General features: G+C 61.9%; 45 protein-coding genes and 5 pseudogenes. 30 read left to right on the top strand and 20 right to left on the bottom strand.

Going from position 1 to position 50,491, the window contains the following annotated elements:
- The 3 genes and pseudogenes from N554_RS42255 to N554_RS0125105 all read right to left on the bottom strand — a co-directional run.
- Window positions 1–265, bottom strand: a pseudogene (locus N554_RS42255) (PQQ-dependent dehydrogenase, methanol/ethanol family); the annotation flags it as partial.
- Between the two features lie 93 nt (window positions 266–358).
- On the bottom strand, window positions 359–946 hold the full coding sequence (locus N554_RS0125110; RefSeq protein ID WP_029586014.1) for a QcrA and Rieske domain-containing protein: 588 nt from the start codon (window positions 944–946) through the stop codon (window positions 359–361).
- A gap of 125 nt (window positions 947–1,071) precedes the next feature.
- A complete protein-coding gene (locus tag N554_RS0125105) occupies window positions 1,072–1,374 on the bottom strand; it encodes a hypothetical protein (RefSeq protein ID WP_051677692.1) in 303 nt (100 codons plus the stop codon).
- 203 nt (window positions 1,375–1,577) lie between these two features.
- On the opposite strand from N554_RS0125105, the pseudogene N554_RS43145 reads away from it, so the two are divergent.
- From N554_RS43145 to N554_RS42745, 3 genes and pseudogenes are all read left to right on the top strand, one after another.
- Window positions 1,578–1,806: pseudogene (locus tag N554_RS43145) on the top strand (IS110 family transposase); the annotation flags it as partial.
- 269 nt (window positions 1,807–2,075) lie between these two features.
- Window positions 2,076–2,321 carry a hypothetical protein gene (locus tag N554_RS40285; protein ID WP_156042091.1) on the top strand — a complete coding sequence of 82 codons (246 nt, stop codon included), beginning with the start codon at window positions 2,076–2,078 and terminating at the stop codon, window positions 2,319–2,321.
- Window positions 2,322–2,561: 240 nt separating this feature from the next.
- Window positions 2,562–2,690 (top strand): hypothetical protein, encoded by a 129-nt coding sequence (locus N554_RS42745; protein ID WP_256378755.1) that lies wholly within the window; start codon window positions 2,562–2,564, stop codon window positions 2,688–2,690.
- 1,210 nt (window positions 2,691–3,900) lie between these two features.
- On the opposite strand, the gene N554_RS0125075 is transcribed toward N554_RS42745, so the two are convergent.
- Both N554_RS0125075 and N554_RS40280 read right to left on the bottom strand, forming a co-directional pair.
- Entirely contained in the window at window positions 3,901–4,101 is a 201-nt protein-coding gene (locus tag N554_RS0125075) for a hypothetical protein (protein WP_029586010.1), read from the bottom strand.
- A gap of 70 nt (window positions 4,102–4,171) precedes the next feature.
- Window positions 4,172–4,345 (bottom strand): hypothetical protein, encoded by a 174-nt coding sequence (locus N554_RS40280; RefSeq protein WP_156042090.1) that lies wholly within the window; start codon window positions 4,343–4,345, stop codon window positions 4,172–4,174.
- Window positions 4,346–4,695: 350 nt separating this feature from the next.
- Between N554_RS40280 and N554_RS0125065 the strand changes: the two genes are divergently transcribed.
- The 3 genes from N554_RS0125065 to N554_RS0125055 all read left to right on the top strand — a co-directional run bounded on the left by N554_RS0125065 (window position 4,696) and on the right by N554_RS0125055 (window position 6,355).
- Complete coding sequence (locus N554_RS0125065; protein WP_029586009.1) at window positions 4,696–5,136, top strand: hypothetical protein; 441 nt, start codon at window positions 4,696–4,698, stop codon at window positions 5,134–5,136.
- Window positions 5,137–5,440: 304 nt separating this feature from the next.
- On the top strand, window positions 5,441–5,905 hold the full coding sequence (locus N554_RS0125060) for a nuclear transport factor 2 family protein (RefSeq protein WP_029586008.1): 465 nt from the start codon (window positions 5,441–5,443) through the stop codon (window positions 5,903–5,905).
- Between the two features lie 231 nt (window positions 5,906–6,136).
- A complete protein-coding gene (locus N554_RS0125055) occupies window positions 6,137–6,355 on the top strand; it encodes a hypothetical protein (RefSeq protein WP_029586007.1) in 219 nt (72 codons plus the stop codon).
- A 228-nt stretch (window positions 6,356–6,583) separates the two neighbouring features.
- Here the strand turns inward: N554_RS0125055 and N554_RS0125050 are convergent, their stop codons facing one another.
- Window positions 6,584–6,799: a hypothetical protein gene (locus tag N554_RS0125050; protein WP_029586006.1), complete on the bottom strand. Its 216-nt coding sequence runs from the start codon at window positions 6,797–6,799 to the stop codon at window positions 6,584–6,586.
- Window positions 6,800–7,271: 472 nt separating this feature from the next.
- Between N554_RS0125050 and N554_RS0125040 the strand changes: the two are divergent.
- Window positions 7,272–8,960, top strand: a pseudogene (locus N554_RS0125040) (ComEC/Rec2 family competence protein); the annotation flags it as partial.
- 15 nt (window positions 8,961–8,975) lie between these two features.
- Here N554_RS0125040 and N554_RS0125035 read toward each other — a convergent pair.
- The 6 genes from N554_RS0125035 to N554_RS0125005 form a co-directional block, all read right to left on the bottom strand.
- A complete protein-coding gene (locus N554_RS0125035; protein ID WP_029586004.1) occupies window positions 8,976–9,221 on the bottom strand; it encodes a hypothetical protein in 246 nt (81 codons plus the stop codon).
- A 286-nt stretch (window positions 9,222–9,507) separates the two neighbouring features.
- Window positions 9,508–9,927, bottom strand: coding sequence for a hypothetical protein (locus tag N554_RS0125025; protein WP_029586002.1), 420 nt, complete (start codon window positions 9,925–9,927; stop codon window positions 9,508–9,510).
- Window positions 9,928–10,233: 306 nt separating this feature from the next.
- The gene (gene lexA, locus N554_RS0125020) at window positions 10,234–10,935 is read right to left on the bottom strand and encodes a transcriptional repressor LexA (RefSeq protein WP_029586001.1); all 702 of its coding nucleotides are present in this window, start codon (window positions 10,933–10,935) and stop codon (window positions 10,234–10,236) included.
- 240 nt (window positions 10,936–11,175) lie between these two features.
- Window positions 11,176–12,384 (bottom strand): molybdopterin molybdotransferase MoeA, encoded by a 1,209-nt coding sequence (gene glp, locus N554_RS0125015; protein ID WP_029586000.1) that lies wholly within the window; start codon window positions 12,382–12,384, stop codon window positions 11,176–11,178.
- Window positions 12,385–12,396: 12 nt separating this feature from the next.
- Window positions 12,397–13,026 (bottom strand): HAD-IA family hydrolase, encoded by a 630-nt coding sequence (locus tag N554_RS0125010; protein ID WP_029585999.1) that lies wholly within the window; start codon window positions 13,024–13,026, stop codon window positions 12,397–12,399.
- A gap of 68 nt (window positions 13,027–13,094) precedes the next feature.
- On the bottom strand, window positions 13,095–14,225 hold the full coding sequence (locus N554_RS0125005; RefSeq protein ID WP_029585998.1) for an alpha-hydroxy acid oxidase: 1,131 nt from the start codon (window positions 14,223–14,225) through the stop codon (window positions 13,095–13,097).
- 339 nt (window positions 14,226–14,564) lie between these two features.
- Here N554_RS0125005 and N554_RS0124995 point away from each other — a divergent pair, with 339 nt between their 5' ends.
- Together N554_RS0124995 and N554_RS43140 are read left to right on the top strand one after the other, a co-directional pair.
- Entirely contained in the window at window positions 14,565–15,899 is a 1,335-nt protein-coding gene (locus tag N554_RS0124995; protein WP_029585996.1) for a S41 family peptidase, read from the top strand.
- A 111-nt stretch (window positions 15,900–16,010) separates the two neighbouring features.
- A pseudogene (locus N554_RS43140) lies at window positions 16,011–16,088 on the top strand (CGNR zinc finger domain-containing protein); the annotation flags it as partial.
- 15 nt (window positions 16,089–16,103) lie between these two features.
- Here N554_RS43140 and N554_RS0124990 read toward each other — a convergent pair.
- The 5 genes from N554_RS0124990 to N554_RS0124970 form a co-directional block, all read right to left on the bottom strand.
- Complete coding sequence (locus N554_RS0124990; RefSeq protein ID WP_156042088.1) at window positions 16,104–16,385, bottom strand: hypothetical protein; 282 nt, start codon at window positions 16,383–16,385, stop codon at window positions 16,104–16,106.
- A 121-nt stretch (window positions 16,386–16,506) separates the two neighbouring features.
- Window positions 16,507–17,004: a cyclic pyranopterin monophosphate synthase MoaC gene (gene moaC, locus N554_RS0124985; protein ID WP_029585994.1), complete on the bottom strand. Its 498-nt coding sequence runs from the start codon at window positions 17,002–17,004 to the stop codon at window positions 16,507–16,509.
- A gap of 3 nt (window positions 17,005–17,007) precedes the next feature.
- On the bottom strand, window positions 17,008–17,829 hold the full coding sequence (trpC, locus tag N554_RS0124980) for an indole-3-glycerol phosphate synthase TrpC (RefSeq protein ID WP_029585993.1): 822 nt from the start codon (window positions 17,827–17,829) through the stop codon (window positions 17,008–17,010).
- 15 nt (window positions 17,830–17,844) lie between these two features.
- A complete protein-coding gene (trpD, locus tag N554_RS0124975; protein WP_029585992.1) occupies window positions 17,845–18,858 on the bottom strand; it encodes an anthranilate phosphoribosyltransferase in 1,014 nt (337 codons plus the stop codon).
- A gap of 199 nt (window positions 18,859–19,057) precedes the next feature.
- Window positions 19,058–20,956 carry a peptidylprolyl isomerase gene (locus N554_RS0124970; protein ID WP_029585991.1) on the bottom strand — a complete coding sequence of 633 codons (1,899 nt, stop codon included), beginning with the start codon at window positions 20,954–20,956 and terminating at the stop codon, window positions 19,058–19,060.
- 232 nt (window positions 20,957–21,188) lie between these two features.
- On the opposite strand from N554_RS0124970, the gene tpiA reads away from it, so the two are divergent.
- The 9 genes from tpiA (at window position 21,189) to N554_RS0124925 (ending at window position 35,736) form a co-directional block, all read left to right on the top strand.
- Entirely contained in the window at window positions 21,189–21,947 is a 759-nt protein-coding gene (gene tpiA / locus N554_RS0124965; protein WP_029585990.1) for a triose-phosphate isomerase, read from the top strand.
- Window positions 21,948–22,081: 134 nt separating this feature from the next.
- Window positions 22,082–22,477: a preprotein translocase subunit SecG gene (secG, locus tag N554_RS0124960; RefSeq protein ID WP_029585989.1), complete on the top strand. Its 396-nt coding sequence runs from the start codon at window positions 22,082–22,084 to the stop codon at window positions 22,475–22,477.
- 167 nt (window positions 22,478–22,644) lie between these two features.
- Window positions 22,645–24,276, top strand: a complete 1,632-nt coding sequence (locus N554_RS0124955; protein WP_029585988.1) for a CTP synthase — start codon at window positions 22,645–22,647, stop codon at window positions 24,274–24,276.
- A gap of 267 nt (window positions 24,277–24,543) precedes the next feature.
- A complete protein-coding gene (locus tag N554_RS0124950) occupies window positions 24,544–24,870 on the top strand; it encodes an NIPSNAP family protein (RefSeq protein WP_029585987.1) in 327 nt (108 codons plus the stop codon).
- A 28-nt stretch (window positions 24,871–24,898) separates the two neighbouring features.
- A complete protein-coding gene (locus tag N554_RS0124945; protein ID WP_029585986.1) occupies window positions 24,899–25,774 on the top strand; it encodes a VOC family protein in 876 nt (291 codons plus the stop codon).
- A gap of 54 nt (window positions 25,775–25,828) precedes the next feature.
- Entirely contained in the window at window positions 25,829–26,686 is an 858-nt protein-coding gene (gene kdsA / locus N554_RS0124940; RefSeq protein ID WP_029585985.1) for a 3-deoxy-8-phosphooctulonate synthase, read from the top strand.
- Window positions 26,686–27,897, top strand: coding sequence for an MFS transporter (locus tag N554_RS0124935; protein WP_029585984.1), 1,212 nt, complete (start codon window positions 26,686–26,688; stop codon window positions 27,895–27,897). Before kdsA ends, N554_RS0124935 begins: the two co-directional genes overlap by 1 nt.
- A 339-nt stretch (window positions 27,898–28,236) precedes the next feature.
- A complete protein-coding gene (locus tag N554_RS0124930; RefSeq protein ID WP_156042087.1) occupies window positions 28,237–33,729 on the top strand; it encodes a trifunctional serine/threonine-protein kinase/ATP-binding protein/sensor histidine kinase in 5,493 nt (1,830 codons plus the stop codon).
- A gap of 264 nt (window positions 33,730–33,993) precedes the next feature.
- Window positions 33,994–35,736: an adenylate/guanylate cyclase domain-containing protein gene (locus N554_RS0124925; protein WP_051677691.1), complete on the top strand. Its 1,743-nt coding sequence runs from the start codon at window positions 33,994–33,996 to the stop codon at window positions 35,734–35,736.
- A gap of 430 nt (window positions 35,737–36,166) precedes the next feature.
- Here the strand turns inward: N554_RS0124925 and queF are convergent, their stop codons facing one another.
- A complete protein-coding gene (gene queF, locus N554_RS0124915; RefSeq protein WP_029585981.1) occupies window positions 36,167–36,619 on the bottom strand; it encodes a preQ(1) synthase in 453 nt (150 codons plus the stop codon).
- A 236-nt stretch (window positions 36,620–36,855) separates the two neighbouring features.
- Entirely contained in the window at window positions 36,856–37,848 is a 993-nt protein-coding gene (locus N554_RS0124910) for a Vgb family protein (RefSeq protein WP_029585980.1), read from the bottom strand.
- Window positions 37,849–38,024: 176 nt separating this feature from the next.
- On the opposite strand from N554_RS0124910, the gene eno reads away from it, so the two are divergent.
- The 12 genes and pseudogenes from eno (at window position 38,025) to N554_RS36380 (ending at window position 50,145) form a co-directional block, all read left to right on the top strand.
- On the top strand, window positions 38,025–39,308 hold the full coding sequence (gene eno / locus N554_RS0124905) for a phosphopyruvate hydratase (protein WP_029585979.1): 1,284 nt from the start codon (window positions 38,025–38,027) through the stop codon (window positions 39,306–39,308).
- 46 nt (window positions 39,309–39,354) lie between these two features.
- Complete coding sequence (locus N554_RS0124900; RefSeq protein WP_029585978.1) at window positions 39,355–40,497, top strand: zinc-binding dehydrogenase; 1,143 nt, start codon at window positions 39,355–39,357, stop codon at window positions 40,495–40,497.
- A 130-nt stretch (window positions 40,498–40,627) separates the two neighbouring features.
- Window positions 40,628–41,185: an NADPH-dependent FMN reductase gene (locus N554_RS0124895; protein WP_029585977.1), complete on the top strand. Its 558-nt coding sequence runs from the start codon at window positions 40,628–40,630 to the stop codon at window positions 41,183–41,185.
- A 63-nt stretch (window positions 41,186–41,248) separates the two neighbouring features.
- On the top strand, window positions 41,249–41,566 hold the full coding sequence (locus N554_RS0124890) for an FtsB family cell division protein (RefSeq protein WP_029585976.1): 318 nt from the start codon (window positions 41,249–41,251) through the stop codon (window positions 41,564–41,566).
- 226 nt (window positions 41,567–41,792) lie between these two features.
- A complete protein-coding gene (pdhA, locus tag N554_RS0124885; RefSeq protein WP_029585975.1) occupies window positions 41,793–42,809 on the top strand; it encodes a pyruvate dehydrogenase (acetyl-transferring) E1 component subunit alpha in 1,017 nt (338 codons plus the stop codon).
- Window positions 42,810–42,859: 50 nt separating this feature from the next.
- Window positions 42,860–44,263, top strand: coding sequence for a pyruvate dehydrogenase complex E1 component subunit beta (locus tag N554_RS0124880; RefSeq protein WP_029585974.1), 1,404 nt, complete (start codon window positions 42,860–42,862; stop codon window positions 44,261–44,263).
- Between the two features lie 37 nt (window positions 44,264–44,300).
- Complete coding sequence (locus N554_RS0124875; protein WP_197033732.1) at window positions 44,301–44,708, top strand: VOC family protein; 408 nt, start codon at window positions 44,301–44,303, stop codon at window positions 44,706–44,708.
- Between the two features lie 12 nt (window positions 44,709–44,720).
- Window positions 44,721–46,073, top strand: coding sequence for a pyruvate dehydrogenase complex dihydrolipoamide acetyltransferase (locus N554_RS0124870; protein WP_029585972.1), 1,353 nt, complete (start codon window positions 44,721–44,723; stop codon window positions 46,071–46,073).
- A gap of 27 nt (window positions 46,074–46,100) precedes the next feature.
- Window positions 46,101–46,340 (top strand): hypothetical protein, encoded by a 240-nt coding sequence (locus tag N554_RS0124865; RefSeq protein WP_371259519.1) that lies wholly within the window; start codon window positions 46,101–46,103, stop codon window positions 46,338–46,340.
- A 17-nt stretch (window positions 46,341–46,357) separates the two neighbouring features.
- Window positions 46,358–47,776: a dihydrolipoyl dehydrogenase gene (lpdA, locus tag N554_RS0124860; protein ID WP_029585970.1), complete on the top strand. Its 1,419-nt coding sequence runs from the start codon at window positions 46,358–46,360 to the stop codon at window positions 47,774–47,776.
- A gap of 119 nt (window positions 47,777–47,895) precedes the next feature.
- The gene (locus tag N554_RS0124855; RefSeq protein ID WP_029585969.1) at window positions 47,896–49,137 is read left to right on the top strand and encodes a threonine synthase; all 1,242 of its coding nucleotides are present in this window, start codon (window positions 47,896–47,898) and stop codon (window positions 49,135–49,137) included.
- Between the two features lie 37 nt (window positions 49,138–49,174).
- Window positions 49,175–50,145, top strand: a pseudogene (locus N554_RS36380) (tripartite tricarboxylate transporter substrate binding protein BugD).
- Between the two features lie 74 nt (window positions 50,146–50,219).
- On the opposite strand, the gene N554_RS0124845 reads toward N554_RS36380, so the two are convergent.
- The coding region (locus tag N554_RS0124845) for an IS5/IS1182 family transposase (protein WP_029585968.1) at window positions 50,220–50,491 on the bottom strand (272 nt) is incomplete at its 5' end.

The following is a 50,491-nucleotide window of genomic DNA, read 5'->3' as shown; positions in this document are numbered from 1 at the left end:
GGAGCTTCGTGGCCTTCGATGACGCCGGTGGAGAAGGTCCATACCGGCGTCAGGTCCTTGACATTCGAGGTGTTGATCTGGTCGAGGGGGCTGTAGCCTGGCCGTCATAGCTCCGCCGGTACAGCATCCAATTGCCGGGTTCGGGATTTTCGAGGCGGGCTTGCGTCACCGGGCTGTAGTTTTCGATCGGACCGGCGACAGCAGCGGTCGAGATAAGGGTTGTGAACACAACACAACCCGATAATAGCCATTGCTTTCTGGTCATGGACGCCATCTCCCTGTGCTTTTTCTCTTCGCCCGCCCCTTGGTGGGTGGTGCGATCGTCTGGGGCACGGGAATCCGATGCGACCGCGCCCCATTACCCTGGTTGTTGAGCACCTACCTTTCCAACGAATCTTGCGGCTATGGTGAGCGAGCCGTCGGCTAGCGCCAGCGGCAGTGCCGCCAGACGCCGGGGCGCGGGCCCGAACACGACTTGCGCGCCTTCCCGGGGATTGAATTCGGAGTTGTGACAAAAGCATTTAAGAACGTCTTTGTCGCCTGTCTCGGACTTTAGCCAGCCGGTGACAGAACATCCGGTGTGAGTACAGATCGCCGAATAGGCTACGATGCCGTCAGCAGAGCGTGATCGGGTCTCCTCATCCATTTCGCCGGGATCAAGCCTTAGAACCAGAATCTCGTTTAGCCGCGAGCCCTTGCGGATTACCGAGGTCTTCGAGTCCTTTGGCCAAGCGTGCAGCGGCGGTTCGCCGAGCTTCAGGTCACCAGCCTTGATGATTTTACCCTCATGCTCCGCCTCGGAGAGAACGAGCAAGTCACCTTTTTGCGGTCGCTCATCACTGCCGGGCTGATCTTCCTGCGCCGCAGCGAACCTACCCGCCAGGAACGCTCCGGTGGCGAGCGTCGTCAAAAGAAGCGAGCGTCGCGTTTGCCTCGGACACTTCATTTGTCTTCTCCAGCTTCGCCACGAACCTAGATTTCAGCCGCGTGTAGCTTCAGCGCAGCGGCAAAAGTATGGACCCCGTCCGGGGGGCGCGATCATGCGCAGCTGTGCTACCACCTCTAGAAGGCTCAGCGCGGCCTGTCACCGCTGCCTGCCGCCCCGGTTGAGGTCCCGGTGGCTGTGCCCGTTGTCGGCGGAGCAGTGTCGGGCCGCCCAGGAGCATGGGCAGACGAGCCGGGCTTTTCCTGCTCGCCGACATAGCCTGACTCACCGGACTGGCGTGTCTTGGCGCCCTTGTCCGCCTCCTCCTGCATCTGCGGGTTCGGTGCCGTCTGCTGCTGCTGGTTCGGTGCCGTCTGCTGCTGCGCCAGCGCCGGCAGGGCGATCACGGCTCCGCTCGCGACAAGCATCGCAACGATTGTGGTTCGCATGGTAAGTCCTCCCCTCGTAACCTCCCTTACGAACGCGCCGGGTCGCGAATGTTTCCTAACTCATGATCGATATTTTCCAGGCGTAAGGGGATGCCGCAAGGCGCGCAGCCGCGCAGCTAGTGAGAGACAGGCGACATAGAAGGCATAACTCGCCGATTCGTTTTTAGCATGATCCCAGCGCCCCCGGGATCTTAAGCTATCTGGACCGCTGCCTGTCGGTTCTGTTCGTGCAAGCGGCGTAGGTGGTGCTGATCAAGCCGAAGAGCTGGAGCGCCACCGGCTCAAGTCCTGGATTGAAGCTGCCAAAAAGCGACTGCACTACAATGTGCTCGCGATTGCGCTGGCCAACAAACTGGCCGGATCGCCTGAAGCGTTCTTGCGCACGGGCGAAACTTCGAGGCGACCAAATTTGCCGGCGCAATCGCGCAATGATGTAACCCCACACCCTTCCACCCGCCGAGGTCTGCGAGAGGATGAGAAGAGATGGAGGATCGGCCTTCCCGGCGCATGCGAACACTAGTGGCCGCCCTTGATTGGATGACAGCTCGATCGGGCCGCCGAGAGCATCCGGTGTTGCGGCGGGCATTGCGGACGCTGTTTCTGCCGCAGCAAGGTTTCCGAGTGCAGCAAGTCCAACAAGTGCTTTAGGCTCGGTGGAACCTGCGGCGAGCGAACAGATTGACTCGACATGGAGTCATCCAATGACACAGAAAAATCGAAGGCCACGGCGTTCGAGCGTGATGGATGCTGATACTAGTTCCGGTACCGGACAGGTTTCAGCACGACCGCACGATTCGGGCAGTGCGGCAAACGAGACAGTCGACGGCTTAGACGCCACCACAGAGGCGATACGGCACGCCACAGAGGACACACCGACGGGCACCGGCCCCGACGATATCGAGAAAACGCCGGTGTTTGATCGGGCCGGTGCTGCACCGAAAATCTGAGCGAGGCGACTGCCATGCACTGGCGCAAAGTGCCGAGCAGATCGAACGGCAAGGTATTCTATCTCGCGGTCTTGGCGCTTACCGCCTTAGTCGCCGTTTCCACTCTCCTGCTGGTTTTGCATTTTCGCGCCTGAACTGGCGGGATGCGCCCGCCAGCTACCGCTGCGGTTACTTGAGAGTATTTGAACCTTGGGGCGTTGGCGGAGACCTACTTTCGAGCGGCACCGCTAGGAGGCTGTTATGACCCACTGGCACGATTCCATGGTGGACAGGCCGGAAACGGATGGCGCGGTTTACATCAAAGGCTGGACGATTTCTGGCCTAGCCGTGCTCGGGACCATTGTTGCGGTTTGGGTGCTTGGGATCTAGCCCAGGAAGAAATCCCCGCGGTATATTTACTGAACAGTGCCATCCCCGCTGGTGCTGTTCTCTAACGGCGTCAGTCCGCCGCCTGGGGCCGTTTCTTCAGGCAAAAGTCGTCATGAAACCGCCAGCCGCTGCCCCCATCTGCGCACGTCGTATTCTGTCGACGGACCCATTGAGTGTTTCGGACGGCTCGGTTAGTTCCGCGTCTGGTGCGGGGACCATTCAAAATAACCGTTGAGCTTCAAAGCGTATCTTTCCCCGCACCTTTGGTGTAACACCCTGGATTGTATGGGTTGTCCGACATCCTCCGAGCGCACGAATTCTGTAAAGCCGAATCAGCCTCAGAGCACAGCCGAAGCCGGTGAGGGCTTCGCATCGTCTCGTCCGGACGATGAGAGGTGAGGGCGCCGGTTCACGCCGGCGCGCGCCTTACTTCGGTGGGTGCAAATCGCCTTGAAGCCAGCGTCCAAGACCCTTGGACTTCATGGGGTCTTCATACGCGGCAAGGGTCTTTAGTACCTGATTGCAGATAGCGCACTCAAACGTATGCAAGTCGACGCCCGCGCGTGCTGGCTCGATACTGGCGAGCATCATCTGGGCATTGCACCTCGGACAGGCAGGGCGCTCAATTGCAGCGAATGGAATGACGGACGACAGGCGTTGAGATTGGGGCATGATGCTTCCCTAGAACAGGCGGGAGCGCAACACTCTCTGTCACCGATAATGCCTAGGAGGCGGAGCGGTGATCGTGTGATTATGCGCCGCCAGGGTCTCAAACGCGAGTTAATTCGCGGATATGTGGATGGAAAGGCCGGCACCCGCGCGCCGGTTCGCGCCCGAAGATTTCTTAGTTAGTCGCGCGGCCGGGCCGCACCCCCGGCATCATTCGGACGATGAGAGGTGAGAGCTATTTAGCCTGCTCGGTCTTTGGCCTCGCTGCTTCTTGCGCGCGCTTCGCCATCATCTCTTCGTATTCTGGCGTACCACGACGGGGCGGCGCATCGGCAGGCAGGCCTCCCATCCAGTGCGGCATGTCCGCGATGTGTTCGCCCGCGGTTCGACCGCCCGCGCAGCCCGGCAGCGACAGACATGCAAGGCAGAGGAGAGTCGATTTGATGGTCGCGGCGCGATCCATCCTGGATGTATACCACGGATTGTGGCGTCTCCGTTGAGGGCGCGCGCCGGTGGTGGCGATGCCCGCATAATTCGCGTGTCATGCTCTTGCCGGCCAGGACAGGAGGGTAACCGCCGCGCCGTATTCCTCGTAACTGCCACCGCCATTCCGAAACTGCGTGTTGACGACGGCAACCGACAGGCGACCGGCGTGATCGGCTTCGACCGCGTTCGCCAGCTCAAGCAGTTTGCGCTCGGCGGCCTCGGGCGTAGGGAAGGGGCGATCCTCCTTGGATCTCATCTTGGCTGCATGATTGTCATGCCGATGGCGTCGGCGGGGCGCTTCTCGCCTTTAGGGCCCTCGGGGCATGTCATTCCCCCCTGATGATGACTTCGGGTGGTTCGATGACCTTTATGCTGTCCGCTCCACTGGGGAATCCGATGATGGATGCCTTCTCTTCTTCGATCCAAGAAATGCTCACCGCATTTTCTATGTTCACATAAATGGGCTGCTTGTTCATATCGGTGCATTTGATCCAGTTCATATTGGCCTCCTGCTTTCCGCTAGGCTTACCACAGCTTGGACCCGGTCCATCATAACGGAAGTGATGGTTGTGACTCGGGAGGAGGGACCTCACGCTCCCCGCTCGCGACGATCCTGAGCATGGTGTTGGGCAGGGGCCGTTGTAGGTGACCCGCTTCATCCCAAGGCGGGCGGGCAAATCGTCCAAGGTTGGGTTTCGAAGGTCGCCTCAGTTGGCGGCCAAGCGAGCGGGACCTCGCGATTTGAGAAAGCAATGGCTGTTGCCGCCCTGGTATAGCGGGCACATAAATATGCTCATTCGCGTTTTCGGGGCGGGAAGCGGACTAGCCAATTAGGAAGGAGTTGCAGACGATGCCTGCGCCGAGGGTTGAAGATTATTCTGTTGTTCCGGGCTCGTTAGGTCCTCGCCGTGATTTTCGCATTAGCGTGGGCTTGCGCGAGGGCTGGGACGCCGATGGCCGTGTCTTCGACGTTTCGGAGGCCGTCCGCACCGCCCGCGCTTGGATGAAACGCCGCGTGGAAACGGGCCAGCCCGCCCTGTCCGGCATGTTCACCCGTGCGGAAGTCACCTACGCATGGCCCCGCCCAGATGGCACGGTCGGCTCGGACCGCGAACCGGTGGCGCTGTTCACTGGCGAAGCTGTCCACGCCTATCTGGGTCACCTGCCCGACGAGACAATCGAGGCGATGTTGAACGAGCTGTCGATCGAACTTGGCGCTGCGCTTGGGCAGGAGCGAATTTATGTAGCATTCGCTGACCGGACGTGGATTTTGGATGCTGGAGAACGTTAGATCGAAGATGGCTCCAGCAACCCTACGCGCTGGATCGTATCGGTCGTGCTAAGCAGCGCCTAGCAGCCTAGCCCTTACCGAGACGCGCGAGGCTGCCCCTCGACGCTATCCGCCGACCGCGCAATACCGCCGATCTGGAAACTAGAGGCGGCGCTGAAATGCCGCTCATGACCACAACCAGCGGCAGGAAAACCACTTCGCAGACGCAGCGTCACGCGCGGTCTTCCACGGGCTGAAGCGGGTACTCGACAAAAAAGAGTGTGACTGCAAGACTACCTTCATAACTAGAACAATGGAGGAAACCATGGATATCGATCGTCGTAAGCTGGCCTTGCCAACGCTTGCGCTTGCACTCCTGAGCGTGGTCCCAATGAGCGTGATCCCGGGCTTCGGGGCTTCGGCGGATGAAGATGCCGTCGCGAAGAATGTAGAGGCATTCCGTGCGGCTCAATTCGCCGCCGACGCCAAAGCACTCGACGCGCTCTGCGCGGCGGAATTGAGCTACAGCCACTCCGATGGCAAGCTCGAGGACAAGGCGACGTTTATCGCCAATGCCACCAGCGGAAAATCGAAGTTTTTGTCGTTAGAGTACAAAGACACCAATGTTCGAGTCGTCGGCCCGGCAGCGGTCGTGCGTTTCCACTGGGTAGGCGAAAGTGAGGCCGTCGCCGATCGCAAGAAAAGCGCCACCAATCTCCACATCCTGATGAACTGGCAAAAACAGGGCGCGGACTGGAAACTTCTGTCCCGAGCGGCAACCAAGCTCTGATCGCGTCATCGCTTCCGTCGTCGCAATGACGGGAGGGGTAACTTACGCCTGGAGTTTTTTCTGAGAGGCCGTCACCGCACGATGGCGGCTTTCTGCTGGCCTTGTCGTCGCGCCTTACGTGGGTGCATCCGGACGAGGAACGGTAAGCTCAGGGCTTTCTTTTTGGGAGCGCCATGGAACGAACTCAACTCGGGACCCGTTGGCTTCTATCAAGGAAAGGGGAGGGTAAGCATGGCTCAGAAAGCCAATCTCACTCCGCTCGACAAGTATGAGCCGGATCGCCGGCAAGCCGAGAGGCTCGACCCGGACAAGCATGCGCGATTGGAAGCAGGTTTGATCGATACGTTACCCGCTTCCGAGCCGTGCGCCGTTCAGCCGGCGCCAACCGTTGAGCATCCACACCGGGAAGGCCCATCGTTCTGGCAGGCGATCAAGACGATGTTCAAGTAGACGTCGTGATGCCGCAGGGGTCATAGCCTACGGGCGTGCCGGCTTCTCTCGATCCCGTTCTTGATTTCCTCAATGCAGGCGGCAACGGCGGCCTCCCGTGACCGGAACTTCGTTTCACGGATGACATCAGGACTGGCCCCCGGATAGATTATCGTCTCAAGGCTCGGTACTCTTTACAGGTCAATCACCAGCACCACTGGGCCCGGTGCACGTCACCAACAACCGGGCTTAGTCGACGAGACTACCGATCAGGCGGGAAAGGGCTTGATGCTCGGGGCTGGCTTTGCCTCTTCCGAGAAAGTCTTCGAGCTCGATTTTGGTCGCCGTTCCGCCGGAAGACACGTTGGCTTTGTGCAACACGAAAACACGTCCATTGTCGTCGCGACAGAGGAACCACCTGTCGCCGTTCTCGCTGTGGTAAATCTCGCGCTGTCGGTCGGACATCTCCGCCTCCGCGGAAACAATGAAGCGCGAGCGGCATTCGTTCCCGAACTCCAATCCTTTCAGCCCCCGCTCGCGGCGGCATCATCCGGACGATGAGAGGTGAGGGCGCCAGAAGGCGAGTCAGCCGGCCGTTGCGATATTCCATCGGTGCTTTCGCATGTCGGTCAAAGATTTCTTGCAGAACTCGCGGTAAATTAAGCTGATGATGACGTCCCACATGATCGATCCCCGTTGTTTGATCGAGGATGGTGATACCAGGCATCGGTTTCGGGATGCCTTCGCGGGGCCCTAAAACCGGCTTTGTCGATGAGGCCAAATCGTTTCGTGGCTGCTTGGCCGACGAAACCTCTTCCCGGGATTGCAATCGGCGGAATCGGACAAGGCAGCCCGGCAATTTGTGGGTTGGTTTGTGGGGTGGCCATGGTATTCAAAAAATTATATAACAAATTCCATTGGTTAGTTGATATATCAGCGGCTGCAGCCGCCGCTCGCGCCAATGCGGCCCGGCAGCTACGATTTCGGCCGCGACATGTATTTTGCTGGCATCGGCGCGTCCGGTTTCGTGATGGGCGCGATCAAGACCGTGGAGGCTCCTGGCAGCGGCGGGTTGTCGCTGCGCTATGCGGCATTCATGCAAGGCTTGCGCGATGCGATCGATGCGCGAATACGAACGGCGCTCGATGGCGATCAGCGCGCGATCGCGACCGCCTTGCTGACGGGCCGCCGTGACGCGATCTCTCCGCCGGTCAACGATGCGATGTTCATCTCCGGGCTCGGACACGTGCTCTCGATCTCCGGATATCACATGGCCGTGGTCGCCGGCGTCGTGTTCTTTGCGGTGCGCGCGCTGCTGGCGCTGATCCCGGGGCTGACCGTCAGCTTTCCGATCAAGAAATGGTCGGCCGCCGCTGCGCTTGCCGCCGCCGCCTTCTATCTCCTGCTCTCCGGCGCCGAGGTCGCGACCCAGCGCTCGTTCTTCATGACGGCGGTGGTGTTGATCGCCGTCATGGTCGATCGCCGCGCCGTGACATTTCGCACCCTCGCGGTGGCGGCAATGATCGTACTCACGATCGCGCCTGAAGCCCTGGTGCATCCGAGCTTCCAGATGTCGTTCGCCGCAACGCTGGGTCTGGTGGCCCTGGTGCAGATCGGTATGCCCCGTCTGTTTGCCGCGCCGGATGACTCGGCGACCGCCCGCGTCGCGCTATGGGGCGGACGGGAGATCGCGATGCTGGCGCTGGCGTCGCTGGTGGCGGGGCTGGCGACGACACCCTATGCCGCCTTCCATTTCCATCGCGTGACGCCCTATGGCCTGCTCGCCAACCTGGCGGCGATGCCTGTGGTGTCGGCAGTGGTCATGCCGGCGGGCCTGCTCGGGCTGGTCGCGATGCCCTTTGGCCTGGACGGCGTGTTCTGGCGCCTCATGGGGGTCGGCATCGACTGGATGATCGTGGTGACGCAATGGGTCGCCGCATTACCGGGCGCGATCGGCCGCATGGCGGCCTTCGGGATCGGCCCGCTGATCGCGGCGAGCGTAGGCATCATCCTGCTCGGGCTATTGCGCACGCCGCTGCGCTGGTCCGGCGCGGCCGTGCTGATGCTTGCGGCGGTCTGGGCGCTGGCGGTGCCGCAGCCGGATGTCCTGATTTCCGCCGACGGCCACAATGTCGGGGTCCGCGGCAAGGACCGGCGCCTGCACCTCATGCGCACCGCCAAGGACGCATTCCTGCTGAAGGAATGGCTGGCCGCTGATGCCGATGGGCGGCAGCCCGCGGATCCCGCGCTTGCAGAGGGCGTCTCGTGCGACGAGGCGGGATGCGTGACGCAGCTGGCGGATGGCGCCCTTGTCGCCCTGGCGCTGCGGCCTGACGCGCTTGCTGAGGATTGCGAGCGGGCCGCGCTGGTGGTGACCGCGAGGCAGGCACCGCCGGCATGTCCGGTGATCGATCAGGACCGTTTGCGAAGGCAGGGCGCGTTGGCGCTGCGGCGAACCCGTGACGGATTTGCGGTGGTGGCTGTCAGGCCAAAAGGCGTCGATCGGCCGTGGTCGCCGGCGGTCGCAGGCGCCGCGGAGGACGAAACAGCCCTCGTGTCGCGCCCGGCGGTCGGGCGACCCATGGATGCGACGCCTTCCGAAGCCGATCTGCAGGCGGAGGAGTGATTCAAAAAAGCTGCTTCAATGATCGCTGAGATCACTGAGATCACTGAGCGAGCGACTTTCGCCCAAGTCGAAGGCGCCCAGCCGAAATTCCTCCCCGGCGTCCGTTGCCGCCGCCGTTTGGACGAGCGTAAACGTCGCATTCGGGAACTGCTGCCAGACGGCGAGATCTTCTGCCGTCACGGTGAGCCACCCGAACGTGAACATGTAGCGGCCCGGCTCGGTCACGCGTCCGGCTTTTTGCCACGTGATCTTATTGACCACCGATCATTTTTCCTTTTGGACGCTGCGACCGGCATCCGGCGCCCCGGCGGAAATTTGGGGCTTTACGCCGGCCCTGAACGATTCATTTGTTCGCATTTCGAAGACGTCAAGCTGTAAAGCAAACGTCGCCAGCGCCAGCTTCAAATTGTCAAGTTCTTCCGCCCGCGCATCGTGTCGGTGACCCATGGTGCGCGCCGCCGACGGCTCGGGGCGGGCAAAATCGATTGCTGCCGCGCGACAGTGCCCCGCCGGCGCGGAACCGGCGGGGGATGTCTGCGCGACCATCTCAATCAACGGAGACCGAAGTCGGCGCGGGCGTGTGAGCGGCCGGATGCGCGTGCTCCGCAGCCTGCTGAACCGGCAATTGCAGTACGGTCACGCGCTGGCCCTCGCAGAGCTGCGTCACCAGCACATTGCTTCCATCCGGAAATTCGATCGCATCATGGTGACGGTGCGGAACGTCCGGATCGATCTGGCCGAATTTTCCTACCCGGAAATTGATGGCTTTGGTCCAGATCCACCGATTGTCGTATTTGACGTTTTCGGCGAACGCCAGTTCGGTCCCGGGAAGCATGCAGACCGCTACCTCGGGCTCTCTTTCTGACGCGAAGCCGCGAGTCGAAGTCCCGCGGAATGTTGTGGTGATCAGCGTTTCCCCAACCTGGGCAGGGCGCGTTGCTACTGCGTGCAGACTATAGTCACACATCGGATTGCTCCTCGTTCGAGATAGCCAACCCACGCCGCTTTACTTAGAGGCGCAGGCCCCTATCAGAGTGACAATAACACGCAAGCCTATGCTTGGTTGTTGGCAAATGTGCGGCTCCGGCCGGTAACCCGATCACAAATGCGTTTTAATGTTTGACCGATTTCGCGTCAGCCGTGTGCGCGTCGAACCAGTCGGGGAGCCGACCTGCCGGCTGAGGAAAACCGACACGATGATTTCTATGGTACGACGACCCGGTTTTCGGCCCTCGGGACGGCGCGAAAGGGCTGCCTGCCTGGATCGCGTCGCTCAGTATTTCCGATAAAGCCCGATCAGCTTGCCCTGAATCTTTACCCGGTTCGGCGGCAGGATGCGGACTTCATAGGATGTGTTGGCCGGCTCCAGGGCAATCGAGGCGCCGCGGCGCCGGAAGCGCTTCAAGGTTGCTTCCTCCTCATCGATCAGCGCCACCACGATATCGCCGGTCTCGGCGGTCTCGTTGCGCTGGATCAGCGCCATGTCGCCATCGAGGATCCCGGCGTCCACCATGGAATCGCCGCGCACCTCGAGGGCGTAGTGCTCGCCGGAACCGAGCATGTCCGGCGGCACGCTGATGTTGTGACTGCGGGTCTGCAGCGCCTCGATCGGTGTGCCGGCGGCGATGCGGCCCATTACCGGCACGGCAACCGAACGGCTGCCGTCGTCCTCGTAACCGACGCTGGAGCTGCGAACCTTGCCAAGCGTGCCTTCGATGACGCTGGGGGTGAAGCCCCGCCGGCCGTTGCCGCCGGTCGAAAGCTCCGGAAGCTTGATCACCTCGATGGCGCGGGCGCGGTTGGGCAGGCGGCGAATGAAGCCACGCTCTTCCAGCGCGGTGATGAGGCGGTGAATACCGGACTTCGAGCGCAGATCCAGCGCGTCCTTCATCTCATCGAAGGAGGGCGGAACGCCGGATTCCTTCAGCCGCTCGCTGATGAATCGCAGGAGTTCATATTGTTTGCGCGTAAGCATCTCGACCAATCCCCAGTTTGACAGTGCCGTTCGATTCCGAGACTCGCCATCCGAAAAGGAAATTCGAGACTCCAAATCGAACGCTTCGAGCGATAGGATTTGGAAATCGGGAGACTCCCATTCATAGACACCAGTACTCGAAACAAATCATGAACATACACTATATGTTCCATATGTGTTCCGCAACCACTTAATTTCTCGTCAACGAAGACAGATTTAGTCAGAACCTGCCGCGAGAGCTCAGACCGGAAGCCGCAGGATATCGCAAGCCGATCCGGCGATGGCCGCAGGCGCGAGCGGTGGGCGGATCACAAGTGCCTGCGCCGCAGCGAGATTTCCAAGCAGCGAACTGTCCTGATGGTTGACGGGCGTGGCGGTCAGGACGCCTTCGCGCGCCTCGATGCGTGCGCGCAAGTAGTCCTCGCGCACATCATTGGCGACGACATCGCGTCCCAATAACGCCGTCTCTCTGATGTGATGGACGTCCGTTCGCCCCGACAAAGCACGAATCAGCGGCACCAGAAACAGGAAGGCGCAGACATAAGACGACACGGGATTGCCGGGCAGGCCGATCACCCGCATCGCGCCGAGCCGTCCGTGCATCATCGGCTTGCCCGGCCGCATCGCGATCCGCCAGAACGTTATGGTGACGCCTTCGCCCTCCAGCGACCGCTTGACCAGATCGTGGTCGCCGACCGAGGCGCCGCCGGTTGTAACGAGGACATCGGCGCCGCTGTCGCGAGCGCGGCGGATGCCTTCGGTAGTCGCCTCGACGCTGTCGGGAGCGATGCCGAGATCGATGGTCTCGGCGCCTTCGGAGCTAGCCAGCGCCCGCAGCGCATAGCCGTTGGAGTAGACGATCTGCCCAGGGCCCGGGATAGCGCCCGGCATCACCAGCTCGTCGCCGGTAGCGAGGATCGCGACCTTCGGTCGCCGGCGGACGGGAAGCCTGGGATAATTCATGCCCGCGACCAGCGAGAGATCGCGGTCGGTGAGGCGGGTTCCGCGGGCCAACAGGACATCGCCTTCGCGAAAATCGATGCCGGCGGGGCGGATGTGCCGTCCGGCAATCGCAGCCTCCGTGATCGTGATACCGCCAGCTTCAACCACGGTATCTTCCTGGATGATGACGGCGTCGGCGCCCGCCGGGATCACGCCGCCGGTGAAAATCCGCACCGCTTCGCCGGCGGCAACCGTGGTTTCGAACGGCCGGCCGGCCGCTACCTCGCCGATCACCTTGAGCCGGGCCGCGACGTGGGATGCGTCGGCTGCTCGCACCGCATAGCCGTCCATCGCCGACATCGCCTGCGGCGGCTGGGTGCGCAATGCCGCGACGTCGCGCGCCAGTACGCGGTGGTGGGCGGCATCGAGTGCGACCATTTCCTCGGGCAACGGTTCGACGCCGTCGAGAACCGCGGATAGCGCGTCGGCAACCGGCATCAGTGCCACGGCGACAAACTCCTAAATCCCGAGCGCGGCCAGCGCCTCAGCCACAACATGAGGCGAGGTCACGTGAACGGCGGTCAATCCGCGGGCGCGGGCGCCTTCGATGTTCTCGGCGAGATCGTCGAAGAACACGATACGCTTAGCCGGCACGCCGATCGCTTTCACCACATGATCATAGGCTGCCGCGTCCGGTTTTCGAAGCCCCATGGTGGACGACAGAAAGAGTTCGCGGAAATGGCCGAGCACGCCGGCATAGGCACGCGAGAAATGTTCGACGTGGGCGCCGTTGGTGTTGGAAAAGGCGTAAAGCGGCAGGTGCTGCGCGGCGCGCGCCAGCAGCTTGGCCATGCCAGGCACCTCGCCGGCGAAAATCGCGTTCCACCCTTCAAGAAATTGGCCGTCGGACAGGTTGACGCCGAGCGCCGCGCGGAGGCTGGCGAAGAATGCGGCGTCATCGATTTCTCCTTTTTCGTGACGCTGATAGATTTCGTCGTGCGTAAACCGACCGACGAGATTTGCCGGCTCGCAACCGGCGTAACCGGCCCAGCACGCCAGCGCCTTGTTGATGTCGATATCGAGCACCACGCGGCCGAGATCGAACAACAGCGCGTCGGCGGCGTCGGGAAAGAGCAGGGGGCGGGTCATCGCGGCGGTGTACGAAAAACGAGCGAGAGGAGCAACCGAGGGATATCGCCTGGTGCGGCCGCGAACCCTCAATAGCGATACGGCTCGATGTCAAGCAGCGGGAAAGCACTGAAGACACCGGGCAGGTTGGTTGGGGCAGCCGCGTGCAGATAGGATTTGTCGAGCTCGCCGAAAGATGTGACGCCGAGCAGTCCCAGGCAGCGGATCACTTCATCCTCCAGCAGCTCCAGCATCCGGACGATCCCGGCTTCACCTGCAGCCGCAAGCGCCCAGCATTGCAGGCGGCCGATGCCGACGAGATCGGCGCCGGAGGCGATTGCCTTGACGATATCGGTGCCGCGGCAGAACGAGCCGTCGACTATGATTTTGGCGCGGCCTGCGACGGCAGCCGTTATCTCCGGCAGTACATGCATGGCGCCGCGGCCATGATCGAGCTGGCGTCCGCCATGATTTGACACATAGATCCAATCGACTCCGTGATCGAGCGCGATGGCAGCATCCTCCGCGGTGGCGATGCCTTTGATGATCAGCGGGATTTTATACTTATCCTTGATCAGCTTCACGGTGCGCCATTCCAGCCCTTTCTGGAAATCGCCACCGGTGGCGCGGATACGGCTGGCGCGGACATAGCGCTTGGCGATGTCGCGTTCGCGCCGGCTGTAATGTGCGGTGTCGACCGTCAGGCAGAACGCGGAATATCCGCATGCGATGGCGCGGCTGACACAATCTTCGACGAAGGCGTCGCCGCCGCGGACATAGAGCTGAAAGATGCGCAGCGCGCTGGGCGCGGCCTCGGCGACGTTCTCAAGGCCAGGCTCGGACACCGAACTCAGCATATGGGCCGCGCCGAAGGTCCCGGCGCCGCGCGCCACGCTGGCGCCGGCGCCGGGATCGAAGATCTCGAGCGCGCCGACCGGGCCGAGCATCACCGGCAAGCGCAATTTGCGGCCGAACAATTCGACGGATGGATCGACCTTGGCGACGTTGCGCAGCACGCGCGGCCGGAATGCGATTTCGTCGAGCGCCAGGCGGTTGCGGCGCAGGGTGGTCTCGGTCTCGGCGGCGCCGACGATATAATCCCACGCATTCTGGTTGAGGTTGGCCCGCGCCTTCCGGACGAACTCGTGAAGGTTCTGGAACTCTTCGCCATCAGCGCCGAGCTCAGCGGTCAGCGGCGGGATGCGGGTCGCTTCGTTCATCATATCCTCCCCGGGAATGCGCGGCTGTTTCGACTTGACCTTCCGGGTATCGTGTCCTGCGCTTCTCGACAAGCTGCCGTATGCGCAGAGCGATGCAGCGTCAGGAGCGCTGGTCGGCTTCGAGGGGCCCTTTCGTAACGCGTCGCCGCAGTTCGGCTATTGGCTCGGCACCTGCGCCAGACGCGTTTTCCTGCACGCAGCCGTCGACGTGGCAGAACGGCCTTGGTGATACCGGAAAGGTGAAGGGTGCGTGAACCTGCTGCCTCAATTAAGACAACGACGGCCTCAATCACGGGGCCGTGGCCGGGAAGGTTTGACTGCGAAAAGGGTTCGTCAGTGATGCGTAAAAGTTTCCTGTTTTTCCTCGGCGCGGCGGCAGGTACCTGCCTCGCTCTTCTCATCACGGGTTCGCAGGGCGGCCAAGGGATCGCGGTAGCCAACGCTGCGGTCGGTACCGATACCTATTCGCAGCTGAATTTGTTTGGCGAGGTGTTCGAGCGGATAAGGACGGACTACGTCGAAAAACCTGACGACACCAAGCTGGTCGAAGGTGCGATCGAAGGGATGGTCACCGCGCTTGACCCTCATTCGCGGTACATGAATGCCAAAGCCTGGCGCGAGATGCAGGAAACGACCCATGGTGAGTTCGGTGGCCTCGGTATCGAGGTGATGATGGAGAACGGTCTGATCAAGGTCGTCGCGCCGATCGATGACACGCCCGCTGCGAAGGCCGGCATCATGTCAGGCGACCTGATCACTCAAATCGACGACGACGCGGTTCAGGGACTTACCCTTGAGCAGGCCGTGGACAAGATGAAGGGAGCGGTCAACAGCAAAGCCCGCCTCAAGATCACGCGTAAGGGCGTCGAACAACCGATCGATGTTGCGATCGTGCGCGAAATCATTCGCGTGCGCCCGGTCACCTACCGTACTGACGGCGGCGACATCGGCTACATCCGGATTACCTCGTTCAGCGAGCAGACCACCGCCGCCTTGAGAAAAGCGATCGGCGACATATCGAAACAGATACCGCCGGAGAAGCTGGCTGGTTACGTGGTCGATCTGCGCAACAATCCGGGTGGATTGCTCGACCAGGCGGTGTCGGTGTCGGGTACCTTCATGACGCGCGGCGAGGTGGTCTCGACGCGAGGCCGCACGCCTGAAGAAACTCGTCGCTATACCGCGCGGGGCGGGGATCTCACCAACGGCAAGCCGATTGTCGTCTTGATCAACGGCGGATCAGCATCCGCTTCGGAAATCGTGGCCGGTGCGTTGCACGATCACAAGCGCGTGATCCTGATCGGCACCCGCTCGTTCGGCAAGGGCTCAGTGCAGACAATCATCCCGCTCGGTTCCGGAAACGGGGCACTGGCACTCACGACGGCGCGCTATTTCACGCCGTCCGGCCATTCCATCCAGGCGCAGGGCATCAAGCCGGACATCGAGGTGTTGCAGACTGTGCCTGATGAGTTGAAGGGACGCACCGAATTGAAGGGCGAGGCGTCGATGCGCGGCCATCTCTCGGCCGAAGGTGCGGAGCAGACGGGTTCGCAATCCTACGTTCCGCCCGCGGAGAAGGACGACAAGGCGCTTGGCGCGGCCTACAACCTGCTGCGCGGCGTCACCGTCAATGCGGATGTCCGGTCGCCTACCAAGACGGCGATCCCGAACTAGACTAATCCTTCGCGGTGTTTGGAATTCGCCGACGCTTGCGCATTGGGCTTCGAGCCCTGGCCACAGATGCATCACGCGGCGAGAAGAACAGTCGCGTGATCTCCGAAGCGGCGGTGGTGCATGTCCACGTTGTGCGGCAACCGGATGAAAACCCCCGCCTATCGCGAACGTCATCGCAGTGCGGGCTAGATCATCTCGTTGTCGTTACTGCATGCGCCTCGCCGGGGGCTCGGACCGGTGTGTCCGGGCCTTCTTCCTAGCTACTCCGACCGTTTCATCGCTTGCCCACGCTCCGCCATTTAGCACCGGTCCGCGTCGGTAATAGGGATCGGTGTAGGGATTGCCTGGCCCCTTATTCTGGCAATTCGCGTTCGGATAGAACTGTGCGCAATAACCCGGCTCGGAGACCACCGGCTGCGCCGGCACCGGCGTTGCGATCGCGGTTGACAGAATAGCCACCGCGCCAAGAAGCTTGAAAGTCGACATTGCGTCTCTCCGCTCTGGTTCACGCGCTGAAGTCACCTGAAGAATAACACCAAAGCCGATGCGCGCTTCCATTGTCGCCGATCACTCCGCCGTGAGGGCCAATGTGTGATGGGTCGAATCTTCAGGCGCGATAGTGGCCGGACTTGCCGCCCTTTTTCTCGACCAGATGAATGCCTTCGATGCGAACGCCGCGCTCCACCGCCTTGATCATGTCGTAGATCGTCAGACACGCGACCGACACTGCGGTCAGCGCTTCCATCTCGACGCCGGTCGGGCCGGTGACCTTCACGGTAGCGCTGACGACGCAGCCCGGCAGTTTCTTGTCGGGCGCAATGTCGAGCGTGACTTTCGACAGGGCCAGCGGATGACAGAGTGGGATCAGATCCGAGGTGCGCTTCGCCGCCATGATGCCGGCGACGCGCGCGGTGCCGAGCACATCGCCCTTTTTGGCATTGCCGCTCACTATCAGATCAAGGGTCGCCCTGCTCATGACGACGCGGCCTTCCGCGACCGCTATGCGTTCGGTCGCGGGCTTGGCGGACACATCGACCATCCGCGCTTCGCCCTTGGCGTCGATGTGGGTGAGGGCGGGTTTGTCTTCCGAAGATTTGCGCGCCATGGGTTAGCGCGTTCCCGGCGCGCGCGGCGCATCGTCCCGCGCAAGCAGCGCCCGGGTCGCCGCCGCCACGTCCGCCTGCCGCATCAGGCTTTCGCCGACCAGGAATGTCGATATGCCCACACGCGCCAATCGTGCGAGATCAGCAGGCGCAAAGATACCGCTTTCGCCGACCATCAGGCGATCCCCGGGTATCAGCGGCGCCAGTGCCTCGCTGGTCGCAAGCGTGGTCTCGAAGGTGCGCAAATTGCGGTTGTTGACGCCGATCATCGGCGAGCGAAGTTTTAGCGCCCGATCGAGCTCGGCGCGTTCGTGGATTTCGATCAGGACATCCATGCCATTGGCAAGGGCTGCGTCCTCGATATCCCGGGCCGCGCCGTCATCCAGTGCGGCCATGATGATCAGGATACAATCGGCGCCGTGGGCGCGGGCCTCGACCACCTGATAGGTGTCGTACATGAAATCCTTGCGCAGCACCGGCAATGCGGTGGCGGCGCGGGCCGCCACCATGAAATCGAGGTGGCCCTGAAACGATGGCGTATCCGTCAGCACCGAGAGACACGCTGCCCCGCCGGCTTCATAGGCCTTGGCAAGTGCCGGCGGATCGAAATCGGCGCGAATGAGCCCCTTGGACGGCGACGCCTTCTTCACTTCGGCAATCAGCGCGTATTGGCCCTGGGCAAGCTTTTCGCGGATGGCGCGGACAAAACCGCGCGGCGCCGGCGCAGCCCTCGCCAGCGCTTCGAGGCTCGAAAGCGGATGCGTGCGTTTGGCGGCGGCGATTTCCTCGCGCTTGTAGGCCTCGATCTTGGTCAGGATATCGGACATCGCGACGCCCTCTGCTCAGCTATTGGAAACCGCGATCAGACGCTTCAGCCGCGCTGCCGCCGCGCCGCTGTCGAGCGATTTCGTGCCGAGCGCCACGCCTTCCTTCAGGTTCTTGACGCGGCCGGCAACGACCAGCGCCGCCGCGGCGTTCAGCAATGCAACATCGCGAAAAGGGCTCGGCATGCCGTCGAGCACGCTTTGCAGCGCGATCGCGTTGGTATGGGCGTCACCGCCCTTCAGCGCCTCGCCGCCGACCCGGCTCAAGCCGGCTTCCTCCGGCGTCACCTCAAAGGTGCGGATATGGCCGTTCTCGAGCGCCGCGACGAAGGTCGGGCCGGTCAAGGTGATCTCATCGAGGCCGTCGGAGCCGTGCACCACCCAGACGGCTTCGGCGCCGAGGTTTTTGAGCACCTGCGCCAGCGGCTGCACCCATTGCCTGGAAAATACGCCGACCATTTGCCGTTTGACCCCGGCTGGATTGGAGAGCGGTCCAAGCAGATTGAAGATCGTGCGCGTTGCCAATTCGACGCGGGTCGGGCCGACATTCTTCATCGCGGGATGGTGCGATGGCGCGAACATGAAGCCGATGCCGGCTTCAGTGACACAGCGCCCGACATGCTCGGGCTTGATGTCGATCTTGACCCCGAGCGAAGACAGCACGTCGGCGGCGCCCGAACGCGACGACAGCGCGCGATTGCCATGCTTGGCGACGGGGACGCCGGCGCCCGCGACGATGAAGGAGGCGCAGGTCGAGACGTTGACCGAGCCGGAGCCGTCGCCGCCGGTGCCGACCACGTCGACGGCATCAGTGGGCGCCTTGACCCGCACCATCTTGGCGCGCATCGCTGATACCGCGCCGGTGATCTCGTCGACGGTTTCGCCGCGGACACGAAGCGCCATCAGCAATCCGCCCATCTGGGAGGGCGTTGCCTCGCCGGACATCATGCTGTCGAAGGCGGATGCCGCCTCGTCGCGCGACAGGGTTGCGCCGGTGGCGACTTTTCCAATGATAGATTTCAGGTCGTCCATCGCATGCTTTCAGAATCGAGGCCTCATAGTGGGGAGGCGCACGCAGGCCAGTGTACCCAGCCTGCGTAAACCTGGTGCGGCGCCGTCTCGAACCATGAGGATGTCACATCCTTCGAGCCGCGGCCAAGAGGCCGCTCCTCCAGCGATAACGGCGAAGCCGTTACGCAGGGATGCTGGGAATGCCAAGACCCGGCCATGCTCAATTGTTCGCGCCCGTCACCTGTGCGAAGGCGGCCTGGTTGATGGTGGTGCCGATATCCGTTTCAAGCTTCGTGACGTACTGCGCGATCTGTTCATCGGTCAGCCCGCGCTCAAGCGTCTCCTTCAACTTCTTCATCTCATCCGAAGCAAGGTCGACCGGCGGTTCGCTGACGTCCGTCACGCGGAACACGATCCACTCGCTGGAGCCGCCGGCGGTTTGTCCTGCGCCATCCTTGGCGGTACGAAACGCCGCCGCGATTGCGCTGGCGGGCACGCCGGGCAGCGAGGCATCGCGTCTGAATCCGCTAGCCGTTTCGACTTTGGATCCCACTGCCGCCGCTTCCTCCGCCAGCTTGCCGCCCTGTTCGATCTTTTGGACCATCTCGGTTGCCTTGGTCCGCAGCCGGCTGGCGATCTGGTCGTCGCGCCAGCGCGCCTCGACCTGGTCCTTGACCTCGTCAAGGCTGCGTTCGCGCGAGGGCGTGATGCCTAGAACGTCATACCATACATAGCCGCCGTTGAACTGGATCGGATCGTTGTCGACGCCCACATCGCTGTTAAAGGCTTGCGAGACCACGTCGAGGCCGCGGGGAATATTGGCGACCAATTGCCCATTGGGAAGGCGCCCCGAACGATCGACCGAATCGATGGTGACGGCTGCAAGTCCCAACTTGTGCGCGGCTTCGACAACGCTTGCGCCTCCGCCGCGCTCGTCTTCCATCTTGTCGCGCAGTTCTGCAACTTTCGTGCGCGCGCGCTCGGTCGCAATTTCTTTCTTCAGGCTCGCGGCGACGCTTTCATAGGTAGCTTCGACCCCGGTCTCGATCTTGCCGATCTTCACCAAGGCAACGCCGAACCTGCCTTGCACCGGCTGGCTCACCTCGCCGGACGGCAGCGAAAAGGCCGCGTTGGCGACCGCCGGGTCGATGATCGCGGATTTAGCTATCAGGCCGAGGTCGACGTCGGAGGGATTGAGCCCACGCTCTTTGGCGAGATCTTCGAATGACACGCCGGACGCGATCCGGTTGCGCGCGCTCATCGCTTCTTCCGCGTTCGGAAACACGATCTGCGAGACCTGGCGCTGCTCCGGTGTTCCCAACCTGTCGCGGCGCTGCTCGAAGGTCTTTCTCGCATCCTCGTCGGAAACTTCCGACCATTTGCCGATGTCTTCCGGCGTAATCGCGACAAAGGATATTTTGCGATATTCGGGCGCGCGGAACTGAGTCTTGCGATCGTCGAAATAGCTGGCCAGCGTCTCCGGCGACGGCGGATCGATCGTTCCGGCCTGGGCGGCGTCGAGTTTGACGTATTCCATCGAACGCTGTTCGTTCTGAAAACGGCTGAGCGCCTCGATCAGCACTTTCGGCGGTTCGAGACCGGTTGAGATCGTACCGGCGATCTGACGCCGCAGCCCCACCCGCCGCTGGTCGGCGACGTAACGCTGTTCGGTGAAGCCGAATTGCCGGATCGTGGCCTGGAAGCGCACGGGATCGAAGGCGCCGCCGACGCCTTTGAAATTGGGGTCGTTGACGATCATGCGCATCGTCTCGGCGTCGGATTGTCCGAGTCCCAGCCGCCGCGCCTGTTCGTCGAGCGCGGCCTCCGCGATGGTCTGCTGCAGCACCTGGCGGTCGAGGCCGAAGGCGCGCGCCTGATCCATCGTCAGCGGGCGGCCGAACTGACGGCCGATCTGCTGCAGCCTGTCGGTGTAGATCTGGCGGAATTGATCGGTGGAAATCTCGGTGTGGCCGATCTTGGCGAGCGTCGATTGTCCAAAGCCCTTGAAGATGTCGGCAATGCCCCAGACGCCGAAGCTGATGATCAATACGCCCATCACCACGGCCATTATGATCTTGCCGAGCCAGTTTGATGAGGCCTTGCGGATTCCTCGAAGCATGGGTCCAACTTGTTGGCAGGAGGGAACCGGGTCGCGCCTCAAAGCGAATTCCGCAAAAGGGCGTCACCGAGTTGATAAAGCATCATAAAGTGGCAGCCGCCTCGTCGCAACCTTGGCGGGGAGGGCCAATTGAAGCGGTTAACGGCCGGAGGCATCGCAGCTGCGGTATCTGGAACTGGTCGCCGTGCTCTGCTAGCGCATGATTGAGATAACATCTCCAGGGAAGTCCGATATGACCGATGCCATCCGGCCGCTGATTGCCGGCAACTGGAAAATGAACGGCCTCAAGGCCTCCTCGGCCGAATTCGAGGCCATGCTCGCAGCCGCGCCTGGTCTCGCCGCCAAAGCCGATTTGCTGGTTTGTCCGCCGGCCACCCTGATTGCCGCCTTCGCGGAAAAAGCACGGGGATCGAAGACCCTCGCGGTCGGGGCGCAGGATTGTCACCCGAAGGCGTCGGGCGCCCATACCGGCGATATTTCAGCTGAAATGCTGGCCGATGCCGGCGCCAGCGCCATCATTGTCGGCCACTCCGAGCGGCGCGCCGATCATTGCGAGAGCGACGTGCTGGTGCGGCAGAAAGCCGAGGCGGTCTGGCGTGCCGGCCTTACCGCCATCGTCTGCATCGGCGAGACCCGGGACCAGCGCGATGCCGGGCAAACCCTCGACGTCTGCCGCGGGCAGCTCACCGCGTCGCTGCCGGATGCGGCGAAAGCCGATAATCTGGTGGTCGCCTATGAGCCGATCTGGGCGATCGGCACCGGGCTTACGCCGACGACCGAAAATGTCGAACAAATTCATAAGTTTATCCGGGAGGTCCTAACCGCACGGTTTAGCAGCGAGGGAGCTAAAATGCGCATCCTTTACGGCGGCTCGGTGAAACCCTCGAACGCGGCGGAATTGATGGCGGTGGCCAACGTCAATGGCGCGCTGGTCGGCGGCGCCAGCCTGAAAGCGGCCGATTTCCTTGCGATTGCGCGCGGTTGTCCCTAACTAACGGCGGAACGGCGCGGGGGTGACAATGCCCTGTCCAATCGTGTAACACCGCCGCGACTTCAAACCCCGTAAGCCCCGATGCCCAGCCGGACCCGGCGGATCATGCGGCGTGCTTGCGACGGAAGGTAGAGATGCAGACTGTCGTTATCGTCATTCACCTCATGATCGTCGCGACCCTGATCGCGGCCGTGCTGCTACAGAAATCCGAAGGCGGCGGTCTGGGCGTCGGCGGCGGTGCAGGCTTCATGTCGAGCCGCGGCACCGCTAATTTGCTGACGCGCACAACGGCAGTCCTTGCGGTGGGCTTCTTCCTGACGAGCCTGCTGTTGTCCTGGCTCGCAAGCTACGATCGCAAACCGAGTTCGGTCATCGACGGCAATCCAGCCTCGCAATCACAGCCGGCGGGACCGGCAACGCCGGTATCCCCGCCGTCCGGCGGCGGCATTCTGGATTCGCTCAAGAAATCGGACGAGCGGCAGCAGAACCAGCCGGCGCCATCGGGCCCGCAGGCGCCGCGTTCGCAATAGAGCAGGGTGGCCATGCAGGACCGGCATCTAGCACCCTGCACCAGAAGTCCCGATCAACACGCTGAGAACGCTTTAATTTTTACGTCACCCACAGCCCGGCAGAATGTTCGCTGCGGCGCGCGATTCGTTTTGGCGAATCGGGCCGGTAGCCTTAAAGGTTGAGTCCCATGGCGCGGTATATTTTCATCACCGGCGGCGTGGTTTCCTCGCTCGGAAAAGGTCTGGCTTCAGCGGCGCTCGGCGCGCTGTTGCAGGCGCGTGGCTACAAGGTTCGGCTGCGCAAGCTCGATCCCTATCTCAATCTCGATCCTGGAACGATGTCGCCCTATCAGCACGGCGAAGTGTTCGTGACCGACGACGGCGCCGAGACCGACCTCGACCTCGGCCACTACGAGCGCTTCACCGGACGTCCCGCCACCAAGGCCGACAACATCACCACCGGGCGCATCTATCAGGACATCCTGACCAAGGAACGGCGCGGCGATTATCTCGGCGCCACGATCCAGGTGATCCCGCATGTCACCAACGCGATCAAGGATTTCATCCTCGACAGCAATGACGAGTTCGACTTCGTGCTGTGCGAGATCGGCGGCACCGTCGGCGATATCGAGGGCCTGCCGTTCTTCGAGGCGATCCGCCAGATCAAGAACGATCTGCCGCGCGATCACGCCATCTACATTCATCTGACGCTGTTGCCCTTTATCCCCAGCGCCGGCGAACTCAAGACAAAGCCGACCCAGCATTCGGTCAAGGAACTGCGCTCGATCGGCATCCAGCCGGATATCCTGTTGTGCCGCACCGACCGGCCGATCCCCAAGGAAGAGCGGCGCAAGCTCGGGCTGTTTTGCAACGTGCGCGAAAGTGCCGTGATCGAGGCGCGCGACGTCGACAACATCTATGCCGTGCCCGAGGCCTATCACGCCGCCGGCCTCGACGACGAGGTGCTGGATGCGTTCGGCATCGTGCCGAAGATTGTGCCGGCGCTGCAGAGTTGGCACGTCATCAACGAGCGGATTCACAATCCCGAAGGCGCGGTGACCATTGCCATCGTCGGCAAATACACCGGGATGAAGGACGCCTATAAATCGCTGATTGAAGCCTTGTCGCACGGCGGCATCGCCAACAAGGTGAAGGTCAATCTCGACTGGATCGAGAGCGAGGTGTTCGAGAACGAGGACCCCGCGCCGTTTCTCGAACACGTCAACGGCATCCTGGTGCCCGGCGGCTTCGGCCAGCGCGGTGCCGAGGGCAAGATCCGCGCGGCGCGGTTCGCACGCGAGCGCGACGTGCCGTATTTCGGCATCTGCTTTGGGATGCAGATGGCGGTGATCGAGGCGGCGCGCAACCTCGTCGGCATCGAGGAGGCGAATTCGACGGAGTTCGGCCCGACGTCCGAACCGTTGGTTGGCCTGATGACGGAGTGGCTGCGCGGCAACGAGTTGGAGAAGCGCTCGAAGGCCGGCGACCTCGGCGGCACCATGCGTCTTGGTGCCTATCCCGCGGTGCTCAAGCGCGGCAGCCGGGTATCGAAAGTCTATGGCGGCGCCACCGAGATCTCGGAGCGGCACCGCCACCGCTACGAGGTCAACACCGCCTACAAGGACCGGCTGGAGCAGCACGGCTTGCGATTTTCAGGTCTGTCCCCTGACGGCGTGCTGCCGGAGATCGTCGAATATGAGGACCATCCGTGGTTCATCGGGGTGCAATTCCACCCCGAACTGAAATCACGCCCCTTCGAACCGCACCCGCTGTTCGCGTCATTCGTTCAGGCCGCGGTGGTGCAGAGCCGGTTCGTGTGATGGAAGCTCTTGGCCCCGGAGTTGCGTTCCGGTGGGACGCAATCCCGCGACTGGTGAATGATCAAGATCAAGGCCGCAAGAAAGTTGCCTTCCGTCCAGCCAAGGACCTGAAGGACGCCATTTAGGCCCGCAGGCAAGCAGCCATTGGCTTCCTCCGTTCAGGGCGACTGGTTGGATGCCATGCAGTGCAGGCCTTTGACGAGCGCGCCGATTGTTGCGACAAAACAATCCTCAAACCGCAAGAAAACAGATCAGGGAGTTAAGTCGATGATTTACGAAACCCGCGTCTATCGCTGTCTGCCGGGTCGTCTGCCGGCGCTCTTGAAGCGCTTCGAGACCATCACGCTGAAACTCTGGGAAAAGCACGGCATCAGGCAGGCCGGGTTCTTCACCACGCTGGTCGGCGAATCCAATCAGGAACTGACCTATCTCCTGGCATGGGAATCGCTCGCCGAGCGCGAGAAGAAATGGACCGCATTCCAGAGCGATCCCGACTGGATCGCCGCGCGCGCGAAAACCGAAGAGGACGGACAGATCGTCGGCAACATCGTCAATCAGCTGCTGGTGCCGACCAAATTTTCAGCGGTGAAGTGACCGCCCCACGCAGGCCAAGTCTCGCCGAATGCCTCACGGTCTCGACCATATCGTGCACGCCGTCCGCGATCTCGACGCGGCGGGGGAACTCTATCGCCGTGCCGGCTTCACGGTCGGTGCGCGCAACCGCCATCCCTGGGGTACACACAACCGCATCGTGCAATTGAAGACTTGCTACATCGAAATCCTTGAAGTCGCCGAGCCCGCGAAAATCGTACCGCATGGCGCGGGCTCGTTTTCATTCGGGGCCTATCATCGCGACTTTCTCGCTCACCGCGAGGGTTTCTCGATGCTGATCCTTAACAGCAGCGATGCGGTCGACGATGCCCGTTCCTTCGAAGCATCCGGAATATCAAATTCCAGCGTGTTTGATTTCGCCCGCGAGGGAACGAGACCCGATGGAACACCTGTAAAGCTCGCGTTCTCGCTCGCGTTCGCTTTGGATCGGGCATCGCCGAATGTGCGCTTTGCGGTTTGCCAGCATCATTTCCCGGAAAACTTTTGGGATCCGGCGTTTCAGGCCCATGCCAACGGCGCGAGCGCCGTTCCCGGCGCGGTGATGGTCGCCGACAACCCGACCGACCATCACATCTTCCTGAAGGCGTTTACCGGCGTCAGCGACCTGCATTCCAGTTCGATCGGCGTCAAGGCTCGCACCGAGAATGGCGAGGTCGCCATCATGGAGCCGGTGTCGTTCCGCGACCAGTTCGGTGTTGCGCCGGCGGTGGAGGGCGAGGGGATGACGCTCAATGCGCTGCGCTTCGAAGTCGCCGATATCGCGCAGGTCGAAGCTTTGCATCGGCAGAGCGGAATAGCCTCCCAGCGCCGTGTCGGACGGCTCGTGATTCCGCCGGATGTCGCCCGTGGCGCAACCCTGATATTCGAGACCGCTAAACAGGGTTGATCCCCCGGGCGCTGCCCGGCATGGTCCGCGCCGGAGAAGGAAAGTGCCTTGGACATGAAGATTTCCGCTGCGCCCGTCGTTGCCGCCGGGTCGGTCAAGTTCGGCAATGATTTGCCGATCTCGATCATCGCCGGCCCGTGCCAGCTTGAGAGCCGCGCGCACGCGCTTGAGGTTGCCGGCGCGCTGAAAGAGATTGCGGCGCGGCTTAAGATTGGGCTCGTCTACAAAACCTCGTTCGACAAGGCCAACCGCACCAGCGTGTCGGCCGCGCGCGGCATCGGACTGGCGCAGGCGCTGCCGATCTTTGCCGAGATACGCTCGTCGCTGGGATTGCCTGTGCTCACCGACGTCCACGAGGCCTCGCAATGCGCCGAAGTGGCGCAGGCGGTCGATGTGTTGCAGATCCCGGCGTTCCTGTGCCGGCAGACCGATCTGCTGCTGGCGGCTGCCGCGACCGGCAAGGTCGTCAACGTCAAAAAGGGTCAGTTCCTCGCGCCCTGGGATATGACGAATGTCGTCGCCAAGATCACCGGCGCCGGCAATCCAAAAGTGCTGGTCACCGAGCGCGGCGCATCGTTTGGCTACAACACGCTGGTATCGGACATGCGCGCGCTGCCGATCCTTGCGCGCACCACCGGCGCGCCCGTGATCTTCGATGCCACCCATTCGGTACAGCAACCGGGCGGCAAGGGCACTTCATCGGGCGGTGAGCGCGAATTCGTACCGGTGCTGGCGCGCGCCGCGGTTGCGGTCGGCGTCGCCGGCGTGTTCATCGAAACCCATCCCGATCCCGATCACGCACCCTCCGACGGCCCCAACATGGTGCCGCTGCGCGAGTTCGAAGCTCTGGTCCAGGCACTGATGGCCTTCGACGCGCTCGCCAAAAATCTCGAAAAGAATGTAGCGCGTTGATGCCGCAATCAGGATTGCGGCCGCATGATCAGGGCATGCCGCCGGTCCTGAACATCATTGCACTGGCGACCTTCGCGGCAAGCCTGTCGGCCCGCTCGCTGGATCCGGTGCTGCCGCACCTCGCCGACGAGTTCGGCGTGAGCATTGCCGGTGCTGCAAGTTTGGCCTCCGTATTCGCCTTTACCTTCGCAATCGTGCAGCCGGTGCTTGGGGCTGCGGCGGATCTGTTCGGCAAGGCGCGGCTGATGATCGGCTGTCTGGTGCTGCTCGGTTTTGCAAGCATCCTCGGCGCAATGTCGACGTCGTTCTCGCTGTTGTTTGCAACGCGGATTCTCGCCGGCATCGGCTCGGGCGGTGTGTTTCCGATTGCGCTGGGGCTGACTAGCGATCTGGTCGGCCCTGAAAAACGTCAGGTCGCGATCGGACGAACGCTTGCGGGCGCGATGACCGGCAATCTCTTGGGCGCTTCTGCTTCCGGCCTGATCGGTGACTTCCTGGGCTGGCGGGGCGTGCTCGCGGTGCTCGGTGGTTTGGTTGTCCTGGCCTCAATCGCAGTTGCCGCGGGATTTCGAGGCGCTGCATTGAAGCATCCGCCGCGGACAAATCTGTCAGCGCTCAAACATGGCTACCGCACGATCTTTACAAACCCAAACGCACGCATTTGCTATTCGGCGGTCTTTGTCGAAGGCTGCTGCGTGCTCGGGCTGTTTCCGTTCGTCTCATCATTCCTGTTTGAATTGGGCGAGACCAGCCTGTCGGTTGCGGGCATCGTGATCGCGGGGTTTGCGGTCGGCGGCCTGTTCTACACATTTACGGTTTCGCGGTTTCTGCCGCGGCTTGGCGTCAAGGGCATGATGATCGCCGGCGCGACATTGGTCGGATTGCAGCTCGCCGTCATCGCGTTCGGCCCCGGCTGGAAAATCCAGGCAATCAGCCTTCTGTTCATGGGCTGGGGTTTTTACATGATCCATGGATGCCTGCAGGTGTTTGCCAGCGAATTGTCCGTGGAAGCCCGCGCTACCGCGCTTTCGCTGCATTCGTTTTTCTTTTTCATGGGCCAGACGGTCGGGCCGATCGCTTACGGCTTCGGCATCCAGAATGTCGGGAAAATTCCGACCTTGCTGACGAGCGCAGTTGTGATGATTGCACTCGGCATGGTGTGCGCGCGGCTGCTGCGGCAGACGAGGCCGGCGGACGCGGGCGCAACGTAGGCCGCTTGCTCATGAACCGAGATTGGCTGGTGGTGTTAGTCAAATGTCCGTTGTAGCACTGCCGACCCATTACGGACTTAAGTCAGGCGTCGTGCGGGTTCGAAAAGTGCCACAGATGGAAGTCAGTTTATCGATCACTTCGTCGGCGCATCTTCCTCGACAAAGCCTCTTGGCTTTATGAGCAATGGGCCAGCGCGGCTCTCGTCATCTTCTTACAGCCATAATATAGCACCGATCGTCAGACGTTCGCTTTTTTAGCGTCTGTTTTTGGATTGACGGGAGCCAGAGCAAACGTAACCTGATCAATGTACTAAGCAGTCCTCCTGGCAGGAGGCCGTCGTGAACGAGCTCTCGGGCTACGCATTCTCGCCGTTGAGAGAGGGAGACATCGCTCTCTACCGGGGCTCCGGCAACGGCTTGCCTCCGATCCTGCTTGTTGCCGCGGAAGAAACCTCGCTCGGTTGCGTCGAGCGGCTTCAACACGAATATGCGCTCAAAGCCGAACTTGACGCTGACTGGGCGGCGCGACCCGTCGCGCTGACGCACTACAACGACCGCATGACGCTGGTGCTTGAGGATCCCGGCGGTGCGCCGGTTGATCGATTGCTTGGCCGGCCGCTGGACACATCGCAGTTCCTGCGCATTGCGATCTCGGTCGCGGGGGCGCTTCGCCGAGTCCATGAGCGAGGCCTTATTCATAAGGACATCAAGCCGGCAAATATCCTGGTCGACACGGCAAGCGGCGGCGTGTGGCTGACGGGGTTCGGCATTGCCTCGCGTCTGCCGCGCGAGCACCAGGCCCCCGCGCCGCCGGAGGTGATCGCCGGGACGCTGGCCTACATGGCGCCGGAACAAACCGGCCGGATGAACCGCTCGGTGGACTCCCGCAGCGATCTCTATGCACTAGGCGTCACCTTCTACGAGATGCTGACGGGGACGCTTCCCTTCACCGCCGCCGATCCGATGGAGTGGGTGCACTGCCATATCGCGCGGCAACCGGTGCCGCCCGACGAGCGGCTCGCGGTGCCGACGCAGCTGTCGGCGATCGTAGTGAAGCTCCTCGCCAAGACCGCCGAGGAACGCTACCAAACTGCCGCGGGTGTCGAGGCCGATCTGCGACGCTGCCTGGCGGAATGGGAGGCCACCGGCCGCATCGACCCGTTCCCGCTCGGCGCCTACGACATATCGGACCGGCTGCTGATCCCGGAGAAGCTTTATGGGCGGGAGCGCGAGATCGACGCGCTGCTCGCTTCCTTCGACCGAGTGGTGGCGAACGGCACCGTGGAACTCGTGCTCGTCTCCGGATATTCCGGGATTGGCAAGTCCTCGGTGGTGAATGAGTTGCACAAGGTGCTCGTCCCGTCGCGTGGCTTGTTCGCCTCCGGCAAGTTCGACCAGTACAGGCACGACATCCCGTACACGACCCTGGGCCAGGCCTTCCAGAGCCTTGTCCGCTCGCTTCTCAGCCAGAGCGAGGCCGAGCTTGGCCGGTGGCGGGACTCCCTGAGCGAGGCGCTCGGCCCGAACGGACAGCTCATCGTGAACCTCGTTCCCGAGCTGGAGCTCGTGATTGGGAAACAGCCGCCGGTCGCGGACCAGCCGCCGCGGGACGCGCAGAACCGCTTCCAGATGGTTTTCCGGCGCTTCCTCGGGGTGTTCGCGAGCAAGGAGCACCCGCTCGCGCTGTTCGTCGACGATTTGCAATGGCTTGATGCAGCAACCCTCGACCTCCTCGAGCATCTGGTCACGCACCCGGAAGTGCGGCACCTGCTGCTGGTCGGGGCTTACCGGGATAACGAGGTCGGTCCCGCGCACCCGCTCGAGCGGATGCTCGCAACGATTGCTGACTCGAGAAGCGAGATAAAGGAGCTCCGGCTGGGGCCACTCACATCTGACGATGTCGGGCGGCTGGTCGCCGACACCCTGCATGCCAAATCGGATCTTGTGCGGCCTTTGGCCGAGCTGATATTTGCGAAGACCGGGGGCAATCCGTTCTTCACCATACAATTTCTAACCGCGTTGGTGGACGAAGGCTTGATCGCGTTCGACCCGGACGCCTCGGCTTGGCACTGGGACCTCGATAAGATTCGTGCCGAGGGCATCACCGACAATGTGGCGGATCTCATGGCGGGCAGGCTTGGCCGCCTTTCCGCCGTCGCACTACAGATGCTGAAATGTCTCGCCTGCTTGGGGAACAGCGCCCAAACCTCCGCACTAGGAATGGTCGTCGGGCAGCCCGAGGAGGAAATTCACGCGGTGTTGGTGGAGGCGGCGCGCGCGGGGCTGATCTTCCGTCTGGAGGGCGGCTATGCGTTTGCCCATGACCGCGTTCGGGAGGCAGCTTATGCGCTGATCTCCGAAGATGAGCGCGCGGCTTCCCACCTGCATATCGGCAGAGTGCTGGCGTCACGAACGCCTTCGCACGAGCTTGAAGAGAAGATTTTTGAGATCGTCAATCAATTCGACCGGGCGACGGCGTTGATCGGAACGGTCGAGGAACGGGAGCAGGTCGCCGAGCTGGACCTCATTGCAGGCAAGCGCGCCAGATCCTCCACGGCCTATGCGTCGGCGCGGACCTACCTCGCCGCCGGCTGCGCGCGGCTCGCGAAGGACAGCTGGGAGCGGCGGTATGATCTCGCCTTCGCCCTCGCGTTTCATCGCGCCGAATGCGAGTTCCTGACCGGTGACCTGGCGGCGGCTGAAGAAGGACTCCTGCAGCTGTGGGCTCGCGCCGAAAGCCTCGTCGACAAGGCCGCCGTGACGCGGTTGCGGCTCGACCTGTACACAACGCTGCATCGGAGCGACCGCGCTGTCGAGATATGTCTGGACTACCTCCGTAGCGTCGACATCAACTGGTCGCCGCATCCGACCAGCAATGAGGTCCTGCTCGAGTACGAGCAGATGTGGCGGCAACTCGGGACCCGCTCGATCGAGGATCTCGCCGATCTGCCTCCAATTATTGATCCGGTGTGCCGGGCAACCCTCGACGTGCTCACGTCGCTCCAGGCACCGGCACGGTTCACCGACCAGAATCTGCCCCGCCTCGTCGCGGGTCGCATGGCTAACTTCAGCCTCGAGCAAGGAAACAGCGATGCATCGTCTCTAGGCTATGTCTGGGTCGGCCAGTTGCTGACCCGTTTCGGGGACTTCGAGGCCGGGTTCCGCTTCGGCAGGCTCGGTCTCAATCTGGTGGATGAACGTGGGTTGGACCGCTTCAAGGCCCGCGTCTACCTCGTGTTCGGGCATTCGATCAGTCCTTGGAATGATCAGCTGCGCACCAGCGTCGAGTGGCTGCGACGCGCTTTCGATGCGGGCGAGCAGACCGGCGATCTCACTTTTGCGGCTTATGCCCGCAACTCCCTGATCACCCTCCGTCTTGGCGCCGGCGATACCCTTGGCGATGTGCAGCGGGAAGCCGACAGTGCGCTTGCGTTTGTCCGGAAGTCGGGTTTCGCTCTCGTCGCCGACATGATCACCGGGTCGCTGCGGCTCATCCGGACGCTCCGCGGGCTGACAGCGGAATTCGGATGGTTCGACGATGGGGAGTTCGACGAGAGCCGCTTCGAGCACCACCTGGAGGCAAGTCCGCGTTCTGCGATCGCCGCCTGCTGGTATTGGATACGGAAACTGCAAGCACGCTTTCACGCGGGCGAATGGGCTGCTGCCGCCGATGCCGCATCGAAAGCGGAACGACTTCTCTGGACATCGCAATCCAATTTCGAGGAGGCCGAATACCATTTCTATGGGGCACTCGCGAGGGCAGCGCACGATGGCGCGGCATCCGCCGAGGACCGGCCGCGCCATCTGCAGGTGCTCCTCGCCCATCACACGCAGCTCGCGGCCTGGGCGGAGAACTGCCCCGAGAACTTCAGGGGCCGTGCCGCACTGGTCGGTGCCGAGATTGCGCGTATCGAGGACCGCCATCTCGACGCTGAGCGTCTTTACGAAGACGCGATCCGATCGTCGCGTGCCAACGGCTTAGTGCATGACGAAGGCCTGGCCCATGAGGTGGCTGCGCGGTTCTACGCAGCGCGCGGCTTCGAGGCGATCGCCAATCTCTATTTGAGCAACGCAAGGAACTGTTATCTCCGCTGGGGAGCCCGCGGCAAGGTCCGGCAGCTCGATCGGCTCTATCCGCGTCTGGCGGCTCCGGAGGGGCAGCCTGCTATGGCGACCATCGGCTCCACGGTCCAGGAGCTAGACGTAGCGAGCGTCGTCAAATCCTCGCAGGCTGTGTCCGGCGAGATCGTCCTCGGTGAGCTCATCAAGACGCTGCTGCGGATCGCGATCGAGCATGCCGGCGCCCAGCGTGGCCTGCTCATCCTGTTCCCGGGCGACGAGCCACGGATCGCGGCGGCAGCGAAGACCGGCAGTGGCCAGGTTGAGGTCACGCTGCGCCAGACGGCCGTGTCACCGGCCGAGCTCCCCGAATCCGTGCTCCATTACGTGATCCGGACGCGGGAAAGTGTGATCCTTGATGACGCCTCGGCGCAGGATCCGTTCTCAGCAGATGAGTACATCTGTCAGAAGCTCGCTCGGTCGGTGCTCTGCCTGCCCCTGGTGAAGCAGGCCAAGCTGATCGGAGTGCTCTATCTCGAGAACAACCTGGCATCGCACGTGTTCACGCCCGCCCGGATCTCGGTACTGGAATTGCTGGCATCTCAAGCGGCGATCTCGCTGGAGAACGCCCGTCTGTACAGCGATCTCCAGGAACGGGAGGCCAGGATACGTCGCCTGGTCGATTCGAACATCATCGGCATTGTGATCTGGGATGTTCAGGGCCGCATCATCGATGCCAACCAAGCCTTTCTTGATATTGTCGGATATGCCCGGGAAGATGTCGTTTCAGGTCGGCTGCGATGGACGGAGCTGACACCGGCCGAATGGCGCGATGCCGACGACCAGGCCTGGGCAGACCTGAAGGCGGTTGGAACGGTGCAACCGCGGGAGAAAGAATACTATCGCAAAGACGGCAGCCGCGTGCCGATTCTAGTCGCCCGCGCGCTTTTCGAATGGAAACGAGACGAAGGGGTTGCCTTTGTCATCGACATGACCGACCGCAAGCAGGCGGAAGAGAAGCTGCGCGCCAGCGAGCAGCGCCTCCTCGATGCCCAAATGGAGCTCGCGCACGTCAATCGCGTTACCACGATCGGGCAGCTGGCAGCCTCGATCGCCCACGAAGTAAACCAGCCGCTCGCCGGCGTCGTCGCCAACGCCGAGGCCTGTTTGCGCTGGCTCGACCGCGGAATTCCCGACCTGGATGCAGCGCACCGCTCGGTGGAATGGATCATCGACGACGGCAATCGGGCGAGCGATGTGATCCGGCGCGTCCGGGCACTCGCCAACAAGGCCGATATTGAGAGAGTACCGCTCGACGTCAATGACGTCGTGAAGGAGACCATCCCGTTGGTGCAGCGTGAGTTGATCAGCCATCAGGTATCGTTGCGAATGGAGTTGGCACCGGCTCTACCCACGATCCTTGGTGATCGGGTTCAATTGCAGCAGATAATTATCAACGTGGTGATGAATGGCATTGAAGCCATGCAATCGGTCACGGATCGGCCGCGCGAACTGGTGATCCGATCAGGCCAGCATGAGACACAACAAGTGCTCTTAAGTGTGACGGATTGCGGCGTCGGGATCCCCACCGAGGATGCGGGCCGGCTGTTCGACGCCTTTTTCACCACCAAATCCGGCGGCATGGGCATGGGACTTTCCATCTGCCGTTCGATAGTCGAGGTTCACGGGGGACGACTATGGGCCACCGCTAACGTACCTCACGGTTCCACGTTTCAATTCACACTGCCGGTGAACGCAGACAATGCGTCGTGAGTTGCGCCCGTAACTCGCCCAAAGAACAGGCGGCTCGGCCGCGAGTTCAGCTCTGGTTCACAAGCTGAAAGCCATGGTCTCTAGTTGCGACGTCGGCTTTGCCGCGGCAAAGCGGAAGACATATGCTCGTCTGGACCTTTTCAGCTTTTGACCCGGAGCGGACATGTACCTCAATGGGGGCCCGGTTTCTGCCGATGCGCCCTCCATGTACCTGACGCCGCCTTTGGGCTAGGCTTTCGCTACAGGTCAAGAGAGGGCTCGCCTGTGCCTCCCGAGCGGATCGAACGCAAGCTCGCCGCCATCCTGGCCGCCGATGTAGCTGGCTATAGCCGACTCATGGGAGCTGACGAGGAAGGCACTCTCGCACGCCTGAAGGCCTGCCGTCGCGAATTGATGGACCCGGAGATTGCGGAGCACCGTGGGCGCGTCGTCAAGACCACCGGAGACGGCATCCTCATCGAGTTTCCGAGCGTGGTGGACGCCGTGCGCTGCGCGATGGACGTGCAGCGCGACATGGCCGAGCGCAACGCGGATGTTACAGATGAGCAACGGATCGAGTTTCGCGTCGGGATCAACCTCGGCGACATCATGATCGACGCCGAGGACATTCATGGCGACGGCGTGAATATCGCGGCGCGGTTAGAAAGTATAGCGGAGCCCGGCAGCATCTGCATCTCGGACTCGTCCTATCAGCAAGTGCGCGACAAGCTCACCATCCACTTCGAGGATATGGGCGTGCAGCAACTCAAGAACATCGCGCGTCCGGTGCGCGTCTATCGCGTACCGATTGGCCGGAGCGCGCCAAGGGAAAGGCCTGCGCTCGCCCTGCCGGACAAGCCCTCGATCGCCGTACTGTCATTCCAGAACATGAGTGGTGATCCCGAGCAGGAATATTTCGCCGATGGCATGGTTGAGGATATTATCACCGAATTGAGCCGCATTCGCTGGCTGTTTGTGATCGCTCGCAACTCGACCTTCACCTACAAGGGCCAAGCAGTCGCTGTGAAGCAGGTGGCGCGCGAACTGGGTGTGCGCTATGTGCTCGAAGGATCGGTGCGCAAGGGCGGCAATCGGGTGCGCGTCACCGCGCAAATGATCGATGCGACCTCCGGCGCCCATATCTGGGCCGAGCGATACGACCGCGACCTCAGCGATATCTTTGCCGTGCAGGACGAGATCACGGCGAGTGTTGCGGGAGTCATCGAGCCGGCGCTGGCCGAGGCCGAGCAGCAGCGAGTGTTGCGCAAGCCGCCGGAGCGGCTCGATGCTTGGGAAGCCTACCAGCGAGGACTTTGGCACTTCAACAAATACGGACCGGAGGAAAACCAGACCGCACAGACCTTTTTTCGCCAAGCCATCGCGCTCGATCCGAATTTCGCTCCCGGCCATTACGGATACGCGCTGGCTCTCCAATGGGAGATCTGGCACTTCTCGACGCGCCCCTTCTCGGAGGTTCAAGGAATACCGCTCGAAGAAGCGCGCATTGCGGTTTCGCTCGACGACAAGGATGCGACGGCGCACGCTGTCCTGGCGCATATGAGGATGTGGGATGGCGAATGGGAGGCGGCGATCGCCGAAGCCCGTACCGCGCTCGTGCTCAATTCAAACAGCTCTTTCGTGATCAGCATGCTCGGTTGTGTCTTGGGGTTTGGCGGATATCGCGAAGAAGCGCTCGATCGGCTGCGGCAGGCGATGCGCGCCAGCCCGCACGATCCTCTGACTTGGCTTTGGACCGTCTGGACCGGGGTCATCCAATTTAATTCGCGAAAATTCGATGCCGCTTTGGAGACCCTGCACCAGGTTGTTCGCCTGCGTCCGGGATTTACCCAGGCCCAAGTGTTGATCGCCGCGTCCCTGGCCGATCTAGGGCGTCTCGACGAAGCACGCGACGTTCTATCTCGCGTGCAGGTTCGGGACCCTCGTTATCAGCAGATGCCCTGGACCCGGCCGGAGGATAACGCGCTCCGCGTCGAGGGCGTCCGCCTCGCGGCCGGCGAGATGAAATGACTGCGAACCGCCACTTCACTACAATCCTTTCGGCAGATGTCCCGCAGCGAAAAGGGCCGCGGAAAGCAAACCTGGATGAGCGATCGCAGCACTTGATTTAATCCGTCATGTCGCCTGTTGGCAGATATTGTTGCAAAAGCCTTTTTGAGGTGACGAACGAAAATTTGTAGAACCGCTGATGCGTTTCGAGCGCGGCGACGTGGGGGACCATACCGTTTCTTCCAAAATCGATCACGAGTCTCCGCCGTGCCGCGAAAGGGCGACGCAGCCGGAGAGAAGCCCAAAGATCAACTTCCGCGAGGTTTTTTGGGTTGTTCGATTTTCGACTTTTGCAACAATATCCCTCGAATATCGGACATTGCACGGTGTATCGACGTGATCAATGGCTATTGATCAATGACTATTGTTCGCATCCCAGCTGCGGGCGGGGTTATCCGCGCCCGCGATAGGGCGCGACGCCCTGATCCGGAATCCACATTCCCTTCGGCAGTCTGCCGGTCTGCCAGAACACGTCGATCGGAATGCCGCCGCGCGGATACCAATAGCCGCCGATGCGCAGCCATTTCGGCTTGATCTCGGCTGATATTCTCTTGCCGATCGCCACCGTGCAGTCCTCGTGAAACGCGCCGTGATTGCGAAAGCTTGCGACATAGAGCTTCAGGGATTTCGATTCCAGCAACCATTGTCCGGGTACATAGTCGATCACGAGATGTGCGAAATCCGGCTGGCCGGTGACCGGGCAGAGCGAGGTGAACTCCGGCGCGGTGAACCGAACCACGTAGTTCGTATCCCGCTGCGGATTGGAGACCCGGTCGAGCTTTGCTTCATCCGGCGTGCGCGGCCATTCCACGGCGCGGCCAAGCTGCAATGATTTTCGAGCCATCGTTTATATCCCCGTGCGAGCGGAGACATGGACGCAAGCGGATGCCGCCGTCAACCGTCACGCGAGGAGGGGTCTGCGAGAGGGCGCACCAGGATCGCCGTTCGGCGGCATTCTCGATGCCGCGCACCGACATCCAAGGCCATGGCAGGCGCGACAGGGTGCGAACAGCCGCTCCCGTCTTGCGCCGCGACGGCGGGAGCAGCCACCATGCTGCAACGGCAAAGCCGCGGAAAATGTCACGCAGGCGCGACAGTCTGGATCACGACCAGGCGGTCCGTGCCGGATTCACCGCCCCAGGCTTCTCCGGGCCTGCCGTCCATTTGCCGTACATTGGCGCCCGGCCTGTCGCTTACGAACACATTGAATTTTTCTGTCAGCGGATCGAAACGCACGATCGCATTCGCCGAGAAATCGGTGAGCCAGACCTTGTCCTTGTCATCGACATAGACCGAATAGGTCTGCGGGCTGTCGCCCGGCAGCTTCCAGGCTTTCCAGGAGCCGTCGGCAGGATCGTGCACCGAGACGTTGCCGCTGTTCCATTCGCTGACCCAGAGGCGGCCTCTGGAATCCGACCATATCCGCCGTGCACCCTGATTGGGCGTCGGCGGCTCGACAACCCTGGCATTCCCGGTCGCCAGATCGATCTTGGCGATATGATTGCCGATCAGCGAGGCGTACCAGACGTCACCCTTCGGCGTGACCGTCATGCCGTAAGGCCCGGCGCCTCGGGGTGCCCTAAACACCGTCATGTCACCCGACTTCGGATCGAGGCGACCGTAAATGCCGAAAAGGCCGGTGAACCAGTAGATCCCGCTCTTGTCGAAAACGGCGGTGTTGAGGTTGGCGTAAGCCTGCTTTTCGGGCAGGCGGAACAGAGTGACCCGGTGATCGCCGGGGTCGACACGCGCAATCGCATTTTGTCCGCCCTCGGTCACCCATGGCGCGCCGTCAGGTCCGATGACGACCCCATGGGGTGCCGCGCCTTTGCCGAGATTGACCAGTTTGAACGAGCCGTCCCGTGGATCGAGCCGTCCCAGCGTGCCATTTCGCTGACCACAGAACCAGATCGTGCCATCGGGCGCGGGCGTCACATCGCGCGAGCCCATACCGGCGGCGACCGGATAATATTTCACCCGAAACGGGCCTTCCTGTGCGACGGCGGTGCGCAGCAATACCGGCGCGGCAAGGATTCCGGCGGCGGTCGAGTTGAGAAATTGGCGGCGATTCATTGCGTTACCCCGTTCTATGAGAAGGAAGGTTTCGACGCGAAAATCAACCTCGGCCAGCATAACCTGACGATGTCCGCCCGTCAGGCCAGGGCTGCGGGTCAAGCGTTCACATTTCCTTGCGTGCCGTGTAAGACGCCTCCGAGCCAGCTAGAACCACGCAGGGAAGTGCAAAGAGCATGACAGCCATCATCGACATCATCGGCCGCGAAATTCTCGATAGCCGGGGCAATCCCACCGTCGAGGTCGATGTCATGCTGGAAGACGGCTCGCTGGGCCGCGCCGCCGTGCCGTCGGGGGCCTCTACCGGCGCGCATGAGGCGGTCGAACTGCGCGACGGCGACAAGACGCGCTATCTCGGCAAGGGTGTGCAGAAGGCGGTCGAAGCCGTCAATGGCGAGATCTTCGAGGCGCTGAGCGACATGGCTGCCGAAGCGCAGGTGCAGATCGATCAAATCATGATTGATCTCGACGGCACGCCCAACAAGAGCCGTCTCGGGGCCAATGCCATTCTCGGCGTCTCGCTCGCCTGCGCCAAGGCCGCCGCTCAGTCCAGCGACCTGCCGCTGTATCGCTACGTCGGCGGCACCTCGGCGCGCACCTTGCCGGTGCCGATGATGAACATCATCAATGGCGGCGTGCACGCCGACAATCCGATCGACTTCCAGGAATTCATGATCATGCCGGTCGGTGCCAAAACTTTCGCGGAAGGGCTGCGCTGCGGCTCGGAAATTTTCCACACCCTGCGATCGGAACTGAAAAAAGCTGGCCACAACACCAATGTCGGCGACGAGGGCGGCTTCGCGCCGAACCTGCCGTCGGCGGACGCAGCCCTCGAATTCGTCATGGCTGCGATCGGCAAGGCGGGTTACAAGGCCGGTGGCGACGTCATGCTGGCACTGGATTGCGCCGCGACCGAATTCTTCAAGGACGGCAATTACGTCTATGGCGGCGAGAACAAGACCCGCTCGCGTTCCGAACAAGCAAAGTATCTCGCCGATCTTGCGTCGCGCTATCCGATCGTCTCGATCGAGGACGGCATGTCCGAAGACGACATGGACGGCTGGAAGGAATTGACAGACCTCATCGGCGGCAAATGTCAGCTGGTCGGCGACGACCTGTTCGTCACCAACGTGACGCGGCTGGCCGACGGCATCAAGAACGGTCGCGCCAATTCCATTCTGATCAAGGTCAACCAGATCGGCACGTTGACGGAGACGCTTGATGCGGTCGAGATGGCTTACAAGGCCGGCTACACCGCCGTGATGTCGCACCGGTCGGGCGAGACCGAAGATTCCACCATCGCCGACCTCGCGGTCGCCACCAATTGCGGCCAGATCAAAACCGGCTCGCTGGCGCGCTCCGATCGCACGGCGAAATACAATCAGCTATTGCGCATCGAGCAGGAACTGGGCACCCAGGCGAAATATGCGGGCAGGGCGGCGCTGAGAGCGCTGGCGTGAAGCCGCAACACGTTCAGAATCAAAAACTAAATCGGGAGGTTTTACGATGAGCACCGACGGCAAGACCGGGCTTCAGCTTCGCTCGCTGATCAAGAAGAGCGGCGAACTCGAGATATCGTTGACCAATGTCTCGACGCCTGAACCCGGCCCCGATGAACTCGTCGTGCGTGTCGAGGCTTCGCCGATCAATCCGTCAGACCTGGGGCTCCTGGTCGGTGCCGCCGATATGTCGACTGCCAAAGCGTCGGGCACGAAGGATGCGCCGGTGATTACCGCGAAAGTGCCGGAGGCAGCGATGAAAGCCATGGCCGCGCGGCTTGATGAATCGATGCCGGTCGGCAACGAGGGCGCCGGGGTGGTGATCAAGACCGGATCGTCGGACGCGGCAAAGGCGCTGATGGGCAAGACCGTCGCGATGATCGGCGGCGCGATGTACGCTCAGTATCGCACTTTGAAAGTGAATGAATGCCTGCCGCTGCCCGCCGGCATCACGCCGGCCGAAGGCGCGTCCTGCTTCGTCAATCCGCTGACGGCGCTCGGCATGGTCGAGACCATGCGGCGCGAAGGTCACAAGGCCCTGGTGCATACCGCGGCCGCGTCGAATCTCGGTCAGATGCTCAACAAGATTTGCATCAAGGACGGCATCGGCCTCGTCAACATCGTGCGCAGCCCGCCGCAAGCCGACATCCTGCGCAAGATCGGGGCGAAATATGTCGTCGATTCCACTTCGCCGACTTTCATGGACGATCTGACCAATGCGCTGGTCGAAACCGGTGCGACGCTGGCGTTCGATGCCATCGGCGGCGGCAGGCTTGCCGGCCAAATTCTGACCTGCATGGAAACGGCCATCAACAAAACCGCCAAAGCCTACAGCCGCTATGGATCGAACGTGCACAAGCAGGTCTATATCTATGGCAGCCTTGATCCTCGTCCCCTGGAGTTGAACCGGGCGTTCGGAATGGCCTGGGGTGTCGGTGGCTGGCTGTTGTTTCCGTTCCTGCAAAAAATCGGGCCGGCCGAGGGCGCGAGGCTGCGACAGCGGGTGGTCGCCGAGCTCAAGACGACGTTCGCCAGCCACTACACGCAGGTGGTGTCATTGCAGGAGGCGCTGCAGCTGAACCACATCGCCATCTACGGCAAGCGCGCGACCGGCGAAAAATACCTGATCAATCCGCACAAGGGCGGGTGAGATTTCAGCCCACTCGAGCCGCAATCCGTGCCCATGCGCTGCCTTTGCATGTTCATGCACTTGGATTGTGTCGTGACATAGCTGAGTTGACGGGCAAGCCAATCCGGCGCCCGCATCAAAAGGAAATCTGATGACCACACCACACAATGTTGTCGTTATTGTCGGCAGCCTTCGCAAAGAGAGCTTCACCCTCAAGATCGCCAACGCGCTGGCCAAAATGGCGCCCGACACGCTCAAGCTCAACGTCGTGACCTTGCATGACCTTTCGTTTTTCAATCAGGACCTCGAAGCGACGCCGCCCGCCGATTGGTTGGCGTTCCGCGAAAAGCTGCAGAAGTCGAACGCTGTGCTGTTCGTCACCCCCGAATACAATCGCTCGATCCCCGGCGTGTTGAAGAACGCCATCGACGTCGGATCGCGCCCCTATGGCAAGAGCTCATTCAACGGCAAGCCGACCGGAATAGTCAGCAATTCGCCCGGTCCACTCGGCGGCGTCAACGCCGCCAAACATTTGCAGAACATCCTGCCGGGCATTTCCGGACAAATCATGCAGCAGCCGGAAATCTATTTGACCAGCGTCGGCGACGCGTTCGACGACAAGGGCGCACTGGTCAAGGAACCGCTGCAGAAGACGCTGAAGCAGTATGTCGACGCCTTTGCGGCCTTCGTCGAAAAGCAGAACAAATAGCGGCGAGGCGCCGCACGGTCCGTTTTAGGAATTCATTAACCGGGGCCATCGCATCTTCGGCCCATGGTTTCTCGCTCGCGACTCAAATCCCTGCTGACCGGGCTTGCCCTCTATACGATGGCAGCCGCCATGGTCGGCTATTTCGGCGTCAACGCCTATACAGGCAAATATGGGCTGAACGCGCGGCAGGAGCTCGATCAGGAGATCATCGCGCTGACATCCGAACTGGCGCGGCTGAAGCGGGAGCGCGCCGAGGGCGAGCAGCGGGTTTCGCTGCTGCGATCCGACCGGGTCGACCCGGATATGCTCGATGAGCGCGCGCGCTACCAACTCGACTACGTCAATCCGCGCGATTTGATTCGAACGGTCAATCCGAAGTGAACTCAATCCGTGCCAACCGAACCACCGTCGTCCTGCCATGACGCCGGGATGACGGAGTTTTCCCGGACGCGGTCCGCTAATTTCAAAAACCCGCGAAATCGATTTCGAAAATTTCGCGCTTCATTGCATTGCGGTATATCGAAAAGTGTTGCGGCATCACGCAATCCTTTCATGGCGGTTTGAGTTGGGATACAGAGGGCTATTAGTTCTCTCATCCGGAATTGCCATGGCCGCACCGAAGAAAAGCGTCGCTAAAGAAACAGGCAACGGCTCCCACCATCCCCTAGAATTCACCAGAGAGCAGGAACTGAGCGCGTTGCGCGACATGCTCTTGATCCGGCGCTTCGAGGAAAAGGCCGGTCAGCTCTATGGCATGGGCGCGATCGGCGGCTTCTGTCATCTCTACATCGGCCAGGAAGCCATTGTCGTCGGCATGCAGATGGCCCTGAAGAAGGGCGACCAGGTCATAACGGGATACCGCGACCACGGGCATATGCTGGCTACCGGAATGGAAGCCAAGGGCGTGATGGCCGAACTGACCGGACGCCACGGCGGCTATTCCAAGGGCAAAGGCGGCTCCATGCATATGTTCAGCAAGGAGAAGAATTTTTTCGGTGGCCACGGCATCGTCGGCGCCCAGGTTCCGCTCGGCACAGGGCTCGCTTTCGCCAACCGCTATCGCGGCAACGACTTTGTCAGTGTGGCTTATTTCGGCGACGGCGCAGCGAACCAGGGCCAGGTCTATGAGAGCTTCAACATGGCGGAGCTGTGGAAGCTCCCGGTGATCTACATCATCGAAAACAATCGTTACGCGATGGGCACGTCAGTAACGCGTTCCTCCGCGCAGACCGATTTTTCCAAGCGCGGTATTTCCTTCAATATTCCAGGCGAACAGGTTGACGGTATGGACGTCCGTGCGGTGAAGGCCGCGGGCGACCAGGCCGTCGCGTGGTGCCGCGCCGGCAAGGGCCCCTTCATTCTGGAAATGCAGACCTATCGCTACCGCGGCCATTCGATGTCGGATCCGGCGAAGTATCGGACCCGCGAGGAAGTCGACAAGGTTCGCCACGACCAGGATCCGATCGAGCAGGTTCGCAATCGCCTGTTGGCGGCAAAGATGAGCGAACAGGAATTGAAAGCCATCGACGCTGAGGTGCGGGAGATCGTCAATGCCGCGGCCGACTTCGCGCAGCACGACCCCGAGCCTGACGCGTCCGAACTTTATACTGATATCTATCGCTGAGTACCGGGCGCGCCTGCGCGCAGCCTCAAGAATGAATCTCTGGAGCTAGCATGCCAATTCAAGTGCTGATGCCCGCGTTGTCGCCGACCATGGAAAAGGGCAACCTTTCGAAATGGCTGAAGAAGGAGGGCGAGGCGATCAAGTCGGGCGATGTCATCGCCGAGATCGAAACCGATAAAGCGACGATGGAAGTCGAGGCGACCGATGAGGGCACCCTTGGCGAGATCCTGATCCCGGAAGGCACCGCCGACGTGGCCGTCAACACGCCGATTGCAACCATCCTGGCCGATGGCGAGAAGGCTTCCGATCTCGGCAAGGCGGCTGCGCCAGCGAAACAGGAGAAAGCGGCCGAGTCAGTGCCGCCCGCCGCGGAGGCGAAATCCGCGCCGGCGCCCAGGGACGAGTCTCCTGCCGCGCCCGCTGCGCCGAGAGCCGTCGCGGAGCCCGATCCCGAAGTGCCCGAAGGCACCGAGATGGTGACGATGACGATCCGCGAAGCGTTGCGCGACGCGATGGCCGAGGAGATGCGGCGCGACCCCGACGTATTCGTCATGGGTGAAGAGGTCGCGGAATATCAGGGCGCCTACAAGGTGACTCAGGGGTTGCTGCAGGAATTCGGCGCCAAGCGCGTGATCGATACGCCGATCACCGAGCATGGCTTTGCCGGCGTCGGCATCGGCGCGGCGATGGCCGGTCTGAAACCGATCGTTGAGTTCATGACCTTCAACTTCGCGATGCAGGCGATGGACCAGATCATCAACTCCGCGGCGAAGACGCTGTACATGTCCGGCGGACAGATGGGTTGCTCGATCGTATTCCGCGGGCCGAACGGTGCCGCCGCCCGCGTCGCCGCGCAGCACAGTCAGGACTATTCGGCCTGGTACTCGCAAATTCCCGGCCTCAAGGTGATCGCGCCGTTTTCCGCCGCCGACTACAAGGGCCTCTTGAAAGCCGCGATCCGCGATCCCAATCCGGTGATCTTCCTTGAAAACGAAATGCTGTACGGCCATTCCGGCGAGGTTCCAAAACTCGACGATTATGTGATCCCGATCGGAAAGGCGCGCGTGGTGCGCTCCGGCGGTGATGTCACCATCGTGTCATGGTCGAACGGAATGACCCACGCGCTGAAGGCCGCTGACGAATTGGCGAAGGAAGGCATCGAAGCCGAAGTGATCGATTTGCGCACGCTGCGCCCGATGGACACCGACACCATCGTCGCCTCGGTGAAGAAGACCGGCCGGGCGGTGACGGTTGAGGAAGGCTGGCAGCAGAACGGCGTCGGCGCCGAAATCGCGGCAAGGATCATGGAGCACGCGTTCGATTATCTGGATGCGCCGGTGGCGCGGGTGTCGGGCAAGGATGTGCCGATGCCGTACGCGGCGAACCTTGAAAAGCTCGCATTGCCCTCGGCGGCCGAGGTGGTCGAGGCCGCCAAAGCCGTTTGTTACAAGTAGCCGCGATGGCGCAGGTGACCTGATGGTGAAAGGCTCGATGAACCATCTCGCGCTCACGGTGCGGAGTCTCACCGAGAGCGAAGCCAAGTTTTACGCGCCGGTGCTCGGCTTTCTCGGTTATGACAAGGTCGAGGATATTCCGGGCAAGATGACGCTGTGGTTCAACGAAAAGGCTCAGTTCGCTGTAAATCTTTGGCAAGCCGAACCGGAGCTTTCGTCGCGCCCGCACGCCCGTTACGCGCCGGGTTTTCACCATTGCGCGTTCGCTGCCGAGAGTCGTGCCGAAGTCGATAAGTTGCACGGCATCTTGGCCGCCCATGGTATCCGGGTCCTCGATGCGCCTGCGGAATATCCGCAGTACGCGCCGGGATTTTACGCTGTCTATTTTGAGGACTGCGACGGCATGAAGTTCGAAGTCGTCCATATGCCGGAATTTCCGGCCTGAGTAGGTGAAAGCATGCCGATCAATATCCTGATGCCCGCGCTGTCGCCGACGATGGAGAAGGGCAACCTCGCCAAGTGGCTCAAGAAGGAAGGCGACAAGGTCAAGTCCGGCGACGTCATCGCGGAAATCGAAACCGACAAGGCGACCATGGAGGTCGAGGCGGTCGATGAGGGCACCATCGCAAAAATTCTGGTGCCCGAGGGCACCCAGGATGTCGCGGTCAATGACGTGATCGCGGTGCTGGCAGGCGATGGCGAGGATGTGAAGGCGGCCGGGGCGGGGGCGGCAAAGCCCACGGCGTCAAGCGCGCCGGCGCCGAAAGCGGCTGCAGCACCGGCCGCTGCGACGCCAACGCCTGCTGCCGCCCCGGCGAAGGCCGCAACGCCTCCCGCTGCGGCGCCGGCACCACAAGCGACGGCGCCCCAGACCAACGGTCACGGCCGCATCTTTTCCTCACCGCTCGCGCGCCGCCTTGCCAAAGACGCCGGCATCGATCTCGCCCGCATCAACGGCTCCGGCCCGCACGGCCGTGTCGTCGCGCGCGATGTCGAGGAAGCCAGATCCGGCAAGGGGCTGAAGGCACCGGCTGCCGCGCCCGCCGGCGCGCCATCTATTGCGCCGTCGATGTCGGACAAGCAGATCCTCGCGCTGTTCGAACCGGGCAGTTACGAGGTGGTCCCGCACGACGGAATGCGCCGAACCATCGCGCAGCGCCTGACCGCATCGGTGCAGACCGTTCCGCATTTCTATCTCACAATAGACTGCGATATCGGCAATCTGCTCGCGGCGCGCGAACAAATCAACGCCGCCGCGCCAAAGGACAACGAGAAGAAGGCTCTCTACAAGCTATCGGTCAATGATTTCGTCATCAAGGCGATGGCGGTCGCGCTGCAGCGGATTCCCGATTGCAACGTGAGCTGGACCGAAAGCGGCATGCTCAAGCACAAGCATTCCGATATCGGCGTTGCCGTGGCGATGCCCGGCGGCTTGATCACGCCGATCATTCGCAAGGCTGAAACCAAGTCGCTATCGGCGATCTCAGGCGAGATGAAGGATTTCGCGGCGCGGGCGCGGGCGCGCAAACTCAAGCCTGAGGAATACCAGGGCGGCACCACGGCCGTCTCCAACCTCGGCATGTACGGCATCAATCATTTCACCGCCGTGATCAACCCGCCTCACGCCACCATTCTCGCGGTCGGCGCCAGCGAGGAGCGCGCGGTCGTAAGGAACGGCAAGATCGAAGCGGCGCACATGATGAGCGTCACGTTGTCCTGCGATCACCGCGCGGTCGACGGCGCGCTCGGCGCGGAACTGATCGGTGCGTTCAAAATGCTGATCGAAGACCCTGTCATGATGATGGTGTGAGGAGTGCGCGCCGGGTAGGGGACGATTTTGACCATCCGAACGCATTGGCCCTGGATATGGGCGCTCCTCGCAGCGCTTCTTGCGCTTAATCCGCTCGGGCTCGATGTGATCTACGCGGCATTCTTCTCCGGCGAGGCACTTTCTCGAAGCATCTGGGGACCGATTGCGCTGATCGCCATCGCGCTCGTGTTTTTGATCGCCTTGCTGGAATGGCGGATCAGAACGCTTATCTTGAATCGCCGCGCACGCGGTACAAAAACAGCTTGAGTTGGACGGAAACCTTCATGGCCGATACCTCCTTCGATATCATCATCATCGGCTCCGGCCCCGGCGGCTATGTCACCGCGATCCGCGCGGCGCAGCTCGGTTTCAAGACCGCGATTGTCGAAAAATCCTATCTTGGCGGCATCTGCCTGAACTGGGGCTGCATCCCGACCAAGGCGCTGCTGCGCTCGGCGGAAATCTTTCACTACATGCAGCACGCCAAGGATTACGGGCTTTCGGCCGAGAAAATTTCCTACGACCCGAAAGCGGTGGTGCAGCGCTCGCGCGGCGTCTCCAAACGCCTGAACGACGGCGTCGGCTTCCTGATGAAAAAGAACAAGGTCACGGTGATCTGGGGCGAGGCTGTGATCGATGCGCCCGGCTGGATTACGGTGAAGAAATCTCAAGCAGACGCGCCGAAGGGCGCGCTGGGCGAGGGTGCCTATCAGGCCAAGCACATCATCCTTGCCACCGGCGCGCGGCCGCGCGTGCTGCCGGGGTTGGAGCCCGACAAGAAGCTGGTCTGGACGTACTTCGAGGCGATGGTGCCGGAGAAGATGCCGAAATCGCTGCTGGTGGTCGGCTCCGGCGCGATCGGCATCGAATTCGCATCGTTCTTTCACACCATGGGCGCTGACGTCACCGTCGTCGAGGTGTTGCCGCAGATCCTTCCCGTGGAGGACGCGGAAATCGCCGGCCTGGCACGCAAACGATTCGAGAAACAGGGCATCAAGATCCTGACCAGCACCAAAGTGACAAAACTGGAGAAGAAGAGCGACAGCGTGGTCGCCACCATCGATGACGGCAAGAAGCCGCAGATGGTCGAATTCGAGCGGGTGATTTCGGCGGTCGGCGTGGTCGGCAATGTCGAAAATCTGGGCCTGGAAAAGCTCGGGGTGAAAACCGACCGCGGCGTTGTCGTCATCGACGGCTACGGCAAGACCAACGTGCCCGGCATCTATGCCATCGGCGACGTCGCGGGGCCGCCGATGCTGGCGCACAAGGCCGAGCATGAGGGCGTGGTCTGCGTCGAAGCCATCAAGGGCCTGCATCCGCACCCGATGGACAAGAATCTCATTCCCGGCTGCACCTATTGCCATCCGCAGATTGCCTCGGTCGGTCTCACCGAAGCGAGGGCAAAGGAGGATGGCCGTGAAATCCGCGTCGGCCGCTTCCCGTTTGTCGGCAACGGCAAGGCGATCGCGCTCGGCGAGGACCAGGGACTGGTCAAGGTGGTCTTTGACAAGAAAACCGGCCAGTTGCTCGGCGCGCACATGATCGGCGCGGAAGTGACCGAGCTAATTCAGGGATACGTGGTTGCCATGAACCTGGAAACCACGGAAGAAGAACTGATGCACACCGTCTTCCCGCATCCGACGCTGTCGGAGATGATGAAGGAAGCGGTTCTGGACGCGTATGGCCGCGTTCTGAACATTTAACTTAGCTCGTCATGCGCGGGCTTGACCCGCGCATCCATCGCACTTCACAAGAGTCTTTGGGAAATGATGGATTGCCGGGTCAAGCCCGGCAATGACGAGGCAGATGGAAAGAATAATCCGTGAAAGACAATGACAATCTGACGATCGAACGTCCGACGTTCGTGACCCATCTCGAATGCGCGATGGAAGGCGATCACTATCCCGCCGACCAGGTCCACAATCTCTCGAAGGTGGGCAAGCCGTTATTGGTGCGCTACGACCTTGCGGGGGTAAAGAAAGCGCTGACCAAGGACGCGCTGGCGCAGCGGCCGGCTGATCTCTGGCGCTACCGCGAAATGTTGCCGGTGCGGAAAGCTGCCGACATTGTCAGCCTCGGCGAGGTGGCCACGCCGCTGATCCGCCTTCCCAAGCTGGCGCACAAACTCGGCGGCGGCGAAATCATTGTCAAGGACGAGGGCCGGTTGCCGACCGGCTCGTTCAAGGCGCGCGGTCTCGTCATGGCGGTGTCGATGGGCAAGGCGCTCGGCATCAAGCACATGGCGATGCCGACCAATGGCAACGCCGGCGCGGCACTTGCGGCCTACGCCACCAGTTGCGGCATCAAGACCACGATTTTCTGTCCCGCCGATACGCCGGAAGTGAATGTCAGCGAAATCGAGTTGCAGGGCGCGACCGTCTATCGCGTCAATGGACTGATCGACGATTGCGGCAAGATCGTCGGCGAAGGCAAGGTGAAGGCCGGCTGGTTCGATACTTCGACGCTGAAGGAGCCGTATCGGATCGAGGGCAAGAAGACGATGGGGCTCGAGCTTGCCGAGCAGCTCGGCTGGGATGTGCCGGACGTGATCTTCTATCCGACCGGCGGCGGCACCGGCCTGATCGGCATGTGGAAGGCGTTCGCCGAACTCGAGGCGATCGGATTCATCGGAAGCAAGCGGCCGCGGATGGTGGCGGTGCAGGCGGCAGGCTGCGCGCCGATGGTGCGTGCCTTTGAGAACGGCACCGAGCACGCGCCGCGCTGGGAGGACGCCCACACCATCGCATCCGGCATCCGCGTGCCGCAGGCGGTCGGAGATTTTCTTATCCTGCGCGCGGTGCGCGAGAGCAAAGGTTTCGCCATTGCGGTAACAGATGAGAAGATTTCTGCTGCGCTCAATGAAGTCGCGCGTGAAGAAGGGCTGTTGTTGTGCCCGGAGGGCGCGGCAACCTATGCCGCTTACAAACAGAGCCTCGCCGATGGCCGCGTGACAAAAAATGATCGCGTGATGCTGTTCAATTGCGCTACAGGACTTAAGTATCCGCTGCCGCCGGTTACGCGCACGCTCGATCGTCACCAACCGATCGACTATGCGAAGCTGTAGTTAACGACTTTCAATAGTGCGCGGCCTGGAGGGTGTAATGCGAAGAGCAGTCCTGGCCGTATTCATTGCGATGCTGGCATTCGGTGGCAACGCGCGTGCGAACAATTTCCCGTCGCATCCCATCACCATCATCGTGCCATTTGCTGCCGGCGGACCGTCCGATGCGATGGCGCGGATTCTTGCCGAGCGCATGAGAGTCACGCTCGGCGAAACGCTCGTGATCGAGAATGTGACGGGGGCGGGCGGTTCGATCGGCGTCGGCCGTGCAGTGCGCTCTCCGCCTGACGGTTACACCGTAAGCTTTGGCCATCTCGGTACCCACGTCGCCAACGGCGCGATCTACAAGCTCGGCTACGACCTCATGGCCGATCTGGAGCCGGTGGCGCTGCTGCCGAGCAATCCGATGATCATCGTCAGCAAGAACGCGGTCCCGGCGAAATCGCTGAAGGAACTGCTTGATTGGCTCAAGGCGCGGCCGGCGCCCGCCACCGCCGGTTCCGCCGGCGCCGGTTCGGGAAGCCACATCGCCGGGCTCTATTTTGAAAGCGTCACCGGCATCAAGCTGCAATACGTGCCGTATCGCGGCACCGGGCCCGCGATGAACGATCTGGTCGCCGGACAAATCGATCTGATCGTCGACCAGACCTCCAATTCCATCACTCAGGTGCGCGCCGGCACGATCCGCGCCTATGCGGTCACCGACAGCAAGCGCGTTGCATCGGCGCCGGACGTTCCGAGCACCGATGAAGCGGGGCTGCCGGGGTTTCACATGACGCTGTGGTCCGGCCTGTGGGTGCCGAAGGATACGCCGAAGGATATCGTCGAAAAGCTGAACGCTGCTGCGGTTGAGGCGTTGAACGATCCGGCCGTGCGCAAGCAGCTGGAAAACCTGGGGCTGCAGATGCCGCCGAAGGATCAGCTCTCGCCGGCGGCGCTCGGCGCCTGGCAAAAGGCCGAAATCGCAAATGGTGGCCGATGATCAAGGCCGCCGACGTCAAGGTGGACTGAACGGCAGTAGGCCGCACCGAGGAAGACGCCGCTCCTCATCCTGAGAGTCTGACTCAAAATAGGTCATTGGCATATCAGGTTCTTGCCAGGCGGCGGGAAAGCAGGCGGATGCTTGCAATCAGGACCCAGGCTTCCGCGCTGGCTATGGATGCCTCGAAGTCTTTGGCAAGCCTTCGATTGCGACCGAACCATGCAAACGTGCGCTCGACGACCCAACGCCGAGGCTCGGCTTTGAACGTTCCCACGCTCTGCGAGCGGGTGACGATCTCGATGGTCCATTTGCCCTGATCGGCGAGTGCCTCGAGCAATTTCGGACCTCGGTAGACGCGGTCGGCGAAGATGTGGC

The organism is Bradyrhizobium sp. URHD0069 (genome assembly GCF_000701345.1).
GTDB lineage: Bacteria > Pseudomonadota > Alphaproteobacteria > Rhizobiales > Xanthobacteraceae > Bradyrhizobium.
Note: the sequence above shows the minus strand (reverse complement) of the source record. Positions and strands in the feature narration are given on the sequence as shown.

Coding starts and splice junctions, on each gene's coding strand:
- N554_RS0125110 (WP_029586014.1), bottom strand. CDS start 946: ATGAAGTGTCCGAGGCAAACGCGACGCTCGCTTCTTTTGACGACGCTC.
- N554_RS0125105 (WP_051677692.1), bottom strand. CDS start 1,374: ATGCGAACCACAATCGTTGCGATGCTTGTCGCGAGCGGAGCCGTGATC.
- N554_RS40285 (WP_156042091.1), top strand. CDS start 2,076: ATGACACAGAAAAATCGAAGGCCACGGCGTTCGAGCGTGATGGATGCT.
- N554_RS42745 (WP_256378755.1), top strand. CDS start 2,562: ATGACCCACTGGCACGATTCCATGGTGGACAGGCCGGAAACGGATGGC.
- N554_RS0125075 (WP_029586010.1), bottom strand. CDS start 4,101: ATGAGATCCAAGGAGGATCGCCCCTTCCCTACGCCCGAGGCCGCCGAG.
- N554_RS40280 (WP_156042090.1), bottom strand. CDS start 4,345: ATGAACTGGATCAAATGCACCGATATGAACAAGCAGCCCATTTATGTG.
- N554_RS0125065 (WP_029586009.1), top strand. CDS start 4,696: ATGCCTGCGCCGAGGGTTGAAGATTATTCTGTTGTTCCGGGCTCGTTA.
- N554_RS0125060 (WP_029586008.1), top strand. CDS start 5,441: ATGGATATCGATCGTCGTAAGCTGGCCTTGCCAACGCTTGCGCTTGCA.
- N554_RS0125055 (WP_029586007.1), top strand. CDS start 6,137: ATGGCTCAGAAAGCCAATCTCACTCCGCTCGACAAGTATGAGCCGGAT.
- N554_RS0125050 (WP_029586006.1), bottom strand. CDS start 6,799: ATGTCCGACCGACAGCGCGAGATTTACCACAGCGAGAACGGCGACAGG.
- N554_RS0125025 (WP_029586002.1), bottom strand. CDS start 9,927: ATGTGTGACTATAGTCTGCACGCAGTAGCAACGCGCCCTGCCCAGGTT.
- lexA (WP_029586001.1), bottom strand. CDS start 10,935: ATGCTTACGCGCAAACAATATGAACTCCTGCGATTCATCAGCGAGCGG.
- N554_RS0125010 (WP_029585999.1), bottom strand. CDS start 13,026: ATGACCCGCCCCCTGCTCTTTCCCGACGCCGCCGACGCGCTGTTGTTC.
- N554_RS0125005 (WP_029585998.1), bottom strand. CDS start 14,225: ATGAACGAAGCGACCCGCATCCCGCCGCTGACCGCTGAGCTCGGCGCT.
- N554_RS0124995 (WP_029585996.1), top strand. CDS start 14,565: ATGCGTAAAAGTTTCCTGTTTTTCCTCGGCGCGGCGGCAGGTACCTGC.
- N554_RS0124990 (WP_156042088.1), bottom strand. CDS start 16,385: ATGTCGACTTTCAAGCTTCTTGGCGCGGTGGCTATTCTGTCAACCGCG.
- moaC (WP_029585994.1), bottom strand. CDS start 17,004: ATGGCGCGCAAATCTTCGGAAGACAAACCCGCCCTCACCCACATCGAC.
- trpC (WP_029585993.1), bottom strand. CDS start 17,829: ATGTCCGATATCCTGACCAAGATCGAGGCCTACAAGCGCGAGGAAATC.
- trpD (WP_029585992.1), bottom strand. CDS start 18,858: ATGGACGACCTGAAATCTATCATTGGAAAAGTCGCCACCGGCGCAACC.
- N554_RS0124970 (WP_029585991.1), bottom strand. CDS start 20,956: ATGCTTCGAGGAATCCGCAAGGCCTCATCAAACTGGCTCGGCAAGATC.
- tpiA (WP_029585990.1), top strand. CDS start 21,189: ATGACCGATGCCATCCGGCCGCTGATTGCCGGCAACTGGAAAATGAAC.
- secG (WP_029585989.1), top strand. CDS start 22,082: ATGCAGACTGTCGTTATCGTCATTCACCTCATGATCGTCGCGACCCTG.
- N554_RS0124955 (WP_029585988.1), top strand. CDS start 22,645: ATGGCGCGGTATATTTTCATCACCGGCGGCGTGGTTTCCTCGCTCGGA.
- N554_RS0124950 (WP_029585987.1), top strand. CDS start 24,544: ATGATTTACGAAACCCGCGTCTATCGCTGTCTGCCGGGTCGTCTGCCG.
- N554_RS0124945 (WP_029585986.1), top strand. CDS start 24,899: ATGCCTCACGGTCTCGACCATATCGTGCACGCCGTCCGCGATCTCGAC.
- kdsA (WP_029585985.1), top strand. CDS start 25,829: ATGAAGATTTCCGCTGCGCCCGTCGTTGCCGCCGGGTCGGTCAAGTTC.
- N554_RS0124935 (WP_029585984.1), top strand. CDS start 26,686: ATGCCGCAATCAGGATTGCGGCCGCATGATCAGGGCATGCCGCCGGTC.
- queF (WP_029585981.1), bottom strand. CDS start 36,619: ATGGCTCGAAAATCATTGCAGCTTGGCCGCGCCGTGGAATGGCCGCGC.
- N554_RS0124910 (WP_029585980.1), bottom strand. CDS start 37,848: ATGAATCGCCGCCAATTTCTCAACTCGACCGCCGCCGGAATCCTTGCC.
- eno (WP_029585979.1), top strand. CDS start 38,025: ATGACAGCCATCATCGACATCATCGGCCGCGAAATTCTCGATAGCCGG.
- N554_RS0124900 (WP_029585978.1), top strand. CDS start 39,355: ATGAGCACCGACGGCAAGACCGGGCTTCAGCTTCGCTCGCTGATCAAG.
- N554_RS0124895 (WP_029585977.1), top strand. CDS start 40,628: ATGACCACACCACACAATGTTGTCGTTATTGTCGGCAGCCTTCGCAAA.
- N554_RS0124890 (WP_029585976.1), top strand. CDS start 41,249: ATGGTTTCTCGCTCGCGACTCAAATCCCTGCTGACCGGGCTTGCCCTC.
- pdhA (WP_029585975.1), top strand. CDS start 41,793: ATGGCCGCACCGAAGAAAAGCGTCGCTAAAGAAACAGGCAACGGCTCC.
- N554_RS0124880 (WP_029585974.1), top strand. CDS start 42,860: ATGCCAATTCAAGTGCTGATGCCCGCGTTGTCGCCGACCATGGAAAAG.
- N554_RS0124875 (WP_197033732.1), top strand. CDS start 44,301: ATGAACCATCTCGCGCTCACGGTGCGGAGTCTCACCGAGAGCGAAGCC.
- N554_RS0124870 (WP_029585972.1), top strand. CDS start 44,721: ATGCCGATCAATATCCTGATGCCCGCGCTGTCGCCGACGATGGAGAAG.
- lpdA (WP_029585970.1), top strand. CDS start 46,358: ATGGCCGATACCTCCTTCGATATCATCATCATCGGCTCCGGCCCCGGC.